This window comes from Paenibacillus sophorae (assembly GCF_018966525.1).
In the GTDB taxonomy this organism is placed as follows: domain Bacteria; phylum Bacillota; class Bacilli; order Paenibacillales; family Paenibacillaceae; genus Paenibacillus_AQ; species Paenibacillus_AQ sophorae.
The window spans coordinates 2,124,942-2,182,010 of record NZ_CP076607.1 but is presented as its reverse complement, the minus strand read 5'-3'; the positions used below and the strand labels follow the sequence as shown (position 1 = coordinate 2,182,010).

Below are 57,069 nucleotides of genomic sequence, written 5' to 3'. Positions count from 1 at the left end.
AGAGTTCCCTGCGTTCTCTGGAAGTTGAGCTTGACGATCCCGTTATGGCCCGGCTGGACGAAATCTTCCCCGGACCCGGAGGAGCGGCGCCCAAAGCATACGCCTGGTAAAGAAATGAACAGCAACAGCCGCACGCTTCCGGATTTCTACGAAGCGTGCGGCTTCTTCTTTATTCAAGGCTATTCCGTGATATCCGCGCTCACGCTGCCATTGGTCGTGGAGAGCTTAACCGTATGATTCCCGCTGCCAAGCACCGCGGTTCCATTGTTGTCGCTTTGCTTCTGCCAGTTGACGCTTCCCTTCAGCGATCCATTGGTCGTATCGGCGGTAATCGTCGCATCCGTCTTCCCCGGCAGCGTCAATGAGATGCTGCCATTGCTCGAAGCGCAATCCCAGTTTCCCGTAACGGGAGATTCAATGATTATTCTGCCGTTGCTGCTCTTGGCGTACACTTGGCCGGCAATATTCTCCAGCGTAATGGAGCCGTTGGAACTGGTGATATGAGCGCCTCCCTCCACCCTCTGCAGATCAAGCGAACCGTTGCTTGTATTGGCCTTGACTCCGCCTTTAATTCCCTGCATTTCGATTTTGCCGTTGGATGTGCTCGCCTCGATCCCGCCGTCCAGATCCGAAACGTTCAGCGAACCGTCACTAGTTCCGATCTTGACTGCGAGATCCGCAGGAAGACTTACATTAAGATAGGGACTGTTGCCGGAAAAACCGAAGTAAATGCCCGAAAACAAGCTCTTTTCCGCTGTCATTTCAAGCACTAACGTGTCGCCGTCCGTTCTTATCTTCCAATTTTCTCTCATTGCCTGTTCGCTTTCGCTTTGACTGCTGCCGGGAGCGAGCAGGCGGCCCTCATAGGTTAGAGCGCTTCCCTGAATACCATTCACCTTAACCTTGCCGCTCGGAATCGATATTCTGACCGCTTTGATGTTCTCTCCAATCTGCACCGTTCCGTTAACGGAGCTTAAATGCGCTTTACCCAGCAAGCTGTCCAGCGAGCCTCCCGGAAGCACGGATTGTCCTGCGCTCACGAGGCCCAGCAGCACAATGAGGACGATTGCCCATCCGCTGGTGCGGGCCCTGGCCTCCGTTCTAAACAGCAGCCGCAGCAGCATTTCCAGTCCAAGCAGAATAAGCAGTCCCGGCCACAAATACCCGAGCGCCTCATACGTAAGCTTACCGAATTGAATCAGCGTAAGCATGACGCCAAGCGCAATGCAGCCGAGCGCTGCCGTCAGGCTTCCAATCCTCCATCTACCCATCCCCATAATTCTCCGTTCTTATGCTTTTGTGTTCTTTCTAAGCATATGCAGCCCATAACCGATCAAACCCAGCGACAGCAAAATGGTACCGATATTGATTTGAGTCAGAAAGCGCCACAGTCCCGGGAATACCGTAATCACCAGCAGGAGAATCCCTGCTACGACGCAGGCACCTCCCATCCATGCCGGACTGACGTCATCCTGCGGGTAATCGGGCATCGGGGGCATGACAAACGGCGGCCAAGGCGAGCCAAGACCTTCCGGCCCATACATCAGCCGTTCGTGCTCTGCGGCAGCGATCTTGTTCCATGTGGCCTTTTGCAGAGCATCAAACAACTGATAGAACCACAGGGCGGCCAGCGCGAACGGGAATACCGTCGGCATGGAAGGAATAAAGACGATGCAGACAAACGCGCCGATCATAAATTGCATTCCCTGTTTTTTGAAGCCCAGATACAAATGTCCGAGTCCCGGAACCATGGCCAGCATAAAAGTGAGCCAGCGTTTCTTTTTTATCATGTAACATCCTCCTGATCATGTGTCTTGCCGACATTCCGCTTGCAACATACTAATCTATAGCTTCCGCTCTAGCGGGTCCCCTGGGTGCCGAACAGCGCCGTGACCGAGTTCGACATGTGGCCGTTGATTTCTGTCAGCCCGTAACCCAGCTGTTCAAATACGCCGTATTGAAGCAGCACAAAGGTCAGACAGGCCGCGAGCCCGTAGTGAACCCATGAGGTCCGGCGCGCAGAGCGCCGCCTTGAAGCAGCAGGTCCCGCACCATCAGATTGCCGCACAGCTTCCAGCCGTTCGATTTCCGCCATCACCTGCGGGACGAGATCGGGTATACCGGAGAGCGGCTGAAAGTCCGAAGCGCTGTCCGCTTCCTTCCAAATTTCCTCCATCGCCCTTGCTTCCTCCAGCCACCGCGCACAGTCGGGGCACGCCACAATATGCTGCGTCATTTCCCGCTCCGCTTCGGGAGTCACCAGACCTTCGATATAATGGGGAAGCCATTCCATCACTGTATTGCATTTCATTCCCATCTCTCCCCTTTTCTGCGCATGATCTGTCTGGCGCGGTACAGCTGTGATTCGACCGTTTTTACCGATATGCCTTTCGCTTCAGCTATTTCCTGATAGGACTGCCGGTTAAAGTAGTACAGCTGCACGACCGACCGGTACGGTTCGGCAAGACTGTTCACACTTTGTCCCAGTTCCTCGGAAGCCTCCTTGCGGAGCGCAGCATGTTCCGGCGTCTGTGAAGTCACATAGTCATTCTCCGTATAATCCGCCATGCTGCGATACTTCCACTCCCTGTCATTGGCTCTTTTCCAGTCCAGACAAGTACGGTAGGCAATCCGATACAGCCAGGTAGAAAATGAGGATTGTCCCCGGAAGGAGGGAAGCGCCTTGTAGGCTTTGATAAATACCTCCTGGGCCATATCTTTGGCCGACTCGGATTCTCCCGTTATTTTGATGCATACCCGGTATACCAAGCCCTGATAGCGCGTCACCAAATGAGCAAAAGCCTGACGCTCGCCGTTCAGTACGGCCGATATCCATTCCGCCTCTTCCAGTTGTCTCCCCTCCCCTTCTACATTACGTTTGACGTTCGCCTCTTCCGCTACCCTGCAAAAATATCTATTTCTATAATAAAACAAATTAGGACAAAACTTTGGTAACCGGCCAAAGGCTTCGGCACTTACCGGCTTCGTTTGAGAGTGAAACCGGCCCCTAATCAATTTTACAGCATCCTCGTACCTGGCGTCAGATCCTCCTCCGCAAAAATACATAAACAGCGAAAGGCTGGGATAGAGCGAGGAATCTCGGCAGAGCTTATTCCGTGCGTATACGCATAAAAAAGGACTGTTTCTGAGCTGAATTCACCCCGAAACAGTCCATATATACTGCCGTTCTCATGGTCTAAAAGCTGCGAGCGTCGCTTCCTATAAGTGAGCGTTCTCGCGCTTTGTATACGTCTTGCGCTTCTCAATCAGCTTGTTGAGCGCATCAAGATAAGCACGGGCGCTGGCCTCCAGAATGTCAGTGCTGAGTCCTCTCCCCGCCGCAGCGACAATACCCTGAGACAAAATGACATGCACCTCGCCCTGGGCGTCCTTGCCTTGAGTGACGGATTTGATGGAATAATCGTCCAGCTTGACTTCCTCGCGAGTTGCCTGGTCGATGGCGTTATATATCGCATCCACCGAGCCGTTCCCCTCAGCTACTGCAACAATTGGCTCCTCCGGCGGGCCGTTAAGAATCAACTTGGCGGTCGGCGTCGCTTCATTGCCGTATGTGACGTACAGGGTGCGCAGGCTGTAAATCTCCGGCGTAACGCCCAGCCGCTCTTCCATCAGCGCCAAAATATCCTCGTCGGATACTTCCTTCTTCCTGTCCGCTAAATCCTTGAATCTGGAGAACGCCGCATTCAGTACATCGTCCGGCAGATCATAGCCCAGATCGGTCAGCTTATCCCGGAAAGCATGGCGGCCGGAATGCTTGCCGAGCACCAGTTTGCTCTCCTTCAGGCCAATCGTTTCCGGCGTCATAATCTCGTATGTCGTCTTCTCCTTGAGCATGCCGTCCTGATGAATGCCCGACTCATGCGCAAAAGCGTTCGCGCCGACGATCGCCTTGTTCCCCGGCACGACCATACCGGTCAATTTGCTGACCAGGCGGCTTGTGCGCGAAATCTCGGACAGCACAAGCGACGTCTTCGCCCCAAAGAAATTGCTGCGCGTCTCGAGCGCCATTGCAACCTCTTCAATTGCCGTATTGCCCGCGCGTTCACCGATGCCGTTGATTGTGCCCTCGATTTGATCCGCCCCATTCTGGATCGCCGCCAGCGTATTCGCCGTGGCCATTCCCAGATCGTTATGGCAGTGCGCGCTAAGCTGAACGCGGTCGATGTCAGGAACATTTTCTTTTAAATATTTGAAGATTGCCCCGTACTCCGACGGATTCAAATATCCGACCGTATCCGGAATGTTGACGACGCTCGCACCTTCGCGAACGGCCATGCCGACGACCTCGGCCATAAAGTCGAGCTCGGTTCGTCCCGCATCCTCAAGCGAAAATTCCAGCTTGGAGAAATACTTCTTCGCATAGCGGATGGCTGCCTGCGCCGTCTCCAGAACCTGCCCCTTATCCATCCGGAGCTTATGCTGACGGTGAATCGGGGAAGTCGCGAGAAAGAGATGAATACAAGGGTCCTGCGCGCCCTGCAGCGCCTCCTTGACGGCATCGATATCGCTTTCACGGGATCTGGAAAGGCCAATGACGGTTACATTCTTTACCGCTCTGGCAACTGCATTGACTGCGGCCAAATCTCCCGGCGATGCCGCGGGAAACCCCGCTTCCATACGGTCAATCCCCAGCTTTTCCAGTTGATAGGCGATCTCCAGCTTCTCCTGAGTATTCAGATTCACGCCGGGGGACTGTTCTCCGTCACGCAGTGTTGTATCGAAAATATAAATTTTTCGCATGCCGGGCACCTCCTTAAAAGTAATCATCAAACGCTCCAAATGCGGCCCGCGTAAAGCGGAGCCGCACCTGAAGACTTGCGTTTATATGTGTATCCTTAGACTGATACTGATTATGCCAATCTTATTTCTTGATCCAAGCCATCATTTCGCGCAGTTGTCCGCCAACAACTTCGATCGGATGAGCAGCTTCGTTGCGGCGTGTAGCGGTCAGGAAAGCACGGCCCGATTGGTTCTCGAGAATGAAATCGCGAGCAAATTTACCCTGCTGGATATCGCTGAGCACAGCCTTCATCGCTTTCTTCGTTTCGTCGGTTACAACGCGCGGACCAGTTACATAGTCGCCGTATTCCGCCGTGTTACTGATGGAATCGCGCATCGTTGCCATACCTCCTTCATAGATGAGGTCAACGATCAGCTTCATTTCATGCAAGCACTCAAAGTAAGCCATTTCCGGAGCATAGCCAGCTTCAACCAGCGTTTCAAAGCCAGCTTTGATCAGAGCTGTGACGCCGCCGCACAGTACGGCCTGTTCACCGAACAGATCGGTTTCCGTCTCTTCGCGGAAGGAGGTTTCGATTACCCCTGCGCGGGTACAGCCAATACCTTTGGCATAAGCAAGGCCGATCGCCTTCGCGCTGCCTGTTGCATCCTGCTCGATCGCGATCAGGCCGGGAACACCAAAGCCTTCTTCATAAGTGCGGCGAACCATGTGTCCTGGGGACTTAGGCGCAACCAGCAGCACATCCGAATCCTTCGGAGCTACGATTTGGCCGAAATGAACGTTGAAGCCGTGGGAGAACATGAGCGCCGCGCCTTGTTTCAGGTTTGGTTCGATTTCGTTCTTGTAAACGGCCGCCTGGGTTTCGTCAGGCATCAGAATTTGCACTACGTCCGCACGGGATACCGCTTCGGAGACCGGCAGCACTTCGAAACCGTCATTCTTTGCGGTTTGGAACGATTTGCCTTCGCGCAGGCCGATGATGACTTGAAGTCCGCTGTCGCGCAGGTTCTGCGCCTGGGCATGTCCCTGGCTGCCATAACCGATAACCGCGATTGTTTTACCTTTTAATACGCTCAGATCTCCATCCTGCTCATAGTACGTTGTTACTGCCATTGATAAAATCCTCCTTTAATTTGGAACCCATCTAAAGAGCGGGTGCTTCAGGAGAAGGGCTGTACATGCAGCACTTTCCCTCAAGCTCCCGCTCTTTCGCGGGCATACCGTTCATTATTATATTGTACTGCAAAAAAGCAGCAATTCGCTAAAGCTGTAAAATATACCTATTGCACATTTCCGCGGATCATTGCCGTAACGCCGGTCCGGGACAGCTCTCTGATGCCGTAAGGCTTCAGCAGTTCGATCATAGCGTCGATCTTCTGCGTGTCCCCAACCACCTGCACAAGCATGCTCGTGCTGCCGATGTCGACTACGGAGGCGCGGAACGTTTCGACCACGCCCATAATCTCCGGCCGCTCGGAAGGATCGGCCTTGACCTTAATCAGCGCCAACTCTCTGGCAACCATCGGCTTTGCGCTAAGGTCAACAACCTTGATGACATCGATCAGCTTATAGAGCTGCTTCTCAATCTGCTCCAGCTGGTCATCATCTCCCAAGGTTACGATGACCATCCGGGAAAGTCCAGCCTCCTCGGATTGACCAACGGTAATGCTCTCAATATTAAACCCGCGCCGTCCGAACAGCCCCGATACCCGTTGGAGCACACCAGGCTGGTCGTTCACCAGCACGGAAATCGTATTTCTTTCCACCGTTATTCATCCCCCATCAGCATTTGATCGATGGTCGAGCCCTGGGTTACCATCGGGTAGACATTTTCGTCCTTGGAAACAAGGAATTCCACCAATACCGGCCCCGGCGTTTCCAAAGCTTCCTGCCATGCCGCCCTTGCTTCTTCCTTCGTTGTCGCCCGGATTCCTTTTACACCGTAAGCTTCCGCCAGCTTCACAAAGTTCGGGCTGCCGGCCAGATCCGTATAGCTGTAACGCTTCTCATAAATGAGATTCTGCCACTGCCGCACCATCCCGAGCACCTCGTTGTTGATAACGACGATCTTAACCGGGATGTTATTGATCGCACAGATGGCCAGCTCCTGGGAACACATCTGCATACCGCCGTCGCCGTTGATCGATACGACGAGCCGGTCCGGGTTCGCCATCTGCGCGCCGATCGCCGAAGGGAAACCGAAGCCCATCGTTCCAAGACCGCCCGACGTAATAAAGGAACGCGGATGATTGAACTTGTAATACTGCGCCGCCCACATTTGATGCTGGCCAACGTCCGTCGTCACGATTGCTTCGCCTTTCGTGGTTTCATTGATCAGCTCAATGACCCACTGGGGCTTCAGCACTTTGCCTTCATCATTGTAACGAAGCGGTTTATCCAGCTTCCACTGGGCAATCTGGGTTCTCCATGCGTCCGCTTTGGAAGCCCGTTCAACTTCGGGAATCAGCATCTCCAGGACCGTCTTGACGTCTCCTACGATTGGAATGTCAGGAGATATGTTCTTTCCGATTTCGGCAGGGTCGATGTCGATATGCACGATCTTGGCTTTTGGCGCGAAGCCGTCAAGCTTACCCGTTACGCGGTCGTCGAACCGGGCTCCAATGTTGATCAGCAAATCGCACTGCTGGATGGCGTTGTTCGCCGTGTACGTGCCGTGCATGCCCGGCATTCCCACCCACAATTCGTCGCCACTCGGGAAAGCGCCCAGTCCTAGCAGCGTTGTCGTGATCGGAATTTCCGTCCGCTTGACGAATTCGTACATCGCTTCATGCGCGCCGGAATAGATAACCCCGCCGCCAGCAATGATGATCGGCCGCTCCGCTTCCGAAATCGCGCGCACCAGTTTGTCGAGCTGCAGCTTGTTCGGAACCGTGCGCGGATTGTATCCCCGAAGATTTACGTTATTCACGGGAGTGAACAGCGTCTTCGCCGCGGATACATCCTTTGGAATATCGATAAGCACCGGCCCTTTGCGGCCCGTCGATGCGATATGGAAAGCTTCATGAATGATTCTAGGCAGGTCTTCCACATTGCGCACCAGATAGCTATGCTTGGTAATTGGCATCGTGATGCCGGTAATGTCCGCTTCCTGGAAAGCGTCCGTACCGATCAGGCTTGAGAATACGTTGCCCGTGATGACCACCAGCGGAACGGAATCCATATACGCTGTAGCGATTCCGGTGACCAGATTGGTCGCCCCTGGTCCGGAAGTCGCGATACAGACGCCCGGCTTGCCGCTTGCTCTTGCATATCCGTCCGCCGCATGAATCGCGCCCTGCTCATGCCGGGTCAGCACATGCTTGAAATCATTGAATCCGTATAATGCGTCATAGATATACAGGACGGCTCCCCCGGGATATCCGAACACGGTATCCACGCCCTCCAGGACCAGGCTGCGCAGCAGAATCTCCGACCCCGAAATCACTTCCGGCGTCTTCCATTTCTCCCGTAACTCCTCTGTCGACCGCATTTCCGGTATTTGCGTCATCATTCAGTCATCCTCCTTACAAAATGTCAACTTTCCTATGCAAACGACGATCGCCTTTTGTTCATCCATTTCATCCGGCTTCATACAAAACAAAAAGCCTTTCATCTCCTCTGCGCCGAATAAGCGCGTGAGGGACGAAAGGCTGTTCTTCCGTGGTACCACCCATATTTACATAGCATCTCGCGATGCAATGCCTTGGCAGGTATGCAAAAACCCATCGATGTAGGCAAAAGCCGATCTTTGCAACCTAAAGTCCGTAACGCGGACCACACGATTTCCCCTAATAATTCCACCGGATCAGGCTGGCGGACCTTTCAGGGAAACAGCTCCGAGGTGAGCTCGTATATAAGGGGTTTTGGCGGTGGTTTCAGCAGTTCCACCCGCTCTCTGGTCAAAAGAGCCCTTAAAACTTCGTCCTCTTCATTGCCGATATGCTCGTTAAAATGTTTAGACACATTATATGATTCCTTACACGGTTAGTCAATCCCTTATTTTAAACTCTCCGTCTTGTCCTTCTTTTATTCTGGGCGGAACATCCAGCCCCCCGTCTATCATATGATGTACGACAAAGTGTGGAAGGGGGATGCACCGTGATCCGTTACCGCCGCCCCAAGCAGGACGATGAGATTATTCACCGGTTAATTGAGACCGAGCTTGTGCCTTTGTCCCATTTGCCCGCAAAAGTGCTGGAACAGGTCAAAAAAGAACTCCCGCGCCGGCTCGGGCAGGGAGTTACGCTTGTAGCGAGCGCTGATTATGACAGCGACCCGCTGGGATTTGTCCATTTTATGCTGCACGGAGATTTACTCTATATCGATATGCTGGCCGTCGCCGCTTCGGCGAAACGAAAGCGCTGGGGAAATCTGCTGATGGACCGGGCGGAGCGGTTTGCATTATCACGCGGATGCCATCGATCCAAAGTAGCTGTAGACGTCGGAAATGCCGCCGGGCTCTCTTTTTACGAGAAGCTGGACTATATCGTGATCCGGTATGTGCCGCAGAGTATGTGCTATGAGATGGAAAAGCGCTTCTTGCCGCCAGGCATTTGAGTTATCTCTTAAAAAAAACCGTAAGGGTAAGGTCCGCCGCCATAACCGCCAGGGCCGTACCCATGGCTGTAACCATATCCCGGACCGTAAGGCGAGTAGGGTCCATAGCCATATCCTCCGTAGGCGTAAGGAGCGGTTCCTACTGCGAGCAGGTCGAACAGCACGAGCGGTATGATGGCTTTGATTTGCACTTTTTTGCCTCCGGTACGCTGTACGATCAGACGATTGCCCGAAATGCGAAGCAGCTTGCCCGCAACCTTTGTTCCGTCTTTTTTCACCGCTACGATATTTTTGCCCACCAGCTTCATAACCTGCTTCTTGGTCACTTGTTGTGTCATAATATCCCTCCCACTTTCCAGTGTTTTCATTGGAACTCAGATCGTATTGCCGCCTTCGAGTACAGTGTATTCGGAGCCGCTCCATCCTGCCTGTACCTATGCCCAGACTATCCAGAATTGCCTGGCGAAGCAGTTCTCCGCCAAACAAAAAACCGCACTCCCGGCCGAAACCGGAAATGCGGTTGGAACAGAAATGGCGCGTCAGCGGACCCTCCATTAACGTTTGCTTGGATCGTAAGGCTGTCCGAGCGCAGACGGCGCCGAGGAGCGGCCCACCGCGCTCACGAGAACGATGATTGTCAGCACATACGGAATCATATAAATAAATTCCTGCGGAATACTCTGGGACCAGCCGAATAACTGAACATAGTTGCGAATCGCCTGCGAAAAACCGAAGAACACGGCGGCGCCAAAGGCGCCAAGCGGATTCCATTTGCCGAAAATCATAGCCGCAATCGCAATAAAGCCCTGCCCGGAAATCGTGTTGTGGGCAAAGGTGCCTGTAGTCGTCAGCGTGATCGTCGCGCCGCCTATGCCTGCGAACATTCCGCTGAGCATCACACCGACATAACGCATACGGTTGACGTTAACGCCAAGCGTATCCGCCGCGCTCGGATGCTCACCGACCGCCCGAAGACGAAGACCAAACGGCGTTTTGAACAGAAGGTAATACACGACAATAACCAGTATGATCGCCAAGTACGTAGTTGGATAGTTGTTGAACAGACCGGGTCCGATAACCGGAATTTTGGAAAGCACCGGAATCGGATATTTGCTAAAGCCATCAATGAGAGGAGTTTCGCCCGCCCCTTCAAACAGCAGCTTAACCAGGTAAAGCGTGCTGCCTGCGGCCAGGAAGTTGATTACCGTACCGCTGATCGTCTGGTCCGCTTTGAACGTAATGGAAGCAACGGCATGGATAAGCGCTCCAAGCATGCCGACCGCCATAGCGCAGAGGACACCGATCCAAGGAGCCATGGTTTCATAGCCGGCGTCCTGCGCATAATAACCGCCGACGGCGGCGGCAAAGGCGCCGAACATCATCAGACCTTCAAGCCCGATGTTAACCACGCCCGAGCGTTCGGAGAAGATGCCCCCAAGGGCGGCAAAAATGAGCGCTGTGGAAAATACTAGCGTTGTATTGAGCATTTGGCCCAGTGTCAGCAAATCCATCTATAACACCTTCTCTTTCTTGCGCTTGAAGTAAAACGGCTTAAGCACCCAGCGGACAATCCCCTGTGCCGCGATAAAGAATATGATCGAGCCGATCACGATGCGGATCAGTTCCGGAGGGACATCTGCGTTGAAGCTCATGCCTGCAGAACCGTAGGTCAGCATGCCGTACAGGATCGCGGCCAGAATGACCCCGAATGGATGAGTAAGCCCCAGCAGCGCAACGGCAATCCCGTCAAACCCATAGCCCGGTGAAGCCGCGAGTACAGACTGGTAGTGGAATACTCCAAGCACCTCGCCCGCTCCGGCGAGTCCGGCAAACACTCCCGCGATGAACATTGACTTCATTACATTGCGTCTGACATTCATGCCAGCATATTCCGCAGCATGGGAATTCAGGCCTACAGCGCGCATTTCGAAGCCCTGCTTCGTTTTCCACAAGTAGATGTAAAAGAACACCGCCGCCGCAAGCGCGATAACAGTCCCCCAATGCAGACGGGCGTTGTCAAAGATGGAGTTCAAAAAAGTGAGCGACATCGACGCAGGAATATCCTCTGAGCGGTTCTGCCCCGGAATCAGGAGGAACGTTCTTACGATATAGTTCGCAAGGTACAGGGCAACCCAATTTAACATAATGGTCGTAATAACCTCGTTAATGCCCCGCTTGGCCTTCAGATAACCTGCTATTCCGGCCCACATTCCGCCGAACAGACCCGCTCCGATCACTGCCAGCGGCACCAATAAAAATGCGGGAAGTCCAGCCAGCTTGATTCCGATAACTGAGGCTGCGGTCATTCCGATCAGCACCTGTCCGTCCGCGCCGATGTTGAACATCCCTGAACGGAAAGCAAAGGCCACGGAAAGACCGGTCAGCATCAGCGGCGTCATTTCGCGGATCGCTTCTCCAAAATCATACGCGCTGCCGAATACGCGTTTGAACAAAGCGCCATAGGCTGCGATCGGATCATAACCGCCGATCAGCATTACTGCCGCGCCAACCAGAAATCCGAGCAGAATCGCGACAAGAGGCACAATATAGCTGTCTGTCGCAAATATTTTTTTAAGCTTATACACCCGCTTTACCTCCCCGCTTCAAGCTGCCCGCCATCATTAGCCCAAGCTCCTGATCATTCGTATCCTTAGGATAGACCTCGCCGACAATTTGCCCTTCGTAAATAACGGCGATTCGGTCGGACACATTCATAATTTCGTCCAGCTCGAATGAAACTAACAGCACAGCCTTGCCTTGATCTCTCTGGGCGATAAGCTGCTTTTGCACAAACTCGATAGCGCCCACATCAAGCCCCCGCGTCGGCTGTGCCGCAATCAGCAGGGTCGGCTCTTTGTCTATTTCCCGCGCAATAATTGCTTTTTGCTGGTTGCCGCCGGACAGAGAACGCGCTGTATTGTGAATCGATGGCGTACGCACGTCGAACGCCCTAACCAGCTCCTCGGCATGCTTGTCAATGACTTCGTTATTCATAAATCCATTCCGGTTATACGGGCTTTTGTAGTAGGTTTCAAGCACCATATTCTCGCTGACAGTAAAGTCAAGCACGAGTCCGTGCTTATGCCGGTCCTCCGGAATATGCGAAACGTTCATTTCCGAAATTTTGCGCGGAGACAGATTGGCTATTTCCTTCCCTTCCACGGCAATCGAACCGGAATCGATTTTGCGGAGGCCCGTGATGGCCTGGATCAGCTCGCTCTGTCCGTTTCCGTCAACGCCGGCTATGCCCAGAATTTCCCCAGCCTTGACTTCAAAGCTGAGATTATTCAATACAGGTATGCCTTCCTTATTCTTGCTGTTAACTCCGTCTAGCTTCAGCACCGTCTTCCCGATGTTCGGAGTCTGCTTGTCCACTTTAAACGTAACGCCTCGGCCGACCATTTTCTCTGCCAAATCGCTCGGATTGGTCTCAGAAGTTTGGACCGTGTCGATAACCTTGCCACGGCGGATGATCGTTACCCTGTCCGATATGGTCATTATTTCTTTTAGCTTATGGGTAATCAGAATTATGGATTTGCCCTCGGCGACCAGGCGTTTCATAATCGCCATGAGCTCATTGATTTCCTGAGGGGTAAGTACGGCGGTGGGTTCGTCAAATATAAGAATATCCGCACCGCGGTACAAGGTTTTCATAATTTCCACACGCTGCTGCATCCCTACCGAAATATCATGGATTTTGGCATGCGGATTAACTTGAAGACCGTACAGCTCCGACAGCTTGCGAACCTGCTCCGCTGCGGATTTATAGTCGATTTTAAGACCTTTCTTCGGTTCTGTTCCAAGAATAATATTCTCGGTCACTGTAAAAGGCTCTACAAGCTTGAAATGCTGGTGCACCATACCGATGCCAAGCTCAATGGCTTTATTCGGGCTATCGATTATAACCGGCTTCCCGCCGATTTCAATACTGCCCTCATCGGGCTGATACAGTCCAAATACGATATTCATTAGTGTAGACTTACCTGCTCCATTCTCACCTAGCAGCGCATGGATCTCGCCTTTCTCCAGCGTCAGGCTGATGGAGTCATTGGCGATAATACCGGGAAAGCGTTTTGTGATTTGCTTCAACTCTACGACAGGAGCCGCAGCACTCATGGAATCACCCTCATTACAGGAATATATTACAGCGTTGCCGCTAATGTCCTTGGCCCAAAGCGGGGGTCGTCCTCGGAACTCTAGCGGGATAAAAAGATAATGGATGGAGTTCTGAACCTCCGAATATCCCTAGACATGGCAGACATGGCTGTACCGCCCTTTTCTGGGGGCGGTAACCAAGCCGGATTAACCTAGTAGATAAATGTAATCGTCCTGAAATCGGCCAAGCCAGTCTTCCTAATTCTACTCTCTAACTAAGAACAAGGCCAGCTAAATAACCGGCCTTGGTATCTTCTTCCGATCTTATTCAATTGAGGGAAAAAGTTATTCGGCAGGAACTGTAATCTTTCCGTCGATGATTTGTTGTTTGTAATCGTCCACTTTAGCCAGGATATCGGCGCTCACGTTGGCTTTGGAAGTTTCCGGCAGACCTACACCGTTGTCTTTCAAGCCGAGCACGGTAGTTGTGCCGCCTTTGAAAGTACCGTCGATGACTTGCTTGGAAACGACTCTAACCGCTTCGTCAACACGTTTAACCATAGAAGTCAGTGTTACGTCGTCGCCAAATTCGATCGATTGGTCCTTATCTACGCCGATAACCCATACTTTGGCGCCGCCTGCTTTATTGCGGGATTTGGCTTCGTTGAACACACCGTTGCCTGTTGCTCCTGCAGCCGGGAAGATGATGTCGTTGCCTGCGTCATACAATGTAGCCGCCAACGATTTACCGATATCAGGCTTGTTATAAGCACCGGCATAAGTAACCGTTACTTTTGCGCCCGGATTAACCGCCGTAACACCCGCTTTGAAGCCCGCTTCAAAGCGTTTGATTACCGGGCTTTCCATACCGCCGATAAAGCCAACTTTATTCGTCTTAGTAGTCAGACCTGCAACAACACCGACCAGGAACGATCCTTCGTTCTCGGAGAAGGTAACGGACTCAACGTTAGGAGCATCCACTACATTGTCGATGATGGCCAGCTTGGCGTCAGGATTCTCGCCCGCAACTTTTTTAATGGAGTCACCCATGTCAAAGCCAATGCCCCAAGTCAGAGCATAACCGTCTTTAACAAATTGGTTCAGGTTCGGCTCATAGTCCGCATTGGAATTACTTTGCAGATATTGAACCTTCACACCACTTTCTTTCTCAAGGGCTTGAAGGGCTTCCCAAGCGGATTGGTTAAACGATTTGTCGTTTACGCCGCCAACGTCGGTAACCATACCGATTTTGATGTTGGAGTTATCCGTAGTAGCTTCACTGGAGCCCGTGTTGGTTTCAGTATTGGCGCTTGCATTAGTGCCTGCGTTTCCGGACGCGTTGTTATTGTCGCTTCCGCAGCCAGCCAGAATGACCGTGAAAGCAAGCAGCATAACAAGAGACAGCTGGTAAATTTTTTTCATTGATTGTGATCCCCCTTAAAGAAATTGGATGTCTTCTGTATTCTCATTTGGACCTTGGACATGCCATTGAATCAAATTATAACGGGTAAAAACGGTAAAATCCAGTAAATTAATGACCTGCGGTTAATAAAAATTTGCTTTTCCCTTAAATCAAGCGTTTACTTTAACCTCCTATGTCAATTTTTATATCATATTGATGTTATATTGTATGGAATATCCAATTTCTCCGTCATAAGCACCTAATAATAGTATTGCAAAATAAAGGGAACTCCATTATTATATATGCCTATCATGCCAAGGAAAGGAAGCCAATCATGATGAGTGAATCATCCCAGCCAGCAGCTCCAGCTTCGAAATACTGCCGAGAATCACGTGTATTCAAAACAGGACGGGTCTTCCCGAACGATATTAACAACCACCAGACCCTGTTCGGCGGCAAGCTGATGAGTAACATAGATGAAGTCGCCTCTATCTCCGCGATGCGACACTGCCGATGCAGTGTCGTTACCGCCTCCACTGACTCCGTCGACTTTCTGTCCCCGATCCGGCCCACCGATTCATTCTGCTTCGAATCCTTTGTGTCCTGGACCGGCCGCACCAGCATAGAGGTATTCGTTAAGGTCATAGCCGAAAATTTATATTCAGGTGAGCGCACCGTGGCGGCCACTTCCTTCCTCACCTTTGTGGCCATCGGGCCTGACGGTAAACCGGCCCCTGTACCGGGTGTTATCCCCGAGACGGATGAAGAGAAGCTGGTCAGCGATTTGGCGGAGGAACGGTCGGAGCAGCGTAAAGTCAGACGCGCCGCCAGCAAGAAGCTGGCCGGCCAGCTTATAACGACAAAGTACTGGGAGTAAACAGCTTCACTCTTCAAAAATTTTCACAAAAAAAGCACCGCTTCACGGGAAATTCCCGGAGGCGGTGCTTTTCATATAACAGGCAGTTGCTTACGCGTTGATCTTCTCTTTAGCTACGGTAGCCAGCGAGTTGAATGCGTTCAGATCATTTACAGCCAGGTCAGCCAGCATTTTGCGGTTGATGTCCACTCCGGCCAGCTTCAGGCCGTGTACCAGCTTGTTGTAGGACAGGCCGTTCAGACGGGCTGCAGCGTTGATACGAACGATCCACAGTCTGCGGAAGTTGCGTTTGGTTTGACGACGGTCGCGGTAAGCGTAAACCAGCGATTTCATTACTTGTTCTTTAGCGGTTTTGAAAATGCGGTGCTTGGAACCGAAGTAGCCTTTTGCCAGTTTCAGTACCTTTTTATGTTTACGACGAACGACGAAGCCGCCTTTAACTCTTGCCATATTAATAAACCTCCCAAAAATTGTGTAATAAAAACTATTTCAAGTTAGCCAGGCCTTGCTTCAGACGTCTTACGTCGCCGGGAGCCATTTCAGGGTTGGTTCCCAGAACCCGCTTAGCGCGCTTGGACTTGTGGGACAGCAGATGGTTTTTGTACGCTTTGTAGCGCGTTACTTTACCTGTTCCGGTAATTTTGAAGCGGCCTTTCAGGCTGCTGTGAGTTTTCATTTTAGGCATTGTGTTTCCTCCTCAATAGTTATGCTGCTTGTTAAGATGGTTTGGGTGCCAAAATCATAATCATGCTGCGGCCTTCCAGCTTAGGCTGGCGCTCCACAACGGAAATCTCGGCCACTTCCAATTTGACGCGCTCCAGAATTTTCTGACCGATATTCGCATGGGTAATTTCGCGTCCGCGGAAGCGGACGGAGCATTTTACCTTGTCGCCTTCATTCAGAAACTTGACCACATTACGGAACTTGGTCTGATAGTCATGTTCTTCAATGTTGGCACGGAACCAAACTTCCTTGATGTCCACGATCTTCTGATTCTTACGGGCTTCCTTCTCTTTCTTCTGCTGCTCGTAACGGAACTTGCCGTAATCCATGATGCGGCATACCGGCGGCTTCGCCTGCGGCGCTACATTGACTAAATCCAGATTAAGATCGATTGCCATTTGCAACGCTTCGCGGATCGGTTTAATCCCGATTTGTTCTCCCTCCGCACCAACCAAACGAACTTCTCTCGCCCGAATCTCATCATTGATCATATGGTCCTTACTGATAATTCTCCACCTCCGGATCTGATTGGCTAATAGATATAACAGCTTCTACCCAATTAAAAAACGGGCGCCGGAAATTACCGACAACCCGTTTGATCAACGTTCATGAACGAACAGCATTCATAAAGCATTGAGATCAAAACCAGCCGGCTGTTAGCCGATCAGGTGAGAAGCCGGTGCTTCTGCTTGCAATCTCTAATTAATTTAGCGCACTTGAATAGTTTACACTATCCGGTTTAGTAATGTCAACCATTTTCTCAAACGTTATGCAAATACAGTTACGTTGCTCTAACCCTGCTTGCTTTGAACTTCCTCCAGACGCACGACGCGGGTATGCTTCGTATGGCTCCATTGTTTGTTGTTTTGCGTAAAGAATGCGTAGAACGTAATCGGATACCATGAAATCAGGTAAATCGGGAACAGCAGCATATAGGCATACACCTTTTTGAACGTTACCTTTTCAAGAATCATCGATACGAAAAAGGTAAACACATTGGCGGCTATGGCGACATAGCTTAGCCATAAAGGCAGGTAGCCGTACAGGTTGGCGATATGCGGACCACCCAGCAGCGAACTGTCGATCCACATCACCGCGGTCATGAGGAACGTGAGCAGGACAATATAGACGTTGACGCCGTATAGGGCCAGGTCAAACTTGGTCAAGCTTCGTTCTTTAATACTCTGCCACAGCAGAGGGAAGAAATAACGGCGGGCGACGGTAAAATGTCCTTGCATCCAGCGAAGCCTCTGTCTGGACGAGGCCTTGAACGTAAGCGGCTTCTCGTCAAACACTTTGGCGTCGTAGTTGAACTCCGGATATACGCCCTTCGACGCGCTGCGCATGGTGAACTCCAGGTCCTCTACAAGACTGGTTGCTCCCCAGCCCATTTCCTTTAGCAGATTCGTTTCGAAGCACATGCCCGTTCCGCCAAGGAAGTTGGCCATACCCAAATTGTGACGCGACAGCTGCCACAAACGGTTAATATACCAGTAAGAGATGCCATAGGCTGCGGTAATCCAGGAATCCTCCGGATTCTTCGTGTCGATGTAGCCCTGAATGACTTTTGCGCCGGAACAGAGATCATTGTTCATCTCCATCAGGAAGTCGGTATGGGCCAGATTATCGGCATCGAACATCACAACGGCGTCGTACTGGCGCGGCATGTCCCAAAGTTTCCCCAGCATCCACTCGATTGCGTAGCCTTTGCCTCTCAAATTATTGTTGGTGCGGACGCAGGCAGTCATGCCATGCTCCCGGACAATGCGGGCCGTTCCGTCCGTACAGTTATCGCAGATGACGAATACGTCGTATAGTTCCTTCGGATAATTCAGCTGCTTCAGGTTTTCCATAAGCGCCCCGACCACTTGTTCTTCGTTATGCGCGGCTACGAGCACGGCAAATGATTTTTCCGGCGGGAAAAGCTTTTTCTTCTTCTTCTTGTGCAGTCCGAACAACGAGAAGCCAAACTGATAAACCGCAATTAGCGCCAAGACCACTTGGAGCGTCACAAAAATTGCATCTGTCATGATCCTTCGATGCCCCCTTTTTCTGTCAGGTTCTTTTTCTCTGACCTTTGAACGTAATAAATGACCCTTTTGTTGCAATTCTAAACGACAGACATGGAACATACCTTTGTCCTCAGCGGGTCCCGCTCTTTGTTATATATGCCGTCCATATGGAGTTTCTGCTTGCGTTCCGGATTTTACAAAACGCATTATTTTCTCTGTTACCATATAAACGTGGGAAGTCCGCTTGAACCATTGTACGGCTTAAAGGCATCCAAGTCAAAACTGTCATTTTTCGTGCAATATCGACCTTTTTCTTGAAATCGGTTCGTGCAAAAAAGTATGATGAAGATAGTTGTACAGGCTAAAGCGGGTTATCCTAATTAACGCCGTTAATCCGGCGGCCGTTATTAGCGGGGGGACCACTATGAGAACTAAAATGTTAAAACTGCTTACTGCAGAGCAGCGTCTGTTTCACTGGATCAACGGACGGCTGCACAACCGTTATCTGAATTTCTGGCTTTTCTATCTGACTCATCTGGGCGGAGCGACCGCCAGCATCGGGATCAGTCTTCTGGTATGGGTGCTTGCCCCTCATACGCTGAGGCTGCCCGCCCAGCAGGCTCTGATCGCCCTGGCTGTCAGCCACCTACCCGTGGCCGTCGCCAAAAGAATGTATCCCAGGGTCCGCCCTTATCTGGCCCTGCCCGGAACGAATACGTTCCGCAATCCGCTCAAGGACCATTCGTTTCCTTCTGGGCATACGACGGCAATCTTCGCTTCCACAGTGCCTTATGTAGCGGCTTTCCCCGTCCTGGGTTTCGTGCTGCTGCCGCTTGCCTTATCGGTTGGATTCTCGCGGATCTATCTTGGACTCCATTATCCTTCCGATGTGGCGGCAGGCGCACTGATCGGCAGCGCGGTTGCGGCCGGTACGGTTGCATTATGGAGTTAAAGCCCATAACTCAGGACCTATGACCAAACGGGGGCAGGTGAACATCGCCGGAAATCATTAACCGCCTTACCACGCTTGCCCTGTACCGGCTTTTTTATACCCGTATGAAAAATATTGTTCAGCAGCCTGCAAAGCAACTCGAAGCATCTTTGAAATGTTGGAGCAACAAAAAGAGGGTCCTGCCGGCCTAAGCCAAAGGACCCTCTTTTTGTTATAGGAATACTATCTGCTCGGCGGATGCCTTGATTATTCGACCTGCGGCATTGCCGGTAATAGTCTGTACTTATCCAGACGAGAGGCTTGATTGCGTTTCAGCGCTTCCGCTCCGACAATCGCCTCGCAGCGGTGGATCTGAACGCCCTGGCCGACAAATTTCGTTTCGTATTCGGTCATGACGTGCTCTTCATTGATCCCTCCCGCATGAAGATCGAGTGAAATATTCGACATCTGCAGACCGAAGTCGGCAAAGGCGTTCAAGGAAAATTCAAACAGACTGCGCGAATCCGTCTTCAAATGAATTTCTCCCAAACCGTCTAACAGCCCACTATACTTATCCAAGAAACGGGGATGCGTCAATCTGCGGCGGGCGTGCTTTGTTTTGGGCCAGGGGTCGCTGAAGTTCAGATAGATGCGCTGCAGCTCTCCCTCAGCGAACACTTCTTCCGCATATTCGATATTGGCCAGCGCGAGCTTCAGATTCGGCGGCGTTTTCAGACCTTCCGGTTCCCATATATTCCGCGCCTTTTCCGCCGCCCGGCGGATCAGCTCGTCATACATATCCACTCCGATAAAATTAATTTCGGGGTATTTATGGCTCATCCGGCTGATAAACTGCCCCTTCCCCATTCCGAACTCGACATAAATCGGGCGGTCGTTGCCAAAGAGCGCGGACCATTGTCCTTTATGTTTGCGAGGATCGAGCACGACCAAATCGGCCTGCTGCACGAGACTTTCACGTATTCCTTTTCTTCCGCGTAAACGCATGTTTACTCCTTTCACTTATCGACAAGTTACGATCATGATTACTGCAATATTGTGACTAACTTGCTCCGAAAAGTAAAGATGCAAAACAGAAAAGAGAAAGGAATTTCCCCGTTCCGCTAGGCTCAGCGAAACTCAAGGAAATTCCTTCCGTGTTGTATTTGGAATTGGGGTCCCTAATTTCAACAATTCATAGTCTATCTTGCTTCTGAACTAAAATCAAATGTCTTCTCGAAAGCATTGCGAATTTTGCGCTGCGCTTCCGTCTTGATCTTCCGATTGCCTTTAAATTCCACTCCTGTGAGCGCAAGAGCCTCGTCAGGAGTCAGTTGGACATCGATTGGACCTCTGCCTTCAGGATATACGGCTTGAGAATTCATGTTCGATCACCTCACGGTTAATTGTATGGACCACGGCGACAGGGGATTATGAATTCCTTCTTTCATACTGATGACGATAATCATTTTTACACTCAAAATATAACATGATGTGTAAGTAATTTCAAGTGAATTTCCTCCTGCTGAAGACCCATTTTTAAAATAAGTATGAGTTATCATTAGCATGCGGCGAAGCGATTACAACCCTGTGAATCCGCCGATGTTTTGGTCAGATTGCCTGAGCGCCATGTCCTGTTACGCTCGCTCCCTTTTTTTGATACAATGGATTCGGGTAAATCATTACTTGCAATTAAAGGAGACATCCATGACTATACTAGAAGCCCCTTCCACAGCCTCGCTGTGGGGAGATAAACGATTTCATACCTGGAACTACGAAATGCGCGAACAGTTTGGCGATAAAGTGTTCAAAGTCATGCTGGACGCCGGCTTCACCTGTCCCAACCGCGACGGCTCAATTGCCAAAGGAGGCTGCACCTTCTGCAGCGCACGCGGCTCGGGCGATTACGCCGGAAGCCGACGCGACGATCTGGTCACCCAGTTCGGAAGCGTCCGCGACCGCCAGCATCTGAAATGGCCGAACGCCAAGTACATCGGTTATTTCCAGGCATATACTAATACGTATGCGCCGGTTGAAGAGCTGCGGGAGTACTACGAGGTCATTCTGGAACAGCCAGGCGTTGTCGGATTGTCCATCGCCACCCGTCCCGACTGCCTTCCGGATGATGTTGTCGATTATCTGGCGGAATTGAACGAACGTACTTATCTATGGATTGAAATGGGCTTGCAGACGATTCACGAGTCCACCTCACACCTCATTAACCGGGCGCATGATACGGAGTGCTATCGCGAGGCTGTCGAAAAGCTGCGCAGCCGGGGCATCCGGGTCTGCACGCACATTATTCACGGTCTTCCGCAGGAAACGCACGAAATGATGCTGGAGACGGTGTCAGCCGTATCGCAGATGGATGTGCAGGGGATCAAAATCCATCTTCTGCACCTGATGCGGAAGACGCCGATGGTTAAGCAGTATGAAGCCGGACTGCTTCGTTTTCTGGAGCAGGATGAATATGTAAAGCTCATCGCCGATTCATTGGAAATGCTGCCTCCGGAAATGATCGTACACCGTCTGACCGGGGACGCCCCCCGCGATCTGCTGATCGGTCCGATGTGGAGCCTTAAGAAATGGGAAGTGCTCAATGCGATCGACGACGAGCTGAAGCGCAGAGATACCTGGCAGGGCAAGTATTGGAGAAAACGCTGATGGGCTTTCTATCCGTGCTGAGCTTCGCCCATAAAATGGTAGAAGAGCGCCTTTCCCCGGGCGAGCGCGCCGTGGATGCCACGGTGGGAACCGGCGCGGACACCTTGTTCCTTGCAAAGAAGGCGGGGCCAAAAGGCGAGGTCTACGGCTTCGACATTCAGCCCGAGGCTTTGACGCTTGCCGGGGAGCGCCTGCGCCGCGCCAGGGAGGACGAAGGAGGGGACGCCCTTGCTCCTTCGACTCTTCTATTGAAGAGCCATGCCGAGATGGCTGACGTACTGCCCCCTTCGTGGCGCGGCAGCGTCGGGGCGATCATGTTCAACTTCGGCTATCTCCCATCGGACGACGCGGACAAGAGCGTGATTACTTTGCCGGACAGTTCGGTTGCCGCGCTCGGGGTCTCCCTTGAACTTCTCCGGCCCGGAGGGATTGTAACAGCGGTCCTGTACCCCGGACATCCCGGTGGCGGGCTGGAAGCGGAAGCGGTTGAAGCCTGGGCGTCCGCCGTTCCGCAGCAAACGGCCAGTGCCATCGTGTACCGCCAGCTTCAACGCAGAACGGCTCCCTATGTTATCGCGCTTGAGAAAAAGAAAGGTTAAGATAACTAAATCTGATTTGGAGAGGACGATGGATCTATGACACTGCCTTATCCTTTAAAATTTCAACCGGAATTCAAAGAACGCGTCTGGGGCGGAAGAGCCCTTGAGAAGTTTGGCCTCGGCCTCCCTGAAGGCCATATCGGCGAAGGCTGGATGATCGCCGACCACCCAAACGGAACCTCGTCCGTCGTAAACGGCGAGCTCGCGGGACAGGGCCTGGACCAGATCCGCGAAGCCTACGGACGTGAATGGTTCGGCAGCAAAGGCTATTCCGAGCACGGTGGAAGATTCCCTCTATTGATAAAGCTCCTGGATTGCAACGACAACCTGTCCGTTCAGGTTCATCCCACCGACGACTATGAGCGGCTGCCCAAAGGCGAATTAGGTAAGACTGAAATGTGGTACGTTCTTGACGCCAAGCCGGACGCCAAAATCATCTACGGCCTCAAGGAAGGCGTGAACCGCGAAAGTCTGCGCCAAGCGCTGGAAAACGGAACGGTTATGGATCTTCTTCAGGAAGTGCCGGTCTTGGCAGGGGATACATTCTATATTCCAGCCGGTACGGTGCATGCTCTGTGCGCGGGCGTGGTCGTAGCGGAGATCCAGCAGAACTCGGACACGACATACCGGATTTATGATTACGACCGGCCCGGCCTTGACGGCAAGCCGCGCGAGCTGCATATCGAGGATTCGCTGAACGTGACTGCTTACGAAGGCGCAGGCGCAACTTCCATGAAGACGGATAGCGCCGTACCTGGAGAATGGCTGCAGCTGGCGGAATCGCCATATTTTATCGTGGAAAAAGGCATTGTAAGCGGCAATTGGAGCCTTGTAACCAACCCGGAGAGCTTTACTGTACTGGTTATTTGCGAAGGAAGCGGGCACCTGATTTGGGAAGGCGGCTCCCAGCCGTATTCGGCGGGTGAGTGCTATCTGCTCCCGGCTAATCTGGGCACTTATACCATAGAAGGGCAGGCTACCTTGCTCCGCTCGTATTTGCCTTAAGCCTTATTGGGCCTATATACGACGCTTCCGGTTTGGAAAATGAAGCATCTTCGCTCTGCCCTGCCGCTTGTTATTAGGAGGAAAAACTGGTGACGGAACATTCCTTTACGATGACCGATCCTCTCGGAGTCCCCATTCATGTGTACGAATGGCTGCCGGAGGCCGAAGGCCCCGTCCGGGGTATCCTTCAAATCTCGCATGGCATGTGCGAGACGGCCGCCAGATATGCCCGCTTGGCAGGCCGGTTGAACGCCGCGGGCTACGCGGTGTATGCGGGAGACCACAGGGGACACGGCAGAACCGCGGGAAGAATCGATTTGCTTGGTGATGCCGGATCCGATGGCTTCTATTGGATGCGCCGCAACCTTCTTCAGATTGCCGCCATCGCATCGGGCAGACATCCGGGAGTTCCCGTATTTCTGCTCGGGCACAGCATGGGTTCTTTTCTGACGCAGAAGCTGATGTGCACGCCCGGGAGCGAAGGATATGCGGGCTATATTTTAAGTGGAAGCAACGGCCCCCGCGGGATGCTGCGGCTGGGAGAGACGCTTGCAAAGGCCCAACTGAAGCTGATGGGGGAGCGGCATCGCAGCGTGCTGCTGAACGGCATCGTCTTTGGCCCCTACAACCGTTCATTCTCCCCTTCCCGCACGGCCTTCGATTGGCTGAGCAGCGACCCCGAGGAGGTCGACCGGTTTATAGATGATCCGTACTGCGGGGCGATTTGCACGACCCGTTTCTTCCGGGATTTCTTCCGGCTGCTGCAGGATATCCATACCGGAGCCGTGCTGGATTCTCTATGTAAGGACAAGCCGGTATATTTGTTCTCCGGCGAGAAGGACCCGGTCGGTATGAACGGCCAAGGGATCCTTCGGCTCGCAGAGCTGTACCGAAAGTTCGGCGTAAGCGATCTGGAGGTGCGGCTGTATCCGGAAGGCCGGCATGAAATGCTGAATGAAAAGAACCACGATCTGGTTACAGACGATCTGCTCGATTGGCTGGTCCGCCATCTTCCCCCCGGACAAGATCTGCTTCGGACGTAGCGGGGAATATCCGTATGAAAACACAAAGACAGGCCTCGTCTGCGTTGACGAAAGACCTGTCTTTTTCTACGATTGCCCTAAAATTTGCTGCTATTTCCGTCCCACAAACAGACCGTGATTGCTGATGCCAAGAATGGACGGCTCGGAGCATGTTTTTAGATGATATTGATGAGTCGAACTGTTCCTCGCTAAACCCGTTAACAGTGTCCCTCATAATTACGCCTATACCGTCCGTTGCCGCATGTTCCAGCTTATCCGCCCCATGATCACCCAGCAACTGCTCGATTTCTTCGGGTGTATGAAAATACGCATATGTCCAAAAACAGTCCTCATCCGCCGAGCTGATTCTGCCCTCTTCCAGAAATTTCGCCATCCACCGACTGGTTAGGAAACGGGAGTCACCCTTCACCAGATATGGGAACATAAAAAACTTGTTAATATAAGCAACCGCCAAAATCCCGCCAGGCTTGAGCACTCTCAAGCATTCGCTTATACATTTGCGCTGGTCCGCCCGTTCCCTGAGATGATACATCGGCCCCAAACAAAAAACGGCGTCAAAGCTGCCCGGCTCAAACCCGGAGAGATCCGTCGCATCCGCTGCTTCAGCGGTCATATCCGTATAGCCGCCGCTCTCGATCTTGCTTTGTATAATCTCAACATGCTTCGGAGTAAGATCAGTCGAGATGATCGAACTCCCTTTATCCGCATAATAAAAAGAATAAATCCCCGTTCCAGCGCCAAGGTCTAGTATTTTATGCTCTGCCGATATGTATTTGTCCAAGACATGCGTATAAACTCAAGCTTTCTGGCATTATCCGTCGTCAGTCTGGATGCTTCATCATAGCCGTCATAGTAGCGTATTACCGATTCCACAAAACTTCCTCCCCTGGAAAAAAACTTCAACGCACGTATACCCTGGCTGCTTTAATGGCAATAGCCAACCCTTTGGCAGATTGGCTTATTTTGTTTTTTTACGTCTCACTCTGCTGCGCTTTCTCCTGCGGATACGGATAATGCATACCTTACTGGATGTATGATAGACCAGTTTTCCGGGTCCGGCTTGATCAAATTCCGTACGGGCGTCTTCGTCTGCAACCGCGCGGATCGGCTCAACCTCATCTATAAATCTTCTGGTACCCTCCTGATGAAATTCAAGGACGGAAAACAAAACAAACTGGTTGGGAAACAACTGTCTCATTTCTAGCCACTTCATCCCACAATTCCCCCTTGCTCCTGCGGCTTAATCCGCTCAGTATCAAGCGCCGCGCTCAATGTCTCGTTCGAGTTGAACACAGTTTACCACCTTTTGGAACAACTTTACAGCTTCAAAATATGTCACATCCAGAAACAGGCAACACAAGGTATACTCCCCCTTATAACAGGGAGGGATGAACGTGGACGATAAAAGAGACGACCTGCGGCAGATTCTGGATTATTACAACGCGGGACCGGAAATCAAACGGCTTCAGTCGGGGATCGGCGCCATTGAATGGGAGCGGAGCAAACAGATCATCTCCCGTTACTTGTCCGACCGGCCTATGGTGATCTACGATATCGGCGGCGGAGCCGGGGCCTATTCGAGATGGCTTGCCGAATTGGGGCATGAGGTTCATCTGTTCGACCTATCCCCCGCTGCCGTGGAGTACGCCATTGCTCTTCAATCATCGGGCGGCATAGCCCCGGTACACCGGATCGAGACCGCGGACGGGCGGAGAATCGCACGGAGCGGCGGAAGCGCCGACCTTATTCTGCTGATGGGACCGCTGTATCACCTGACTGAGAGAGACGAACGTTTGGATGCTCTAGAAGAAGCGTTCAGACTGCTCAAACCGGGCGGAACGCTGCTGGCCGCCGCCATTTCAAGGTTCGGGTCCACTCTCTGGGGTCTGTCCGTTTACGGACAAAAGAACGATATTCTTGAGGAACAGCATTTTATGTCGATGATCGAACGCGAACTTGCGGACGGCCAGCATATCCGGCCCGAGGAATATCCAAATTTCATTGCAAGAGCATTTTTTCATCTGCCGAATGAATTGAAGGAAGAAATCGAAGAATCCGGATTCTATCACCTAAGCACCGCCGCTGTAGAGGGGCCGGTCTGGATCGTGCCCGCTTTGGCGGAAAAATGGGGCAACCCGGAAAGCCGTGCGGCGCTGCTGAGGATCAGTTCCATCGTTGAAGAGCAGAAAAGCCTGCTGGGAATGAGTCCGCACCTGCTGGCTGCCGCCAAAAAGCGCATTTAGACTTTAGGCCTCCCACGGAATCACGGCAAGCTCCGGCCATCTGCTCTTCCACTTCTCCGCCTTGGCGTAATACGCGCTTTCCGTAACCAGCGTCTTGTTCGGTCTGACGATCAGCCGGAACAAGTCTTCCAGGCCGAAAGGCGCGTAGATCCGCCAGCTTCCGTCCGGCTCCTTCCGAACGCCAAGTGATGAAGCTGTTGTCGGCCAAGTGCCGATCGCCGCCTCCAAAGTAGCGTAAGGCGAAAGAGGGACGCCGAACCGGCCGGGATACCACAGGTGAACGCGGGCCTGATTCTTGATGTCGACAGGAAAGGGAAGCTCCGCGAAAAGACGCTTTCCCTGCTCCACCACCTCGTTCTCCGCCTCGTAACCGAGGTCGCCGTCATCGAAGTATACGATATCGATATCCGAGATCCCGTACATCGGCGGCCTGCCCGTAAGCTCGTTCCAGACCGTCTGCACCAGGCAGCCCGCACCGATATAATACGGATACGGACTGAGGCTTCCCGCTCGTTCGAACAAATATCCCAACCAACCGCTCCGTTCAAAAATGCCGGTCAGCCGGTTCCGCAACTCCTGCGTTTCGTTCATCGCTATTCCTCCCCGCGTGACTTTGTGGGCATGGACAACGTTATCCGCACCGGGCAGCGGGTATTGCAGTATTTTCTGCGGCCCTATCGTTCCGATCCGCCGCAGACCGTTGTCCCGGAAGCCCGCCGATAAATAGAGCCGCTCCGCCGGAATATTCCGTTCGTTCACGACAATTCCTTCCCAGCCATGCAGTACAAAAAAACCCACGGCTTTGTCGCCGTCCACAACAACCACCGCATGCCGGTTAACGTCTTGCAAGGCCGGTTCCAGCGTATCGGCGGGCATTCCCGTGAACTCCTCCGCTCCTTCGGAAGGAAGAACGCAAGCAGGCTTTCCTTGTACTTATCCTCATATTCAACCAGTCGAACCGTACTGCTCATCGGCATGAAGCCTCCTTATGGTTCCCTCCACTGAAGAAGTTCGAATGCTCTAAAGCTGACGCCCTCTGCCTACTGGAGAACCCGCTGAACCGGCAGGTCATAAACTCTGGGCTTCTGACTCTCATCCTGCTGGTACAGCACAAGCAAGAGGGTACTTCCGGCGTCCTGCGGCAGCATTCCGGCGCCCGGTGATTCCGTGTCTCCGCCGCCGCTTGCTCCTGCCTTCAGACCGCTGATGGAAGCCAGCGCCTTAGTCAGCGGAAACGGCAAAATCTCCAGCGCCGCGTATTTTTGCAAATCCCGTTCACTGATTTCCGCCGCTGGCGCTTCCGCAGTCAATTTTCCTGCCGTTTCGCCGGACACAGCCGCCAAAGCGCAAGGGTCGCCAAGAAGCCCAGGCCGCTCGGCAATCTCCCGGATATAGCGTCCCCATTCATTTTTGCCAAGCACCGGCTCCCACCACACTTTGCGCGGCTTGTACTTGTGGCCGAGGAAATAATCGAGCTTCATGAGGCCCGTTATAATCACCATCTGCGGCGTGCCGCGCTCAAGCAGAAATTCGTTCAGCCGGGTGAACAGATCCTCCAATTGATGCCCGATCTTTTGCCAGCCCCGGACTTCCCAGTAATCGCCGAACTCCTGGAAGAAGTCGAAAGGGGACTCAAAAATATGGCGCATCAAATACTTGACCGTATGGTCCAGCCGGTGACTGTTCCAATATTTTTCCAGCACATCTTCAAGCCGCTTCAGCCGTACGATGTCCGAGAACGGCATCACATGGCTGCTCAAAATTTCATATGGCGCATGCTCCATGTAGACATAGTCGTACTTGGCTGCCTGGGCGCGCAGTCCGGTGCCGCGCAGCATTTTGAGAAAGCCGAGCTGAAGCTCCTCCGGCTCCATGGCGAACACGTCGTTGAAGGTCTTGCGGAAAGTCGCGTAATCCTCCATCGGCAGGCCCGCAATCAGATCGAGATGCTGGTCGATATTGCCGCTCTCCTTGATTTTCATCACCGTGCGGGACAGCTTGGCAAAGTTCTGGCGCCGCTTGACCAGCTCATTCGTCTCGTCATTGGTGGACTGCACCCCGATCTCAAACCGGAAAATGCCGGGAGGCGCATTCTGCGCGAGAAAATCCAGCACCTCGGGACGCATGATGTCGGCGGTAATCTCAAACTGGAAGACGCAGCCGCCATGATTGTCAATCAGAAACCGGAACATTTCCAGCGCGTACTCGCGGTTGATGTTGAAGGTGCGGTCCAGAAACTTGATCGTTTTTGCTCCATTCTCAATCAAATACAGCAAATCCGCTTTGACCCGCTCAATATCGTAATACCGGACGCCCACCTCAATGCTGGACAGACAGAACTGGCAGTTGAACGGGCAGCCCCGGCTTGTTTCAAAATAGGTGATTCTTTTGCCTAAATCCGGCAGATCCTCCGGAAAACGGTGCGGCGTGGGCAGCGTGTTCAGGTCGCTCTTCGGACGCGGAGGGTTCACGATTATTTCTTCTCCCTTGCGATAAGACGCCCCGTATACAAAATGGAACTTACGACCGTCCCGCAGCTCCTGCAGCAGGTGATGGAACGTCTCTTCCCCGTCGCCGCAGACGATGAAATCAATACCCGGTTCGCGGTTCATCCAGTACAGCGGCTCATAGGACACTTCCGGTCCCCCAAGAACTATCGTTACGCCCGGCATGATTTTCTTCAGGATGCCGATCAGCTTGACCGTCTCCTCGATGTTCCAGATGTAGCACGAGAACCCGATTACGTCCGGCGCTTTCTGAAACAGGTCGGATACGATGTTCATCACCGGGTCCTTGATCGTATACTCCGCCAGCTGAATGTCGAATTCATGCTGACTGTAAGCCTTGAGCAGACGGATGGCCAACGAGGTGTGAATATACTTGGCGTTCAATGTGGCCAGGACGATCTTCATGCTGCATATGCCCCTTTACGATTCATTGGAATACAATTCGCTTTGAAAAAAATCCAGAAATTCCTTCCCATACTTCCGGTATTTCACTTCCCCGACGCCCTTAACCTTCATCATTTCTTCTTCCGTTTGAGGGCATACCACGCTCATCTCCCGAAGAGTGGCGTCGTTGAAAATAATATAAGACGGCACATGCTCCCGGCCCGCCAGCTCGCGGCGGATCAGGCGCAGCTGCTCGAACACCGTCTCGTTGACGGCCGACGGCGAGAGATCGCGGCTCCGGCTGCGGTCCCTGCCGCCAACGGACGGCCTGGTCGGCCGGGCGACGCGCTGCCGCACCTCCCGCTGCCCGCGCAGTACCTCGGCTGCCGGCTGCTGAAGCCGCACGACCGGGTACTGGCCTTCGGACAAGGCCAGATAGCCTTCGGAAATCAGCACATTGACGATTTCCGTAATTTCTTTCTCGGTGCGGCCGGACATGGCGCCATGGGTCGGCAGCTTGTCGAAGCCGTACTGCAGCACCTTCTGGCTGCGCGAGCCCTTCAGCACGGACGACACCAGCGCCACGCCGAAACGCTCGCGCATCCGGTGGATGCAGGAGAAGATCTTCTGCGCGTCGATGGTCATGTCAACGAGCTCGCGCTCATCCGTGCAGGAGCTGCAAATGCCGCACGGCTTGTCCCCGTGGACCTCGCCGAAATAGTCCAGCATGGCGCTTCGCAGGCACCGGGTCGTATAGCAGTAATCGATCATCTGCTGAAGCTTGCGGTATTCATTCTGTTTACGCTCCGAGTCCTGCGGGTTCTGCTCAATCAGGAACTTCTGGGTCATGATATCCTGCGCGCTGAACAGCAGGATGCACTGGCTCGGCTCGCCGTCCCGCCCTGCGCGGCCCGCTTCCTGGACATAAGCCTCCATGTTCTTAGGCATATTGTAATGGATAACATACCGCACATTCGACTTGTCGATCCCCATGCCGAAGGCGTTGGTCGCGACCATCACGCGGATATCGTCGTACAGAAACGCCTCCTGGCTCTCGGCCCGCTCGTCGTCGCTCATGCCGGCATGGTAGCGGCCCGCCGCGAATCCGGCATTCCGCAGACGCTGGTACAGGTCGTCGACCTCCTTGCGGGTAGCCGCGTACACAATCCCCGGCTGGTGGGCATGCGAAGCGGCATACTCCAGCACGAACTCCTTCTTGTTCTCGCCCCGCAGCACCGACATCGCCAGATTGTCGCGGCCAAGGCCCGTCACAAAGACGTCCGGACCCCGCAGACGCAGCAGCCGGAGCATATCCTCCATAACCTCCGGCGTCGCTGTCGCCGTGAAGGCCGCCAGAATCGGCCGCTCCGGAAGCTCCTCCACAAACGGCGATACCGCCAGATAGCTGGTGCGGAAATCATGCCCCCACTGCGAGACGCAGTGCGCCTCGTCCACCGCGACGCAGGAAATGGACAGCTCCGCCATTTCCAGGCGGAACCAGTCCAGCTCCAGCCGCTCGGGCGCGACATAGAGCAGCTTCAGCTCGCCCCGGCGGGCGGCGCGGATGCGCTCGTTCACCTCTTTGCCGGTTAAGGTGCTGTTGATATAAGCGGCTGGGATACCCGCCGTCGTCAGCGCGTCGACCTGATCCTTCATCAGGGAGATCAGCGGCGAAACGACGAGCGTCAAGCCTGGAAGCAGCAGCGCCGGCACCTGGTAGCAGATCGATTTACCGCCGCCGGTCGGCATAATGCCGAGCGTATCGCGGCCTTCAAGGAGACTCGCGACGATTTTTTTCTGGCCCTCCCGGAAATCGGGATAACCGTAATATTTCTGCAGCATTTCCTGCGCATATTCCATCGTAAGCTCTTGCGGATTCATAGTTCAAAACTCCTTAAACACTGTCTTTCTTTAGTTTACCGGACTTTGCCTTGATGGGGCAACCGCTCCTTGATGAAATGGAGCCCGCCTGTTTATTTTCGAGCGCTCCAAAGTTAAGATGAGAGCAAGAGGTGAAGAAGATGTCCAATTCCCTGCTGACCAAAAAAGCGTTGGCTCATTGTCTTAAAAAACGGATGGAGCATATCCCGCTGAATAAAATCTCCGTAAAACAACTGGTAGACGATTGCGGGCTGAACCGTCAGACGTTTTACTACCATTTTCACGATATTTTCGAGCTGCTGGGCTGGATATACCAGAAAGAGGCTGTCGAAGGGATTGCCGAGTACAGAGACTACAGCACATGGACGGAAGGATTTTATAAAATATTTCTCTACATCGAGAACAACCGCGCGTTCTGTCTCAATACGCTGGAATCGCTTGGGCGGAACCATCTGGACGCCTACCTTTACTCCGTTACGAATGATCTTATAATGGGCGTAATTAATGAACTGGCCGCCGGTATGCGGGTGAACGAGGATGACAAGCAATTTATCGCCAATTTCTATACGCTGGCATTTACCGGCCTGCTTATCCAATGGATGAGAGACGGCATGAAGGAAAGCCCGAAGCTCATTATTGAACGGCTGAGCGGACTCCTTGAAGGACATTTTATTAAAGCTCTTCATAAATACGAGAAACAGCCGTCTTAGCCTCCGGGCCGGGACGGTTGTTTCAATTGGTGAACCTCCGGGAATTTTGTCGCAAAACTCTACATTTCCGCTCAAGTGACCAATTTTTATACACTCGGGCGGGATTGACGATACCGCGCGCAGCGGGCATGTATTACATTGAACATGTGCTCGGCGAGCAAGTTTCAACGCTTTTGCGGGCGGTGCATGGAAGCATTCAATATTCATGTGGAGGCGACTGTCAGTGAAACAGGAATACGAAAACAAGCAGGTTTATTTTGTCGGCGGAGGTATCGCGTCCTTGGCGGGCGCCGCTTTTCTCGTTAGAGACTGCGACTTCCCGGGAAGCGGCATTCATATTATCGAAGAAATGAACATTCTGGGCGGCAGCAACGACGGCGCAGGCAGCGAGGAGCACGGCTATGTCATTCGAGGCGGACGGATGCTGAATGATGAGACATACGAGAATACATGGGATCTCCTGATGTCGATTCCCTCGCTGGACCATCCCGGCCAATCGGTGCGGGAAGAGATCATTGCATTCGACAATGCGAATCCGACGCATTCCAACGCCAGACTGGTGAACGCTAGCGGCGAAGTGGTCGACGTGCTGTCGATGGGCTTCGATATGGCCGACCGGCTCAGCATGGGCAAGCTGATCATTACGCCTGAGGAACAAATGGGCAAAGCGCGCATCAGCGACTGGTTCGGCCCGCATTTTTTCACGACGAATTTCTGGTATATGTGGGCGACGACGTTCGCGTTCCAGCCCTGGCACAGCGCGGTCGAACTGAAGCGGTACATGATCCGGTTCATGCATGAATTTCCGAGAATCCAGACTCTGGAGGGCGTAACCCGCACCCCGTACAACCAGTACGATTCGATTATTTTGCCGATGAAAAAATATTTAGAGGACCATGGCGTCGACTTCACGCTGAAATGTACCGTGACCGATCTGGAGTTCAAGGAAGATAGCGGCATTACCGTAACGGGCCTACATGTCGTACAGGGCGGAGCTGAAGAGCTAATCGAGGTCAAGGAAGAAGATTTGGTCATTATCACGAACGGATCGATGACGGAAAGCTCCAGCCTTGGCTCCATGACCTCCGCTCCTCGCCTGAACGAGAAAGGAAGCTCCTGGAAGCTGTGGGAACGCATCGCCGCGAAAAGACCCGGGCTCGGCAATCCTTCTTCCTTCGACGACCATATCGAGGGCTCCAAATGGGAATCGTTCACGGTGACGTTCAGCGATACCGTCTTCTTCGATCTGATGGAACAATTCTCGCGCAACCGCGCGGGCACCGGCGCCCTGGTCACGTTCAAGGATTCGAGCTGGCTGATGTCGATCGTGCTCGCGTACCAGCCGCATTTCCGGAATCAGCCGGAGCATGTCCGGGTATTCTGGGGCTATGGCCTGTATCCCGACAAGGAAGGCGACTTCGTAAAGAAGAAAATGTCCGACTGTACCGGGGAAGAAATCATGACCGAGCTGCTCGGTCATCTGCATTTCGAGGAGCACAAGGAGGCCATTATGGCGACGGCGAACTGTATTCCGTGCATGATGCCGTTCATCACCGCCCAGTTCATGCCTAGAGCCATCGGCGATCGGCCGAAGGTCGTGCCGGACGGCTCCACCAACCTGGCGTTCATCGGCCAATTCTGCGAAATTCCAGACGACGTCGTGTTCACCGAGGAATACTCGGTCCGGACGGCAAGAATCGCTGTCTATACGCTGCTTGGACTGAACAAGCCGATCACTCCGATCAATCATTACCAGTACGACGTTAGAACACTGCTTGCGAGCCTGGTCACTTCGTTTCGGTAAGGCTTTGGTTGCGGGAACTTGTCCATTCTTCCACGACCAAAAGGGGAGGCGCACGCTGCGTCTCCCCTTCCACTTAATGTGCGTGTGCGGCCCTTTGGCGTTACACGCTGCAAGAACCGTCCGCGCAGCCGTTACCGCCGGATGCGTCAGCAGAGCCGCCGATCACCCGGAGCGCAGGCTCCTCCTTCTCCTCACTCCAGACCTGATCCAGCACCTCGGAGAATACCGGTCCCGGCTGGGCTCCCGAAATGGCGTACTTGCCGTTAAACACGAAGAACGGAACGCCGGTAATGCCGAGCCGCTGCGCGGCCGCGATATCCGCATTTACTTCATCGGCGTAAGCGTCCGAATTCAGCACGGCTACCACCTCTTCCTTATCCAGTCCGGCTTCCGTCGCAAGCGTCGCCAGCACTTCACGGTCGCCCAAATTCAGCCCGTCCGTGAAATAGCCATGCATCAGGCGTTCGGTAAGCTCCGCTTCAAGCCCCTTCGTCTTCGCATAATGCGCCAGTCGGTGGCTGTCATAAGTATTGGCGTGAATTACCGTGTCGAATTTGAAATCAAGGCCCACACCCAGCGCCTGATCCGCAACCTGCGCGTTCATCGTCTTGGCCTGCTCTACGGTTATGCTGTATTTTGCGGCGAGCAATTCATGTATGCTTTTGCTGGTCGGAGCTGCCTCCGGGTCAAGCTGAAAGCTGTGATATTCGACTTCCACCTTGTCACGTTCGGGAAACTGGCTCAGCGCATGTTCAAGCCGTCTTTTACCTATATAACAGAAAGGACAGACGTAGTCGGACCAAACCTCTATTTTCATTGGAAGACCTCCATTGACTGCTGATTTTTTAATACTCACATACAATTATATAGTACAATTGCGGAATTACCATCTTTATTGAGGTCTACGTCAAGGTACTCACCTCGAGATTAACTCGAAATTTAAACTTTTGGGAAGTCTGGAGTTGACATTTATTGCTGCAAGCATGAGCCGTGACCCCCTTGGCGCTCCAACATCAAGGCTCCAACATCAAGGGAACCGAAGTCTAGTTGGTGGTGATTTTAGTTAGCGTCTTGCATGCCTGCTAAAGTGCAGGTTTTTTCGATCAAAAGCGTTTGTTAGCAGAAAAAACCTCCGATTGTGCAGGAATTTAAAGCTGTGCCGACTGCATTTAAGCTTGGATGGGAAAATAACTGTATATTGGCAGGTATTCTATCCAGCGAAAGTTCCAAGGCCGACAAAGATGTACAATTTCAGGTTTTCTGCATAATTTGGTTCATCGCGCCTCGCTGAAGTTCGTACCGAACAACATGTTTACCCGTCGCTCCGGTTGCCGCAGTAAACCATCCTTTCCAGCAGAGTGCTTGCAGCATTCGAACGGCTGTGCGATGGTTGATGCTTAAATGAGTTTCCACATCGATCGGTCGAAGGGGGCGGGCAAGCATGCAGGCCAGGCGAATGATTTCCCGTTCCGCCACACTGTTCAAGTTAACCGGAGAAGACTCCGACTGAAAGCGGCTAAGCACCATGCGCAAAAGTGTGATGGTCCGTTCAGGATGATGAGCAACGTCGTCATAAGCAAAAGAGATGACCTGGAAACCCATAGCAGCTAAAAAAGTTTCCCGGTTCAGTTCGTTGCAATATTTTTTTCTGTCCATATCGGTGACATGCGGACCGAAACCTTTGATTTCGATGATCAGCTTCGCAAACGGTGTAATCCAGGCAAAATCGCAGAAATAGGATAGCCCCCGCCAATCAAGAACTTCGTATTCCGGATGCAAATTATTGAAATTTCCTTGAAGGGGCCACCAAATGTTGCAGCAAAATAACTTCTCGGCGTCCCTATGCCCCCGCTCCAGGCGGCCTTTTCGTTCTCCCGTTCTGCTCCGCAAATGGTGCCAAGGTAAACGCCGCATGTGCTTCCTCAACATTCATACTGATCATCCCCCTCTAAAATGACAAAAAACGCCCCGGCCCATTCGGTGTGAATGGATCGGGACGTTCTTCGTCTCATACAATGTAGTTTAACGTAAACTCGATCATTTCGCCATTATAGCCTGTTTGCCAGCAGACAATCGCTACGAATTTTTGACAGAAATTTTAAAAGGAGCACGAATTGTCATGAAAAATAATACCCCGCCGCGTCCCATCTGAGTTATGATAGAAATGATGTGACCAAGAATCTACTTTATGGATGGTGGAACATGTTCAAGAACAAAAAAACGGCGCTGCTCCTCGCCGCACTAATCATTATTATCGCCGCTGCCGCGGGAGCATGGCTGTTTATGGGCAATAAGGGAGACGATCAAGCCAACTCGGCGCAGGACGGCGCTCAGACGCCGGCTAACGGTGAAACGAAGTCGCTGTCGCAGCAGTTTTATATTTACGATACGGTAGTGAATATCAAGATTTATGGAGACACGGTTTCACAAAAAAATATGGACGATATCCAGCAGCTGCTGGAACGGATGGATATGGAATTCAGCCGGACGAAGGAAGGCGGCGAAATCTACAACGTCAACCTCGCAGCCGGCAAGAATGCGGTTGCTGTATCGGACGAGACGCTGGATGCCGTGAAGCAGTCCATCAAGTATGCCGAGGAGATGGATGGCCTGTTCGATCCGACTATCGGCCCGCTTGTGGACCTGTGGAATATCGGCAATGGCGGAGAGAAGGTTCCTCCGCAGGCCGAGATTGACAAGGCGAAGAGCCTGACCAATTACAAGGATGTCATCATCGACGAGCAGGCCAAGACGGTCAAGCTCGCAAAAGAGGGAATGGTGCTCGATCTCGGGGGCATCGGCAAAGGCTATGCCGCTGACCGGATCGCCGATTATCTAAAAGAACAGGGTCTGGACAGCGCGATGATCAACCTTGGCGGAAGCAGCATTATCGGCCTGGGAACCAAGCCCGGCGGCGCACAGTGGAACATCGGGCTGCAGGACCCCGACAAGAGCCGTGGCACTCAGCTCGGAACGATCAAGATCAGCGATGAAGTCATCGACGCGTCCGGAGTATATGAACGATTCTTCATGCAGGACGGCGTAAGGTATCATCATATTCTCGATCCGCGGACGGGCTATCCCGGGCAGCTTGGCCTCAAGAGCCTGACGATCATGAGTCCGAACGCGACCGATGCGGATGCTCTGTCCACCGGCGTGTTCCTGATGGGCTATGAAGACGGGCTGAAGTACCTGGAGTCGCTGCCGGAAAAGGTCGAGGGATTCTTTATTACCGACGATAATAAAATTTATGCCACCCCGGGTATCCGGGAAAGGCTTGTGCTGACGGACCCGACGTACAGCTTCGGGAATTGACGAAAGCGGCGGCTGTTCTTTTACCGGGGCAGGAAGCGCCACAGCTCGCGATTTGCATAGAAAGGGAGACCGGATTTCTATTTCCGGTCTCCCTTTCTGCATCCAGCGTAACTTTGGCTAATCGTCCCTTGTGGACCCTTGTATCGGCAGCAGCTCGCCGCCTATCTGCCCCTTCATTCGAGGCTGTACGGGCGGTCACCTGCCGACCTTTGGGCAGCTCTCAATATCTGTCCACGACGGCGCCGAGTACGGCGGTGCGGACATAATCAATATCTGTCCGTGACAGCGCCCAGCACAGCACCCCGGACATAGGGCTGCCCGTTCAGGCTTTGCAGCCCTTTGGCGGTCCCAGTGACGACAACGCCCAGGAGGCGGACATCGCCTGCGTCCGGTTCGGCTTTATCTTTTTTCAGGTAATTGTAGATACGCTCGTATTCGCTGTAGTATTTGCCTTTCTCGTGAAGGCCGCCCTTTAACGTCTGAATAAAATCTCCCGGCTCCGCCTTATCCCAGTCCGGCCTGATTCCGAAACCGTACACCCCGAAAGACGGCGACATGGGCAGCGGATAGCTTATGTTTCCGTTTCCGTCCTTAAAAGGCTTGAAATGAAAATTCGTCCGGTCATCATACGTATCGACCCAGTACCATACCGGTCTGACTCCCGCGGGCAGCATCGCCTTTACCTCGGCAAAGGAATAATCCTTATCGAAGGACAGCGCCATTTCCACAAGCTTACCGGATTCCATCCGGCTCAATGCGGATAGGTCGTTCAGCACCTTGCCGTTATAATTCACGCCCGGCACATAGAACGCCAGCTCCCTCTGCCCATTGTAAGGGTTGTACTGCCGGTAGTACTCGTACCCCTGCGCCTTCATTTGCGGATCGGTCACGGTCAGGCCTCCGGTTCCTCCGTAGGTCCCACTAAAATTCGGGAAGTTTGTTACCTGATAATTGCTCCAATATTCATTCCACGGTATGGGCACGCCCTCCACAATTTTATATGTGTCCAGCTCCAGAACACCCGACAGGAATCCACTTTGATTTTTGTACCCCGATTCGTACTCGTTCGGCTTGCTGATCGACATATATCCCCATTCGTCCATCCATGCCTTGTTCGCCTCTCGGCCCGTCAAATGGAAGACACCAAGCAAGATGGCAAAGATCACAATCATGCTTGAGACCAGAGATACAGCGATAATGACGAGATTTCGCAACAAAATTCTCCGTTTGGCTTTTTTAATCGTTTTCGTAAGTTCTTGATCCTCCTGTCCTTCCCAGGGAGCGGTCATCTATGCCTCACCTCCGTAATAGTGTTGGAATTGCTGCCTTGCGCGGTACAACGAAGCTTTCACCTTTCCCTCGCTGATGTCCAGAAGGGACGCTATCTCCCGATAAGACAGTTCCATTTCGTATTTCATCAATATCAGCTGTCTGTGCACAGGATTCAGCTTCCCGAGAACGCGTTCGATCAGGTCTTTTTGCTCCCGCCTCAGCAGAGTCTCTTCCGGCAGTTCGCTCTCCGAAACGGCATAATCCCCGGGTTCTTCGTCATATTGAAGTCGCTTCTGCCTTCGGCACAGATCATAATAGCGGTTGATCGCAGCCTTATACAGCCAAGCGCTGAACTTGCGTTCGTCGATCGCTTCAAGATACAGCAAGGCTTTGTAAACCGTGTCCTGCACAATGTCCTCCGCATCGGCGGCGCCAGCGCCCAATCGGATTAAATAACGGCGGATTTCCGCCATTTTAGGTTGAAGCAGCTGCTCCAGGTGCCCGGGCCCCATCCTGCACCCCCTTTCGCTGATATAACGATCGAACTCCCGGAATGTTGTCGCTGTGCGCATTTTTTTTGCTAAATATAAGAAAAACTCCTAGGGGAGTCTCTCGAAGATGTTGCCTAATCCCTCTTTAGCGGTTGTTTTTCTTGCGATTAAAGAATCGTTCAGCTCCGCTGAAAATTTATAGATTCTTTAATCTAAAAAAAACACCTGCCGGATCACGCATCCCCCGCCAAGAGAGAATTTACGTGAAGCCGGCAAGTGCCAGAGCCGCCAGAATTTAACGCAGGTGCGGCAGTCATTAAGAAGAAACGGCCTGCGCCGTTTTTTTGAAAATAATCATTTGTTATAGGTCGTCAACTAAACGATTGGCAGCCCGGCGAATTCTTCGTAATTCCGGAAAATATGGGTCGGCGTATGACCGGCAATGAGTTCCCTTCCTCTTGGGTTGTACCACCACATTTTCCATCCGGCATCCAGCGCACCAACCACATCGTTATGCCAAGTGTCGCCCACATACACACTGTTTTCCGCTTTCGTACCCGTAATCCGGTTAACATAAGCGAAGATTTCCGGATTAGGCTTGGCAATGCCGACAGCATCCGAAATAAAGATCCGATCCGCAGGGATAAGCTTGTCCACGCCGAGACCGCGGATTTTGCTCATCTGATGATCTACCGGACCGTTGGTAATGATGCCGACCACATGGCCTTCCTCCATGAGCCGCGTCAGCTGCGGGAGAACGCCGTCAATCATCTCGATGTTGTACTGGCGGCTAATATAGCCTTGCTGCACAAGCGTCGCCTGCTCCCGGCTGAGGTGTATCCCAAATTCGCTGAAAGCGATCTCCATCCGCCGCACCCGCGTCTCGTCCAGGGAGAACTCTCCCTGCAGATATCTCGGCCATAGCTGGTCGCTGTGATATCTTACCCGGTCGAATAAATGCAGCACGTCCAGCACGCTCTCGTCCGGCTTAATCACTTCCCTCACCGCGTTTCGGAATGGGACAAGATGATCGTAAAGCGTATCGTCCAAATCAAAAAAAATTGCCCTTTTACCACTGCTCTCCATTTCAACGCCCCTTAGCTTCCGCAATTGATTAGGACCGGATGTAACCGTTATCCCCGGATATTATAGTCAGAAAAAAAGATTATAGCTGTAAAATTCGTCATCCCTTACGTAGCCTTGTTTCTCATAGAGCCGCTGGGCGGTAAAGTTATCGGTCCAGGTCGTCAGCGTCAGTCCCTTTGTGCCGGTCTCCTTCGCAAATTCTCTGGCCGTTTCCATCAGCAGCGCACCCGCTCCGCTTTCCCGCGCCTTTTCCGTGACGTACAGATCATTCAGAATCCACAGCCGCTGCATCGTAACCGAAGAGAAAGAAGGATACAGCTGCGTAAAGCCGACCGCGCGTTCGCCGCCTTCCCCATCCTCTTCAATCGCAAGAAAAATAACCGATTCCTCCCGGCGCAGCCGCTCTTCCAAAAAGGCTCCTGCGCCTGCCCTGTCCGATTCCTGCCTGTAAAAAATCCGATACTCGTCGAACAAAGGCACGATCCTCTCCAGATCCTCAAGACCCGCCCGCACCGCAAAATTCCGTTTCACTTTCATCGCTCCCCCTTATCAAAGCCATAATACCGTCATTGTAAGATTGACCCTAAAGGTTTGCCATGGAGAAATTATCGCATTATTTAGACTTATCCCGGTCTTCCGCCGGCGAAACATCCAAAAGGTCGATCCAGTATCGGCAGTACCGGTTGTCCAGCTCGGCCATACTTCCCCCGTTGTTCTCAATGACCCGCCGCGATCCCATATTATCTTCGTTGCAGGTAAGGAGCGCCCGGCGGATGCCCAGCTCGCTCGCTTTGTCCAGCAGTCCTGCCAGCAGAGCTGTGCCGTAGCCCATTCCCCGCGCGGTGGGCCGGATACAATATCCGATATGGCCGCCGGTGACGCGCAAAGAGTCGGTCAGCCAGTGGCGCAGCTTGCCATAGCCTACCGGTCTTCCTTCCGCATACAGAAAATACAGGGTTTGGGGCACATGACCCGGCGGCAGACCGGTCCCAGCGGAATAATCCCGCAGAACCGGAAGCAGCTTCAGGAATTTGGAGTATCCGGCAATATAGAGACTGTTGACAAACCCGTTCTCCCCGGACCCGATTTCGCGGACCATTTCATAGATCTCCCTACCTTCAGGAACCGTCAGCTCGCGCAGTTCCATCGCCATGCCGCCTCATCCTTTCGATTCGTAAAAAATATGGCGGGCCTCGATCTTCCCTTCCTCAATATCCAGCAGTCCGAACGAATACAGCTTCTCCCGCCGCTTGTCCGTCGGCGAACCCGGATTGAACAGCAATATGCCGTTCTCGCTTCGCATGAGCGGCTGATGGGAATGGCCGAACAGAATGCAGTCCAGGCTCTCGCCGGCAAACGCCCTCAAGGCATTGCCGTCCGTCCCCCTCCCGGTATAGGGCTGATGTCCGTGAACCATGCCGATGCGCGCGCCCGCAACCGTCACGATTTTGCGCTCGCCGAATCGCTTCACAATGTCTTGCCCGTCGTTGTTTCCGGCAATTCCGTCAACCGGCGCCAGAGCGGACAGCTCGTCATAGACTTCCATATCCACCCAGTCACCCAGGTGCAGAATCAGTTCGACTCCCGCCAGTCCCTCTATCAGTGCTTTCGGCAGTTTCTTCCCCGCCCGGGTCATATGAGTATCCGAAACGACTCCTACTTTCATCTTGCTCCGCCTCCTCATTATTAAGATTCATATTGTAAATTATTGTACGACGAAGACACGGGATCGTCCACCGTAGCGGAGCCAGCTCTCAAGGCAAAATACCGGGCTGCCGCTACGGCTTCCTCCGCTCCACATGCAGCCCTGCGGTTCTTCGCTTCCTCCCGGCATAAGCGGCGGCGCCGCCCAGCAGGACGCACAGAGCCGCCGCCGCAAAAATAATCCTCATGCCAGTTATTCCCGCGAGAAACGAGGCCGCCGCGATGGACAGCGTGCGAACCGAGTTCACAACGAAACGGACCGAGGTGAACACTCTGCCCAGTACAGCGGGCGCCAGTTCCTTTTGCAGAGTGGAACGGATGCCGTTCGGGGCAGCGGCGGCGCCAAGCCCGATGAGCAGATAAGCCCCCAGGATGGCAGCCATCCGGTCCGCTGCCGATACGGCAAGCAGTCCGGCACCTATGGCTGCCATCCCGAAAGGGATAAGCCGGCTGGGATCGGGAGCTCTCTTCCGCGACATAATCCAGACCGATCCGGCGATGATTCCCGCGCCCTGAAAGGCCATAACCCATCCGTATCGGTCCGCCGGAAGCCCCATGGTCCTGCTAACAAAGGCAACAACCAGTGAGCCTGTACTGCCGACCCCCGCCAGCAGCAGCGCCCAGATCAGCAGCATACGCTTAACAACCGGCTCTCCGGCGACGATTCGTAAGCCTTCCTTCATCTCTTCCAGAAATCCCGCCTTAGCCGATGCCTTGCGCTGAGGCTTGTAAGGCATCGGCAGTACGAGCAGGGCGGCAAGGGCGAACACAGCGGCATCGACTCCGATGCTTGTCCCGATTCCGCCAAGCGACACGCACAGTCCGGCGATAGCGGGACCGACAATCAGATTTATGGAATCCGCCGCGGAGAGCAGCGAATTAAAGCGCGGAATGTCCTGCGGCCCTGCAAGCTCAGGACCGATGGCATTTGCGGTCGCAGCATAGATTTCATCGCATATCCCGAGCAGCACGGCCGCCAAATAAATCGTTTCAATGGACAAATGGATAAGCAGGATGCCGACGGTCATCGCCCGCATCAGATTCGTCAGCAGCAGTATTCTTTTGCGGCTCCAGCGGTCGATGAAGGTCCCGATGACCGGCGTCAGCAGCAGCGAAGGAAGAAACTGAATGATGAAGTATCCTCCGACAGCGGCGGGAGAACCGGTCATCCGGTACAGCTCGACGATAATGCCGATGTCAAAAATATAGGAGCCGAGCGAAGCCAGACTATACGCGGCAATCAGCGGGCCGATAGCTGCATATAGGCTTTTGCGGGACGGTATAACCGTGATTCGGTTGATTCTCTCGCCTCCGAATCCTCCGGGCGTCCCGCCGAAGCCGCGCTACGCATGATGCCCCCCAGGCAACGTCAGCTTTACCGTGCCGTTATACCGGTCATAATCCATCGCGATATGCAGCGACCGGCAAATGTCGTCAAGGGGAACCAGCAGCCTTCCATTCTTGAACTCCGGCTGGACACCCGCCAGAAACACGCTGCGCCCGTTAACCGTCAATTCCCGTTTGGGCACGAACTGCCTGATCCGGTCGATCGTTTGCGCGGGAGTCCGTAAATTGCTGCCCCCATTAATGCGGCCGGCATTCCGTTCGCCTCTATCGGTCAGCCCTTCCTTCACAGTGAAGGTCAGAGGGATGCCGAGCGAAGCCGTAACATGAAGCACCTTGTCATTATAGGCCCCATATGGAAAAGCGAGCGCCGAATCGGTATTGCCGAGCTCCTCTTTCAGCCTCCGCTCTGCCAGTCCCAAATCTCCCTTCACTCTGCGGTAATATTCTTCGTTATATTCGTTCCGGTTCTCGTCGTTTATGTAGAGCTGCGCGGTAAGCGCCGGCTCCTTCCCGCCTTCGGCGTCGACAACGTCATAGAAATGAAGATTATAGGTATGATTGTAGAAGCCCATGCCGATTTTTTTCATCTCCCGCATCTGCTGCCAGGTCAGCTTGGGCAAGCCTCCCTTGCCGGGATTATCGACATCGGAGACGATGACGAAGTCCACCGCCGTATAGCTGTATTTTCGCAAAATCGGAAATGCCAGCTTGTAGAAGCTCTCATAGCCGTCGTCAAAGGTAAGCAGCACGGCATTGTCCGGAATCTTGCCATCCTCAAGCATAAACCGCCGGTATTGTTCCATTGTAATTACATGATAACCGTCCTGTTTCAGCAGCTTCATCTGGTCACCGAACCGGTTCACCGACAAAATAGAGGGCAGCAGCGGTTTCCGGGATAGATGATGGTACATCAGGACCGCCACTTTATTTTTATAGTAGACTCCCTTTGGCAGAGGCGCCGGCCGATCCCAGCGGATATTTACGCCCAGAAGACTTTCGGCGAATGTTTGCGGAACCAGCAGCTCATGATGCGAGTATTCGAGGGGACCGGATGATTTCAGCACCCGCCCGCCAACCTCAAAGTCGACTTCATGAGACTCTTGTCTGAACCCGAAAAAACCGGCTAAACTGGCCAGGATTGCGGCAGCCAATACAGGGACGATTATTTTTCTCAACGTAGAACTCTCCTAACGAGCGTACAGTCTCGCTTCCATTTGTATCCTTATCTTATTCCGCCTTCGCCCTTCATTAGGTAACAACTTTTTAATCTTTGCAGGGATATGCGCATGAAAAAGAAGCCGGCCGAGCATCTCGGACAGCTGTCTTCCAATCGGGTCGAAAAAGATTCCAAGCACCGTTTAACGGTTATTTGTATTTCCGCCAGTCCTGGCTGCTGTTCTCCAGCAGATGGGCAAAATCGTTGTCCAGGCGCTTCTGCTCCGCCTTGCGCGCTTCCTCCGCCTTCTTACGCTCCGCTTCTTTGCGGTCATTCTCCTCGTTCTTCAGCTCATCGGCCTGCGCCTTCAGTTTGTTCAACACTTCACTGCTCAGAAGGTCCTTCAAGGTTGCCGGAGCATCCTCTTTGCTCACCCGTGGAGCGTTCGGCAATTTCTTCTTTTTTGCCATTGCAATCCCCTCCTTTTTATGCTTATTTTTGTTTGGATTTGTTTTAGTCCATGGTCTTTTCGTTTATAATGAAAGCAAGAGGTGAGACAAATGAAGCAGACTTCCTTGTGTCCCCGGCTGCAAAAAAGCATGGATATTATCGGAAAGCGTTGGACCGGTCTGATCATTTACCAGCTGCTTCAAGGACCCCAGCGATTCGGCGCCATCGAAGCCTCCCTGCCTCTTAGCGGAAGACTTCTGTCCGAGAGGCTGAAAGATCTGGAGCAGGAGGGCATCGTGCGCCGGGAAGTATTTCCTGAAACGCCGGTAAGGATTCAGTATTCCCTGACCGAAAAAGGAAGAGCGCTGGAATCGGTCATTCGGGATCTGGAGCACTGGTCCCGGGACTGGATTGAGGCCGAAACCAACTCATCCACATAAATCATTAGATCGCCGCATGAAGGGGGATCGGCCGAGCCGGTTTCCTTTTTTGCGTGTTGTGCTCTACACCTTGCGGCCGACGATAACCAAATCACGCAGTGTACCATCCATGTCGGCTACTCCGGGCAGGAGCCCCCAGCGCTCGAAGCCGAATTTCTCCAGAAGCCCCAGGCTTGGCCCATTGTGCCCAAATACCAAACCGACCAGATTGCTTATGCCAAGCCTCCCGCATTCCTCGAGCGCTTTATCTATAAGCAGGCTTCCGGCTCCGCTGCCTCTGTATTCTTCGCCTACATAAATGCTGATTTCCGCCGTTCCGTTATAGGCCGGCCTTTCATGGAACGACTGAAAGCTCAGCCATGCGGCGATTTTGCCGTCCTTTCTTAGTACCCATAGCGGGCGGTGGCCGCTGCCATGCTCATGAAACCAGGCGAGCCGGTCTTCCACGCTAACGGGTTCAAGGTCTGCCGTAACCATCCGTCCCGGCACGGTGGAATTATAAATAGCCACTATGCCCGGCAGATCCTCCAGTGTTGCATCTTCAATACTGCTCTTCTGCCATTCCATCCATTCATTCCTCCATCTAGCAGCGAACCGAAATTATGACGCTAGTTTCAAAGTAATCCATAGCCGCCCTGAAAGTCAATTCATAGCGAAGCTAAATCTCCGCTCCGGTGACTATTATGATTTGCCGTTCATCGATGAGTTTCCTTTCCCGCGCCGCAAGGACTCGGGCCGCTGCTGGCCTTATTCATCCGATTTCTCAGAATCGGTAATCGCGCTGAAAGTGCCTATGCTATCACCCATTTTCGGTCCCACCGAAATTTACCCGGCCCTGCTGAAGGATGAGGACGGTCTGACGCTGGTCGACACCGGCATGCTCGGACAGTTCGAAGCCCTGAAGCAGACAGTTGAAGATTCCGGAGCGCAAGTGTCCGATATTAAGCGCGTCATTATTACCCATCAGGATATCGATCATATCGGGAATCTGCAGGAACTCGTGGACCGGATACCCGGACTGGAGCTTCTGGCACATGCGGATGATATTCCCTATCTGAACGGCAGTCTTCCGCTGGTGAAATTCTCCCCGGAGCGAATCGCGCAAATGCCCGGCGGGTTCCAGGATCTGGCCCACAATTTCCTTAAATGTCTGCCCGGCCTGGGCGCATTTACGGTCCTGAAGGACGGAGATATGCTGCCTTGGGGCGGCGGCGTGGAAGTCATCCATACGCCGGGACATACCCCCGGCCATATCTGCCTCTATCTGCCAAACGACAAGCTGCTGCTGGCCGCCGACGAACTGTGCGTCGTGGAGGGCAAGCTCGCCGGACCCGCTGAATGGGCGACCCCGGATATGCCGCTTGCGCTGCACAGCCTCCGCAAGCTGGAGGGACGGCCAATAGCCAAGGTGCTCTGCTACCATGGCGGCCTATTTGAAGGCAGTCCGCAGCCGCTTATTGAGGAGTTGGCCTGACGCTTTTTTCCGGTAGAACAAGAAGCGCTCCATCCTGCGGTTTGTAGCCGCAGGACGGAGCTTCTTTGTGCCGGGGCCATCTTACTTCCAGGCTGGCCGGCTATTTACCCATCTTGCTTCATCTCTAACCGGCAAACGGCCGAAACAGGAGCACCGGCTTCCACGGAAACTCGCACTACCGTGCGTCCTCTCTTTGTATGCTCTATAATGGTTTCATTGCCATTTTGTTATCGTGAATTGAAGGGAGAGCAATGTACAAATGAATGAAACTCTGAAACGACTTGAAGGGGAAATGGCTGCGGAAGAGCTGGACGCCCTGCTGATCACCGATCCCAAGCATGTATATTACTTGATCGGCTTCGCCAGCAACCCGCATGAGCGGTTTCTCGGTCTGCTGCTGAGCCGCGGCGAGGAGCCGGTGCTCATCGTTCCCGCGCTCGACGCTGAATCTGCACATGCATCCTCAACCGTCTCTACGATCGTCACGCACAGCGATACGGACGATCCATACAGCCTCCTGAAGAATCATCTTGGACCAAAGCTTGAGAAACTGGGCATCGAGAAAGAGCATGTCTCGGTGGCGCGCTTCGAGCTCCTGTCGAAGGCCGCGCCTGCGGACAGCTTCGCCGACATCGGCCCTCTTTTGCGCCGGATGCGCGCCATCAAGTCGCCGGGGGAAATCGAGCGCATGGAGCATGCCGCCAAGCTGGTGGAGGAAGTGCTGCGCCAGGGGCTTTCCCATGTGAAGGAGGGGGTCAGCGAAATCGAGCTCGTTGCGGAGCTGGAGTATTTGATGAAAAAGCTCGGCGCCGCCGGGCCCTCTTTCGATACGATGGTGCTGTCCGGGCCTAATACCGCCCTCCCGCATGGCGTTCCCGGCAGACGCCTTATCTCGCCCGGCGACCTGCTGATGTTCGATCTCGGCGTGTTCGCGGACGGTTATGCTTCCGACATCACCCGCACCTTCGCCGTGGAGCGGGCGGACAGCGAACTGGTCCGCATCTACGATACCGTCCTGGCCGCCAACGAAGCCGGCATTGCCGCCGCCAAAGCCGGCTCCTCTTACGGCTCGGTCGACCTGGCTGCGCGAGCCGTTATCGAGGAAGCGGGGTATGGGTCCTATTTCGTTCACCGCGTAGGCCACGGCCTTGGGATGGACACTCACGAATACCCTTCACTGCACGGTCTTAACGGGGACATCATGGAAAGCGGCAATGTCTTTACGGTTGAGCCCGGTATTTACGTGCCGGGACTCGGCGGCGTGCGGATCGAGGACGAGGTCCTTGTCACGGCCGGCGGCGCCCGGACGCTCACCCGGTTCCCTAAAGGCTGGACCGTGCTGGAGCTCTGATTTCCGGCTGTGCGGAATGAGGGGCGGAAGCCTTCTTCAGGCGGACCGGGTATCAACTCTCCGCCTGTCCGTACGCATAATGCCTCCTCAAGGCAGGGTGCTCCTGCCATACTCTTTGTTCCGGCGCCCTGAGGAACAAAAGAGCTGCTAACCCAAAAGAGAGCCGCGTTTTGCAATCATGCGCGGTTCTCTTTTTTTATAATATGAAATGTACAACCCCTGCCATATCAAACCCGTTGAAACCCCGTTGAATCTATATCTACTGAAAAAAAAGAAAATATCGCGAAATATTCTGCAAATATAATTGAAGTGCAGAAAATTATACCTTACATAGGCCATTCCTCCCTATTCAACCGCAGGTTAATTTTATAAAATAGTATTTATGCATATACTACCATGTCTTTATACCGGGTTGAACGGCAGGATAATAGACCTACTGTCTGAAACAGCCGCTGGCATACCCAGTCTGATTGCAGTAACGGATGTCGGCTCTCTCAAAAGCCGTTTCCGTTTATCGTAAAAGCATGAAGGGATCATGGACGCATAGCTTGTACATTTTTCGTTATAAAAAGGAGAGAACCGCATGTTTCGGATCAGGCATTCCATCGGCCGGAGATTTATGTTGTTATTGCTCGCTGCCCTCTTGTTCACTTCGCTTACGCTTAGTATCAGCTTTTACTTTATCTCCATCAATACCCTCAACAGCTACGTTGTCCCGCAGATCGACAAGCTTCTCAGCTCCGCGTCGCAGGACGTTTTCAAACAGCTGAACTCGACTAACGCAATGCAGGCCCGCACCAACGAACAGGCAGCGACGAATGTGGAATATTATTTCCGCGATAAACGGACCCAGCATAATGTGGAGACGATTTTTCTAGTAGAATACAAAGATGGAAAAGCTGCCGTCCTGAGTGCGGATCATGAGTCGGCGCTCAAACGGAAGGAAGAAATTCAGGTGACACCGGCTCTGGAGCAGGCCTCCAAGGGAAAGAGCGGCATCAGCGAAATATACTCCGACAGCCATGGCGTACATAAAACGGCTTACGTTGGCATTCCGGGAAGTACCCTTGTAATCGGCGTCAGCGCGGACATGACATTCATCAAGGATAAGGTGACGAGCACGCTGTGGACCAGCGCCGGTATCACGCTGCTGGCCCTGATTATCAGTATGACCGCAGCTCTGTTCATGAGCCGCCGGATTACCCGTCCGATCACCAAGCTTGCGGCATATAGCGATCAGTTGGCTGAGGGTGATTTTACCCAGGAACTGGATATAAAAGGTCATGATGAAATTTCCCGGTTGGGGGAGAGCTTCCAAGCGATGACGCTGCGCCTGAAAGACTTGATCGGCGAGGTATTGAGTACTTCCGATACCGTTATGGCCGATTCCAACGAACTAAAGGAACGCGTGGACGGCATCCGCGACATGGCGGAAAGTTCCAGAAAATCCGCGTTTGAGATTGGTAAAGGCAGCACGGCAATCGCAAGCAGTGCGGCGGATAACGCCCGAGCCATGGAAGAAATCAGCTTGGGCATTCAGCATATTGCTTCCGCAGCAGGCGAAGTGACCGAGCAGATCCATGAAGCTTCTGCCGAAGCGGTTAGCGGCAATAACACGGCACAAAGCGCCGTCGAACAGATGCGCCAGGTCGGACGGGCTTCCAAGGAATCGCTGGAGCAGTTCCGCAAAATGGACGAGCAATCGCAGAAAATCGGCGACATCGTACAAGGCATTTCGGAGATCACCAAACAAATCCAGATGCTGTCCCTTAACGCTTCCATTGAAGCGGCGCGGGCGGGCGAGCATGGCCGCGGTTTCGCCGTAGTAGCCGGAGAAGTGCGCAAACTGTCGGAGCAGTCCAGAGAAGCCACCGAGCAAATCCGCGAGTTCCTTCTGCGCCTGCAGGAGGAAATGCAGCGGTCTGTGGCCAGTATGAACGAGGTTAATACCGAGGTTGCGTCCGGCGTAGGCAAAGTGGAGGAAGCCGGCAACGCCTTCGACCACCTTACCATACTCATCCAGAGCATCAATCAAAGCGTTCAGTCCGTTTCCGCAGCCACCCAGCAAATTTCGGCGGGAACCGAAGAAGTAACCGCATCCGTAGAGGAAACTGCGCAGATCACTTCGAAATCGCAAGCAGGCGCCGAGATACTGGCCGACAATTACCGCAGCCAGCAGGAACAACTGGATGGACACGCAAAAACTGTAGAGCATTTATACGGGCAGACGCTCAAAATGCAGGAAGCGGTCCGCAAGTTTAAAATTTAACGCACGTTGATTTAACGCACGTTGATTTAACGCACGGCGTCTTTGCTGTCGCCGTCTTATAACAGGAAAAGGTCCCTTCAGATTCATAGAGTCTGAAAGGACCTTTTTTAATGAATGCACACCATTCCTAATCTTCCGATCCATACACTTCACAATAATAATGAAGGTCTTGCTCCCCAGCCGTACACGGGTCATGTGCCGACCGTAACCACTCGGGCCCCGGTCTCCTCGCGATTGCCGCCCGCTCCCGGCTCCGCTGGATAACGGAACGCATGACCGCCGGAAGACAGGGATGCCATAAACCGTCCGATCCGCCGCAGCGCCTCGGCCAGCTGCCCGGACGAAGCGGCATAAGAGCAGCGGACATGTCCCTCTCCTCCGGGCCCGAAGACGGAACCGGGTACGACCGCTACGCCGGCTTCGCTGAGCAGCCGTAGCGCGAACTGCTCCGAGGTCAGCCCGGTTCCGGCAACCGACGGGAAGGTATAAAAGGCGCCGTCCGGCATATGACAGGCCAGGCCAATCGCATTCAGTCCCTCCACGAACAGGGTTCGCCGCGCGTCAAAGGCGGCCTTCATCCGGTCTTTTGCCTCCAGTCCGCTCCGCAGCGATTCGAAGGCGGCAATCTGCCCCGGAACGGGAGCGCACATGGCGGTGTACTGGTGGATTTTGAGCATCGCGGAAGACAGTTCGCCGCTCGCGCAAGAATAGCCTACCCTCCAGCCGGTCATGGCGAACGCTTTGGAGAATCCGCTGATAACAATCGTCCGCTCTTTCATACCCGGCAGCGACGCGATGCTGTAATGCCGTCCACTGTAAGTCAATTCAGCATAGACCTCGTCGGATATGACAATCAGATTATGCTTAGCGGCAAGCTTGGCAATCGGCTCCCAATCTCTGCGGGTCATCACCGCTCCGGTCGGATTATTCGGATAATTGACGATCAGCGCCTTGGTGCGCGGGGTAATGCTCCGCCGCAGGGCTTCGGCTGTCAGTTTGAAGCCCTCTTCCCCCTTCACCTCCACGGGAATAACCGATCCTCCGCTCAGCGTGACCATCGGAGCATAGGCGACATAGCCCGGTGACGGTATGATCACCTCGTCTCCCGGTGAAATGATCGTCCGTAGCGCTATGTCCAGCGCTTCGCTGCTGCCTGTAGTGACGATGATCTCTGCGCTGGGATCATAGTGAAGCCCGAGGCCGGCGCTTAAATAACCGGCAATTTCCCTCCGGAGCTCCGGCAGTCCTGCGTTGGAGGAGTAACCTGTTTCTCCCCGGTTTAGCGCGGAGATGCAGGCCTTCCGGACAGACTCCGGCACCCGAAAATCCGGCTCGCCGACTCCGAGCTGAATCAAGTCCTTGTCATCCGCGCATTGTTCAAAAAAAGCGCGGATGCCCGATGGGGGCAGCTCACGGACATCCTGACGAATCCATTCACTGGACATGAACGGGCACGCCCCTTTCCTTCAGCGAAGCAGCGATGATGGCATCCAGCAGACCGCTAAATGTCATGCCCGCGGCCTTGGCGCTCTTGGGCAGCAGGCTGGCCGAGGTCATGCCCGGCAGAGTATTCACCTCAAGCACGAAAGGGACGCCGTCCGAGACGATGATATCGATCCGGGCGTATACGCTGCATTTCAGCGTCCGGCAGCAGTCCAAGGAGATCTGCCGCACCTTGCGCTCCAGGTCAGCGGGCAGAACGGCGATCTCCTCAAGTGCTCCGTTCTCGGTATACTTGGCGTCGAAGTCGAAATATTCCGAAGTCTGGGGAATGATGCCGAGCGCCGGAAGCGTGCGGCCGTCCAGGATGGGACATGTAATTTCCGTTCCCTGGACATAACGTTCCACCATGACCGACCGGTCCCAGCGGAAAGCCTCTGTTACGGCGGCCCGCAGTCCACCCGGTTCATTCACCTTGACCATGCCGATGCTGGAACCGCCAGAGGAAGGCTTGACGATAACCGGATAACCAAGCTTCTCCACCGCCTCAGGCGCAAACTCGCTAATATGGTTCCAGCAGAGCCAATCGGCTGTTGGGATGCCGGCTGCGCGCAGAAGTCTTTTTGACACATCCTTATCCATGCAGATGGCGCTGGACAGCACGCCGCTGCCTGTATACGGAATGTTCAGCGATTCCAGCACGGCCTGCACGGTGCCATCCTCGCCGAAGGCCCCGTGCAGTGCCAGCAGCGCGAGATCGAGGCCGCGCACCTTCTCCGCCAGCTCTTCCTTCTTGTTAATGACAACCGGAACGGCCTCGTATTTGGCAGGGTCCAGCTTTTTTAACATCTCCTCGCCCGTCTTCAGCGAAATCTCTCTTTCCGACGATATGCCGCCCATAATTACGCCAACTCTCATATTTCCCGCTCCCTTTCGTTCACATGGATGTGCTCTTTTTTTACTTTGCTTATTTTTTGGGCGCCGTCGTCGCATGATCCGATCTATTCAGCAGCTCTCTCGCCGCTTCGCCGATGATGGCGATTCCCTTGCGGATATCCTCATCAGCCACTCTGGAGAACCCGAGACGCAGCGTGTTCCCGCCAGTTTCATCCGTATAGAAATTGTCCCCCGGCGTAAAGATTACGCCTCTTTGCGAGCAGGCCGCCAGCAATTCCCTTGTATTGAATCCCTGCTCAAACGCCATGAACAGATGCAGCCCGCCGTCTCCCGACAGGGTGGAATAGGGAACAAGCTCCCGGCAGCACGCAAGAGTCCACTCGTATTTCCGCTTATATTCGGCCCGCGCCCTACGCAAATATTTTTCCAGATTGCCGTTATGCAAATATTGGTACAGCAGCGATTGGTCCAGCGTCGAAGTATGGATGTTTCTGGCCCGCTTGACGCTTTCCAGCATGCCGATCAGCTTCCGGTCCGCCAGCACCCAGCCTACTCTAAGACCGGGAAACAGCACCTTGGAAAAGCTTCCTATATAAATGACGCCATTCCCCGCGCCCGCCATGGCCGCCAGCGGCGATACATGCGAGCCGGAGTAACGCAGTTCCTCGTTGAATCCGTCCTCGATGACGGGAATCTGATAGCGGTTCATTAAGGTCATCAGCTCCAGCCTTTTTTGCAGTGAGGTCACGATGCCCGTCGGGTTATGGTAGGACGGAACGAAATAGGCGAGGTCGTACGCCCCTTCCGCAAGAGCCTGTTCCAGTCCGCCGATGCTGATGCCGTCCGGCTCCATCGCTATGCCCTTGATTCTGAAGCCGTGCAGCTTCAAATTTTTGATGGCCGTATTGTGAGTCGGGTTCTCGCACAGCACCGTTCCGCTATTCTTTCGGATGGCCGACAGCACGATGTCAAAGCCTTCGGTGAAGCCGCTCGTAATCAGCATATCTTTATCCTGAGTATCCACGCCCTTACGGGCCATATAATCCATTAAATAGTCGATCAGCGGCTTGTAGCCCTTGGCATAGCCGTAATTCAGCAGCACATTTCCCTCCACAGCCATCCGGTCCGAAAAAGCGCGCTTGACGCTGTCCAGATCGAACAGCTTCTCGTCCGGCGCGATGCTCGTAAACGAGATGGTTCCTTTGGCCGCCCGGATGCCGCGCTTCATAAGGTCCAGTTCCTCCGCCAGCCGGGCATATTCGCTCACGTGCTCCGCCCAGTCCAGCTTTCGGCCCTCATCCGCTTCCGGATTACCGGCTGCCCGTACAGGCGACACCGCGGCGGCAAAGCTGCCCTTGCCCTGCACCGTGTAGGCGAATCCGTCTTCCTCAAGCTCCGCATAGGCGGAGATGACCGTATTGCGGCTGACGCCGAGCAGCCCGGCAAGCTCTCTTGTCGCGGGAAGCCGCCGGTCCGCCTGAAGCGCCCCTTGGACAATCAGCCGCTTCATGTAATCCTTGACCTGGAGATAGACCGGACGTCCCTCCGCAAGTTTGAAATCATTGAACATACGTGTATCTCCTCCACCGTTATCATGGCATATTCGCGCAGACAAAAAAAGAACCGCAAATGCAGGGATTTCTGCCGGGCGCGGTTCTCAGGCTGACTTGGCCTGTTTTGTGAAACGAACAGATTTGATTTACAATAATAGCTGAATTTAATAGCCTTTATACGGAGGTATGGAACATGCTCTTTATCGATAATTCCGGAATTACGGACCCGTCCATCAATCTGGCCATTGAGGAATACGCGCTAAAATTTCTGCCCATGGACGACAGCTATTTGCTTTTTTATATCAACAGCCCGTCCATTATTATTGGCAAGCATCAAAATACAATAGAAGAAATCAATCAGGAGTACGTCAAGGAGAATCAAATCAAGGTTGTGCGGCGGCTGTCCGGGGGAGGCGCGGTCTACCACGATCTTGGGAACCTAAACTTCAGCTTCATCACCAAGGACGACGGCGAATCGTTTCATAACTTCCTCAAATTCACTCAGCCGGTCATCGATTACTTGCAGAGCATGGGCGTTAACGCAGAGCTGAGCGGACGCAACGATCTTCAGGTCGGGGAGCAAAAAATTTCCGGAAACGCCCAGTTCTCAACTCGGGGGCGTATGTTCAGCCACGGCACGCTGATGTACAATCTGAATCTTGATGATGTGCAGGCTTCGCTGAATGCCAATCCGGAAAAATTTAAGTCCAAGAGCACAAAATCGGTCCGCAGCCGGGTCGCCAATATTAAAGAACTGCTTGGCACGGACATGACGATTGAGGAATTCCGCGCTGGTCTTCTGCGGTCTATCTTCGGCATGGAGCCGGACAAAGTGCCGCAGTACAAGCTTAATGAGGAAGATTGGGTCCAAATCAATAAGATCTCAGCGGAGCGGTATCAGAACTGGGATTGGAACTACGGCCAGTCGCCGAAGAGCAATGTGAAGCATGCGGTTAAGTTCCCCGGCGGAATCGTCGATATCCGGATGGAAATCAAGGACGCGCGGATCGAGGAAATCAAGATTTACGGCGACTTCTTCGGTGTAGGCGATGTGGCTGATGTGGAAAACACTTTGCGCGGCAAACGGTATGAGCAGGAAGAGGTCCGGCAGGCGCTCTCCCACCTCGACCTGAAGCATTATTTCGGCCGTATCGAGCCGGAGGATGTCATTGGTTTGATTTTTCTGGAGGAGTAGGCCTCGGGATTAGTGAGAATTCAATGAGAATAGCAAACGAAGAGCGCCCCGGTATGAATAATGCCGGGACGCTTTTTTATATTTTGATAGACTGACCCCCAAGAAATTAAGAGGAGAATAGCTCACAGTAACGGCCTTTAAAAGAAATGAGCCGCTTCCTATAGAGAATTTTAATGAATTCTAGTCAGTCTAACACTCTTTTTTCTAAGTTTATCAAGACCTAAAAGTCAGATAAAATAAAGGGTTCTACATATTGTACATGACTAATATGTGGAACCCTTTATGTATAACTTTCGTTCTCGGTTAATTGAATACAGGCTTTTTGCGATGTTTCGTTCTTTGCTCAAAAGAATATGCTATGCGAATTAGAGTAGGTTCGCTAAATGCTTTTCCAGCAAAAGTAATCCCAAATGGTCTGCCGTTCTCTCTATACCCCGCGGGGATAGCAATGGATGGGTAGCCCGCTTTGGCGCATATATCCGCTCCAATATAAGCAGGAAACATTATCGCATCTAATTGATAACGTGTTATCGCATAATCGATTCCTTCGTTCTGAGCAAGATGCAAATCCATTATGGATTCCAGGATGTAATCTTTATTTTTTAGGGGATCGGTCAGCCTTTCCCGGAATTCCAAAAGATCTTGACCGTATTTTAGAGCTTTTTCAGCATGCTCCTTATTCCATTCGATTAACTCAGACAAAGAATGGATCGGCATGTGTGCCGGAAGATTCTGCAGATAATTCTCTATTCCATGTTTGAATTCCAGATTCATCTTATTCCACTGCCATGGTCCATGGAACGAGGGAATATCTATCTGTTCCACCACTTCCGCTCCTGCTTTAATCAAGTCGGAGACTGCCTGATTAAATAGCGCCTCATCATACTCGCCAGATTCTCGAACATGATCAGGCACTTCACAAAAGACTCCGATTCTCGCTCCGTATAATCCCTCTCTATCTAGGAATGCAGTATAGTTCTGCTTGCTTTGACAGCTTTCATTCCGCCAAGTTGCCGGATCTTGCTCATCTCTCCCAACTAATGCGCTAAGTAGAATTGCCGCATCCGAAACCGTTCTTGCCATCGGCCCGGCCGTATCTTGCGAGTAAGAAAAAGGGATGATCCCCGAACGGCTGATTAAACCGACGGTCGGCTTGATGCCCACGATAGACATTTGTACGGCCGGACTTAGAATGGAAGCAGAGGTTTCTGTACCTATCGCCGCCGTTGCGAGATTCGTCGCAACCGCAGCCGCCGATCCAGTACTAGACCCGCCTGCGAAAAATTCACCATAAGGGTGCGTGACCTGACCGCCCCTTGAACTGTATCCTGCCCACATGGTGGAGGAAACGCCGTTGGCCCATTCTGTCATATTGGTCTTGCCCAAGATGACAGCTCCTGCTTCTCTTAACTGCCGGATCAGAAAAGCATCCT

At 53.1% G+C, this 57,069-nt stretch carries 57 protein-coding genes (2 of these 57 running past the window's edge); 17 read left to right on the top strand and 40 right to left on the bottom strand.

Going from position 1 to position 57,069, the window contains the following annotated elements; translation table 11 throughout:
- Positions 1-110, top strand: the 3' end of a protein-coding gene (locus KP014_RS10400; RefSeq protein ID WP_090834002.1) for an aldo/keto reductase. The gene continues 871 nt to the left of window position 1, outside the view; the window shows 110 of its 981 coding nt (coding positions 872-981); its start codon lies beyond the left edge, outside the window; it ends in the stop codon at positions 108-110.
- Between the two features lie 69 nt (positions 111-179).
- On the opposite strand, the gene KP014_RS10395 is transcribed toward KP014_RS10400, so the two are convergent.
- From KP014_RS10395 to ilvB, 8 genes are all read right to left on the bottom strand, one after another.
- Complete coding sequence (locus KP014_RS10395; RefSeq protein ID WP_036587826.1) at positions 180-1,271, bottom strand: DUF4097 family beta strand repeat-containing protein; 1,092 nt, start codon at positions 1,269-1,271, stop codon at positions 180-182.
- 18 nt (positions 1,272-1,289) lie between these two features.
- Positions 1,290-1,790, bottom strand: coding sequence for a hypothetical protein (locus tag KP014_RS10390; RefSeq protein ID WP_051499264.1), 501 nt, complete (start codon positions 1,788-1,790; stop codon positions 1,290-1,292).
- A 68-nt stretch (positions 1,791-1,858) separates the two neighbouring features.
- Positions 1,859-2,311: an anti-sigma factor family protein gene (locus KP014_RS10385; RefSeq protein WP_036587823.1), complete on the bottom strand. Its 453-nt coding sequence runs from the start codon at positions 2,309-2,311 to the stop codon at positions 1,859-1,861.
- On the bottom strand, positions 2,308-2,934 hold the full coding sequence (locus KP014_RS10380) for an RNA polymerase sigma factor (protein ID WP_175491820.1): 627 nt from the start codon (positions 2,932-2,934) through the stop codon (positions 2,308-2,310). Before KP014_RS10380 ends, KP014_RS10385 begins: the two co-directional genes overlap by 4 nt.
- 285 nt (positions 2,935-3,219) lie before the next feature.
- Positions 3,220-4,761 (bottom strand): 2-isopropylmalate synthase, encoded by a 1,542-nt coding sequence (locus KP014_RS10375; RefSeq protein WP_036587821.1) that lies wholly within the window; start codon positions 4,759-4,761, stop codon positions 3,220-3,222.
- A gap of 121 nt (positions 4,762-4,882) precedes the next feature.
- On the bottom strand, positions 4,883-5,875 hold the full coding sequence (ilvC, locus tag KP014_RS10370) for a ketol-acid reductoisomerase (protein ID WP_036587818.1): 993 nt from the start codon (positions 5,873-5,875) through the stop codon (positions 4,883-4,885).
- A gap of 167 nt (positions 5,876-6,042) precedes the next feature.
- A complete protein-coding gene (gene ilvN / locus KP014_RS10365; RefSeq protein ID WP_036587815.1) occupies positions 6,043-6,528 on the bottom strand; it encodes an acetolactate synthase small subunit in 486 nt (161 codons plus the stop codon).
- Between the two features lie 2 nt (positions 6,529-6,530).
- On the bottom strand, positions 6,531-8,273 hold the full coding sequence (gene ilvB / locus KP014_RS10360; protein ID WP_036587812.1) for a biosynthetic-type acetolactate synthase large subunit: 1,743 nt from the start codon (positions 8,271-8,273) through the stop codon (positions 6,531-6,533).
- A 587-nt stretch (positions 8,274-8,860) separates the two neighbouring features.
- Between ilvB and KP014_RS10355 the strand changes: the two genes are divergently transcribed.
- Positions 8,861-9,319: a GNAT family N-acetyltransferase gene (locus tag KP014_RS10355; RefSeq protein ID WP_036587809.1), complete on the top strand. Its 459-nt coding sequence runs from the start codon at positions 8,861-8,863 to the stop codon at positions 9,317-9,319.
- Positions 9,320-9,327: 8 nt separating this feature from the next.
- Here KP014_RS10355 and KP014_RS10350 read toward each other — a convergent pair whose 3' ends face one another.
- From KP014_RS10350 to KP014_RS10330, 5 genes are all read right to left on the bottom strand, one after another.
- A complete protein-coding gene (locus KP014_RS10350) occupies positions 9,328-9,657 on the bottom strand; it encodes a hypothetical protein (protein WP_036587806.1) in 330 nt (109 codons plus the stop codon).
- Positions 9,658-9,873: 216 nt separating this feature from the next.
- A complete protein-coding gene (locus tag KP014_RS10345; protein WP_036587803.1) occupies positions 9,874-10,830 on the bottom strand; it encodes an ABC transporter permease in 957 nt (318 codons plus the stop codon).
- The gene (locus KP014_RS10340) at positions 10,831-11,904 is read right to left on the bottom strand and encodes an ABC transporter permease (protein ID WP_036587800.1); all 1,074 of its coding nucleotides are present in this window, start codon (positions 11,902-11,904) and stop codon (positions 10,831-10,833) included.
- Positions 11,897-13,435 carry an ABC transporter ATP-binding protein gene (locus tag KP014_RS10335; protein WP_036587798.1) on the bottom strand — a complete coding sequence of 513 codons (1,539 nt, stop codon included), beginning with the start codon at positions 13,433-13,435 and terminating at the stop codon, positions 11,897-11,899. The genes KP014_RS10340 and KP014_RS10335 overlap by 8 nt, the downstream gene beginning before the upstream one ends.
- A 324-nt stretch (positions 13,436-13,759) precedes the next feature.
- Entirely contained in the window at positions 13,760-14,836 is a 1,077-nt protein-coding gene (locus KP014_RS10330; protein WP_036587795.1) for a BMP family lipoprotein, read from the bottom strand.
- 314 nt (positions 14,837-15,150) lie between these two features.
- Between KP014_RS10330 and KP014_RS10325 the strand changes: the two genes are divergently transcribed.
- Positions 15,151-15,693: an acyl-CoA thioesterase gene (locus tag KP014_RS10325; protein ID WP_425517267.1), complete on the top strand. Its 543-nt coding sequence runs from the start codon at positions 15,151-15,153 to the stop codon at positions 15,691-15,693.
- A gap of 90 nt (positions 15,694-15,783) precedes the next feature.
- On the opposite strand, the gene rplT is transcribed toward KP014_RS10325, so the two are convergent.
- The 4 genes from rplT to KP014_RS10305 all read right to left on the bottom strand — a co-directional run bounded on the left by rplT (position 15,784) and on the right by KP014_RS10305 (position 18,446).
- The gene (gene rplT, locus KP014_RS10320) at positions 15,784-16,143 is read right to left on the bottom strand and encodes a 50S ribosomal protein L20 (RefSeq protein ID WP_025333812.1); all 360 of its coding nucleotides are present in this window, start codon (positions 16,141-16,143) and stop codon (positions 15,784-15,786) included.
- A 34-nt stretch (positions 16,144-16,177) separates the two neighbouring features.
- The gene (gene rpmI / locus KP014_RS10315; RefSeq protein ID WP_025692214.1) at positions 16,178-16,378 is read right to left on the bottom strand and encodes a 50S ribosomal protein L35; all 201 of its coding nucleotides are present in this window, start codon (positions 16,376-16,378) and stop codon (positions 16,178-16,180) included.
- A 31-nt stretch (positions 16,379-16,409) separates the two neighbouring features.
- Positions 16,410-16,907: a translation initiation factor IF-3 gene (gene infC, locus KP014_RS10310; protein WP_036587783.1), complete on the bottom strand. Its 498-nt coding sequence runs from the start codon at positions 16,905-16,907 to the stop codon at positions 16,410-16,412.
- Positions 16,908-17,207: 300 nt separating this feature from the next.
- On the bottom strand, positions 17,208-18,446 hold the full coding sequence (locus KP014_RS10305) for a glycosyltransferase family 2 protein (protein ID WP_036587780.1): 1,239 nt from the start codon (positions 18,444-18,446) through the stop codon (positions 17,208-17,210).
- A 406-nt stretch (positions 18,447-18,852) separates the two neighbouring features.
- On the opposite strand from KP014_RS10305, the gene KP014_RS10300 reads away from it, so the two are divergent.
- Positions 18,853-19,380, top strand: a complete 528-nt coding sequence (locus KP014_RS10300) for a phosphatase PAP2 family protein (RefSeq protein WP_036587778.1) — start codon at positions 18,853-18,855, stop codon at positions 19,378-19,380.
- Positions 19,381-19,626: 246 nt separating this feature from the next.
- On the opposite strand, the gene trmB is transcribed toward KP014_RS10300, so the two are convergent.
- Both trmB and KP014_RS10290 read right to left on the bottom strand, forming a co-directional pair.
- Complete coding sequence (gene trmB / locus KP014_RS10295) at positions 19,627-20,364, bottom strand: tRNA (guanosine(46)-N7)-methyltransferase TrmB (RefSeq protein ID WP_036587776.1); 738 nt, start codon at positions 20,362-20,364, stop codon at positions 19,627-19,629.
- Between the two features lie 194 nt (positions 20,365-20,558).
- Positions 20,559-20,741, bottom strand: a complete 183-nt coding sequence (locus KP014_RS10290) for a hypothetical protein (RefSeq protein ID WP_036587773.1) — start codon at positions 20,739-20,741, stop codon at positions 20,559-20,561.
- A gap of 322 nt (positions 20,742-21,063) precedes the next feature.
- Between KP014_RS10290 and mnmL the strand changes: the two genes are divergently transcribed.
- The 4 genes from mnmL (at position 21,064) to KP014_RS10270 (ending at position 24,667) form a co-directional block, all read left to right on the top strand.
- Complete coding sequence (gene mnmL / locus KP014_RS10285; protein ID WP_036587771.1) at positions 21,064-22,020, top strand: tRNA modification radical SAM protein MnmL/YtqA; 957 nt, start codon at positions 21,064-21,066, stop codon at positions 22,018-22,020.
- Positions 22,020-22,619: a tRNA 5-(aminomethyl)-2-thiouridylate-methyltransferase MnmM gene (gene mnmM / locus KP014_RS10280; RefSeq protein ID WP_036587769.1), complete on the top strand. Its 600-nt coding sequence runs from the start codon at positions 22,020-22,022 to the stop codon at positions 22,617-22,619. Before mnmL ends, mnmM begins: the two co-directional genes overlap by 1 nt.
- 36 nt (positions 22,620-22,655) lie before the next feature.
- Positions 22,656-23,624 (top strand): type I phosphomannose isomerase catalytic subunit, encoded by a 969-nt coding sequence (locus tag KP014_RS10275; protein ID WP_036587766.1) that lies wholly within the window; start codon positions 22,656-22,658, stop codon positions 23,622-23,624.
- A gap of 89 nt (positions 23,625-23,713) precedes the next feature.
- Entirely contained in the window at positions 23,714-24,667 is a 954-nt protein-coding gene (locus KP014_RS10270; RefSeq protein ID WP_175491821.1) for an alpha/beta fold hydrolase, read from the top strand.
- Here KP014_RS10270 and KP014_RS10265 read toward each other — a convergent pair.
- Positions 24,600-25,448 (bottom strand): class I SAM-dependent methyltransferase, encoded by an 849-nt coding sequence (locus tag KP014_RS10265; RefSeq protein ID WP_036602550.1) that lies wholly within the window; start codon positions 25,446-25,448, stop codon positions 24,600-24,602. The genes KP014_RS10270 and KP014_RS10265 overlap by 68 nt on opposite strands.
- Positions 25,449-25,625: 177 nt before the next feature.
- Entirely contained in the window at positions 25,626-25,880 is a 255-nt protein-coding gene (locus tag KP014_RS10260; protein WP_036602547.1) for a hypothetical protein, read from the bottom strand.
- 181 nt (positions 25,881-26,061) lie between these two features.
- Between KP014_RS10260 and KP014_RS10255 the strand changes: the two genes are divergently transcribed.
- Positions 26,062-26,910 carry a class I SAM-dependent methyltransferase gene (locus KP014_RS10255; RefSeq protein ID WP_246590693.1) on the top strand — a complete coding sequence of 283 codons (849 nt, stop codon included), beginning with the start codon at positions 26,062-26,064 and terminating at the stop codon, positions 26,908-26,910.
- 3 nt (positions 26,911-26,913) lie between these two features.
- Here KP014_RS10255 and KP014_RS10250 read toward each other — a convergent pair whose 3' ends face one another.
- The 3 genes from KP014_RS10250 to recQ form a co-directional block, all read right to left on the bottom strand.
- On the bottom strand, positions 26,914-27,786 hold the full coding sequence (locus KP014_RS10250) for a nucleotidyltransferase family protein (RefSeq protein ID WP_246590692.1): 873 nt from the start codon (positions 27,784-27,786) through the stop codon (positions 26,914-26,916).
- Positions 27,787-27,950: 164 nt separating this feature from the next.
- Entirely contained in the window at positions 27,951-29,822 is a 1,872-nt protein-coding gene (locus tag KP014_RS10245; protein ID WP_036602539.1) for a B12-binding domain-containing radical SAM protein, read from the bottom strand.
- A 15-nt stretch (positions 29,823-29,837) separates the two neighbouring features.
- Positions 29,838-31,682 carry a DNA helicase RecQ gene (gene recQ / locus KP014_RS10240; RefSeq protein WP_216700488.1) on the bottom strand — a complete coding sequence of 615 codons (1,845 nt, stop codon included), beginning with the start codon at positions 31,680-31,682 and terminating at the stop codon, positions 29,838-29,840.
- Positions 31,683-31,822: 140 nt separating this feature from the next.
- Between recQ and dhaS the strand changes: the two genes are divergently transcribed.
- Both dhaS and KP014_RS10230 read left to right on the top strand, forming a co-directional pair.
- Positions 31,823-32,392: a dihydroxyacetone kinase transcriptional activator DhaS gene (gene dhaS / locus KP014_RS10235; protein ID WP_036590330.1), complete on the top strand. Its 570-nt coding sequence runs from the start codon at positions 31,823-31,825 to the stop codon at positions 32,390-32,392.
- 223 nt (positions 32,393-32,615) lie between these two features.
- Positions 32,616-34,196, top strand: a complete 1,581-nt coding sequence (locus KP014_RS10230) for an oleate hydratase (RefSeq protein WP_216700487.1) — start codon at positions 32,616-32,618, stop codon at positions 34,194-34,196.
- Positions 34,197-34,296: 100 nt separating this feature from the next.
- Here KP014_RS10230 and KP014_RS10225 read toward each other — a convergent pair whose 3' ends face one another.
- Positions 34,297-35,013, bottom strand: a complete 717-nt coding sequence (locus KP014_RS10225) for a DsbA family oxidoreductase (protein WP_036592268.1) — start codon at positions 35,011-35,013, stop codon at positions 34,297-34,299.
- Positions 35,014-35,447: 434 nt separating this feature from the next.
- Positions 35,448-36,086: a DUF559 domain-containing protein gene (locus KP014_RS10220; protein WP_343223084.1), complete on the bottom strand. Its 639-nt coding sequence runs from the start codon at positions 36,084-36,086 to the stop codon at positions 35,448-35,450.
- Positions 36,087-36,398: 312 nt separating this feature from the next.
- Between KP014_RS10220 and KP014_RS10215 the strand changes: the two genes are divergently transcribed.
- Positions 36,399-37,511, top strand: a complete 1,113-nt coding sequence (locus tag KP014_RS10215) for an FAD:protein FMN transferase (protein WP_036604241.1) — start codon at positions 36,399-36,401, stop codon at positions 37,509-37,511.
- A gap of 266 nt (positions 37,512-37,777) precedes the next feature.
- Here KP014_RS10215 and KP014_RS10210 read toward each other — a convergent pair whose 3' ends face one another.
- The 9 genes from KP014_RS10210 to KP014_RS10170 form a co-directional block, all read right to left on the bottom strand.
- On the bottom strand, positions 37,778-38,800 hold the full coding sequence (locus KP014_RS10210; RefSeq protein ID WP_051500273.1) for an anti-sigma factor: 1,023 nt from the start codon (positions 38,798-38,800) through the stop codon (positions 37,778-37,780).
- Entirely contained in the window at positions 38,801-39,295 is a 495-nt protein-coding gene (locus tag KP014_RS10205) for an RNA polymerase sigma factor (protein WP_036597859.1), read from the bottom strand.
- Positions 39,296-39,649: 354 nt separating this feature from the next.
- Positions 39,650-40,360, bottom strand: a complete 711-nt coding sequence (locus tag KP014_RS10200) for an HAD family hydrolase (RefSeq protein WP_036604007.1) — start codon at positions 40,358-40,360, stop codon at positions 39,650-39,652.
- Positions 40,361-40,426: 66 nt separating this feature from the next.
- Positions 40,427-40,897, bottom strand: coding sequence for a GNAT family N-acetyltransferase (locus tag KP014_RS10195; RefSeq protein WP_036604009.1), 471 nt, complete (start codon positions 40,895-40,897; stop codon positions 40,427-40,429).
- Positions 40,898-40,973: 76 nt separating this feature from the next.
- Complete coding sequence (locus KP014_RS10190) at positions 40,974-41,513, bottom strand: GNAT family N-acetyltransferase (protein ID WP_090834010.1); 540 nt, start codon at positions 41,511-41,513, stop codon at positions 40,974-40,976.
- Between the two features lie 6 nt (positions 41,514-41,519).
- Positions 41,520-42,026 (bottom strand): metallophosphoesterase family protein, encoded by a 507-nt coding sequence (locus KP014_RS10185; RefSeq protein WP_036595880.1) that lies wholly within the window; start codon positions 42,024-42,026, stop codon positions 41,520-41,522.
- A 112-nt stretch (positions 42,027-42,138) separates the two neighbouring features.
- Positions 42,139-43,305 carry an MFS transporter gene (locus KP014_RS10180; RefSeq protein WP_343223119.1) on the bottom strand — a complete coding sequence of 389 codons (1,167 nt, stop codon included), beginning with the start codon at positions 43,303-43,305 and terminating at the stop codon, positions 42,139-42,141.
- A 102-nt stretch (positions 43,306-43,407) separates the two neighbouring features.
- A complete protein-coding gene (locus tag KP014_RS10175; RefSeq protein WP_051500422.1) occupies positions 43,408-44,586 on the bottom strand; it encodes a polysaccharide deacetylase family protein in 1,179 nt (392 codons plus the stop codon).
- Positions 44,587-44,776: 190 nt separating this feature from the next.
- The gene (locus KP014_RS10170; RefSeq protein WP_036600255.1) at positions 44,777-45,037 is read right to left on the bottom strand and encodes a YqkE family protein; all 261 of its coding nucleotides are present in this window, start codon (positions 45,035-45,037) and stop codon (positions 44,777-44,779) included.
- Between the two features lie 90 nt (positions 45,038-45,127).
- On the opposite strand from KP014_RS10170, the gene KP014_RS10165 reads away from it, so the two are divergent.
- Positions 45,128-45,457, top strand: a complete 330-nt coding sequence (locus KP014_RS10165; RefSeq protein ID WP_036600258.1) for a winged helix-turn-helix transcriptional regulator — start codon at positions 45,128-45,130, stop codon at positions 45,455-45,457.
- A gap of 63 nt (positions 45,458-45,520) precedes the next feature.
- Here KP014_RS10165 and KP014_RS10160 read toward each other — a convergent pair whose 3' ends face one another.
- On the bottom strand, positions 45,521-46,024 hold the full coding sequence (locus tag KP014_RS10160; protein WP_036600260.1) for a GNAT family N-acetyltransferase: 504 nt from the start codon (positions 46,022-46,024) through the stop codon (positions 45,521-45,523).
- 121 nt (positions 46,025-46,145) lie between these two features.
- Between KP014_RS10160 and KP014_RS10155 the strand changes: the two genes are divergently transcribed.
- The 3 genes from KP014_RS10155 (at position 46,146) to KP014_RS10145 (ending at position 50,551) form a co-directional block, all read left to right on the top strand.
- Positions 46,146-46,931 (top strand): MBL fold metallo-hydrolase, encoded by a 786-nt coding sequence (locus KP014_RS10155; protein ID WP_343223083.1) that lies wholly within the window; start codon positions 46,146-46,148, stop codon positions 46,929-46,931.
- Positions 46,932-47,190: 259 nt separating this feature from the next.
- Positions 47,191-48,282, top strand: coding sequence for a M24 family metallopeptidase (locus KP014_RS10150; protein ID WP_090834012.1), 1,092 nt, complete (start codon positions 47,191-47,193; stop codon positions 48,280-48,282).
- A 583-nt stretch (positions 48,283-48,865) separates the two neighbouring features.
- Positions 48,866-50,551 carry a methyl-accepting chemotaxis protein gene (locus KP014_RS10145; protein ID WP_036593319.1) on the top strand — a complete coding sequence of 562 codons (1,686 nt, stop codon included), beginning with the start codon at positions 48,866-48,868 and terminating at the stop codon, positions 50,549-50,551.
- A gap of 191 nt (positions 50,552-50,742) precedes the next feature.
- On the opposite strand, the gene KP014_RS10140 is transcribed toward KP014_RS10145, so the two are convergent.
- Genes KP014_RS10140 through KP014_RS10130 form a run of 3 tightly spaced genes read right to left on the bottom strand, consistent with a single transcriptional unit; the run spans position 50,743 to position 54,458 of the window.
- Positions 50,743-51,996: an aminotransferase class I/II-fold pyridoxal phosphate-dependent enzyme gene (locus tag KP014_RS10140; protein WP_051499801.1), complete on the bottom strand. Its 1,254-nt coding sequence runs from the start codon at positions 51,994-51,996 to the stop codon at positions 50,743-50,745.
- Complete coding sequence (locus KP014_RS10135; RefSeq protein ID WP_036593320.1) at positions 51,986-52,909, bottom strand: D-alanine--D-alanine ligase; 924 nt, start codon at positions 52,907-52,909, stop codon at positions 51,986-51,988. Before KP014_RS10135 ends, KP014_RS10140 begins: the two co-directional genes overlap by 11 nt.
- Before the next feature lie 49 nt (positions 52,910-52,958).
- The gene (locus KP014_RS10130) at positions 52,959-54,458 is read right to left on the bottom strand and encodes an aminotransferase-like domain-containing protein (RefSeq protein WP_036593322.1); all 1,500 of its coding nucleotides are present in this window, start codon (positions 54,456-54,458) and stop codon (positions 52,959-52,961) included.
- Between the two features lie 176 nt (positions 54,459-54,634).
- On the opposite strand from KP014_RS10130, the gene lplA reads away from it, so the two are divergent.
- Positions 54,635-55,636 (top strand): lipoate--protein ligase, encoded by a 1,002-nt coding sequence (gene lplA, locus KP014_RS10125; RefSeq protein ID WP_036593323.1) that lies wholly within the window; start codon positions 54,635-54,637, stop codon positions 55,634-55,636.
- Between the two features lie 303 nt (positions 55,637-55,939).
- Here the strand turns inward: lplA and KP014_RS10120 are convergent, their stop codons facing one another.
- A protein-coding gene (locus KP014_RS10120; protein WP_036593325.1) for an amidase family protein crosses the window boundary here: on the bottom strand, positions 55,940-57,069 show its 3' portion. It continues 343 nt past the right edge of the window; the window shows 1,130 of its 1,473 coding nt (coding positions 344-1,473); the start codon falls outside the window, past its right edge; it ends in the stop codon at positions 55,940-55,942.

Excerpts from the sequence above, each read along its gene's own strand:
- recQ (WP_216700488.1), bottom strand. The coding sequence starts at position 31,682 with ATGAATCCGCAAGAGCTTACGATGGAATATGCGCAGGAAATGCTGCAG.
- KP014_RS10390 (WP_051499264.1), bottom strand. The coding sequence starts at position 1,790 with ATGATAAAAAAGAAACGCTGGCTCACTTTTATGCTGGCCATGGTTCCG.
- rplT (WP_025333812.1), bottom strand. The coding sequence starts at position 16,143 with ATGGCAAGAGTTAAAGGCGGCTTCGTCGTTCGTCGTAAACATAAAAAG.
- KP014_RS10215 (WP_036604241.1), top strand. The coding sequence starts at position 36,399 with ATGTTCAAGAACAAAAAAACGGCGCTGCTCCTCGCCGCACTAATCATT.
- mnmL (WP_036587771.1), top strand. The coding sequence starts at position 21,064 with ATGACTATACTAGAAGCCCCTTCCACAGCCTCGCTGTGGGGAGATAAA.
- infC (WP_036587783.1), bottom strand. The coding sequence starts at position 16,907 with ATGATCAATGATGAGATTCGGGCGAGAGAAGTTCGTTTGGTTGGTGCG.
- dhaS (WP_036590330.1), top strand. The coding sequence starts at position 31,823 with ATGTCCAATTCCCTGCTGACCAAAAAAGCGTTGGCTCATTGTCTTAAA.
- KP014_RS10290 (WP_036587773.1), bottom strand. The coding sequence starts at position 20,741 with ATGAATTCTCAAGCCGTATATCCTGAAGGCAGAGGTCCAATCGATGTC.
- KP014_RS10325 (WP_425517267.1), top strand. The coding sequence starts at position 15,151 with ATGATGAGTGAATCATCCCAGCCAGCAGCTCCAGCTTCGAAATACTGC.
- lplA (WP_036593323.1), top strand. The coding sequence starts at position 54,635 with ATGCTCTTTATCGATAATTCCGGAATTACGGACCCGTCCATCAATCTG.
- KP014_RS10150 (WP_090834012.1), top strand. The coding sequence starts at position 47,191 with ATGAATGAAACTCTGAAACGACTTGAAGGGGAAATGGCTGCGGAAGAG.
- KP014_RS10145 (WP_036593319.1), top strand. The coding sequence starts at position 48,866 with ATGTTTCGGATCAGGCATTCCATCGGCCGGAGATTTATGTTGTTATTG.
- KP014_RS10160 (WP_036600260.1), bottom strand. The coding sequence starts at position 46,024 with ATGGAATGGCAGAAGAGCAGTATTGAAGATGCAACACTGGAGGATCTG.
- KP014_RS10165 (WP_036600258.1), top strand. The coding sequence starts at position 45,128 with ATGAAGCAGACTTCCTTGTGTCCCCGGCTGCAAAAAAGCATGGATATT.
- KP014_RS10210 (WP_051500273.1), bottom strand. The coding sequence starts at position 38,800 with ATGACCGCTCCCTGGGAAGGACAGGAGGATCAAGAACTTACGAAAACG.
- rpmI (WP_025692214.1), bottom strand. The coding sequence starts at position 16,378 with ATGCCTAAAATGAAAACTCACAGCAGCCTGAAAGGCCGCTTCAAAATT.
- KP014_RS10205 (WP_036597859.1), bottom strand. The coding sequence starts at position 39,295 with ATGGGGCCCGGGCACCTGGAGCAGCTGCTTCAACCTAAAATGGCGGAA.
- KP014_RS10350 (WP_036587806.1), bottom strand. The coding sequence starts at position 9,657 with ATGACACAACAAGTGACCAAGAAGCAGGTTATGAAGCTGGTGGGCAAA.
- KP014_RS10170 (WP_036600255.1), bottom strand. The coding sequence starts at position 45,037 with ATGGCAAAAAAGAAGAAATTGCCGAACGCTCCACGGGTGAGCAAAGAG.
- KP014_RS10300 (WP_036587778.1), top strand. The coding sequence starts at position 18,853 with ATGAGAACTAAAATGTTAAAACTGCTTACTGCAGAGCAGCGTCTGTTT.
- KP014_RS10130 (WP_036593322.1), bottom strand. The coding sequence starts at position 54,458 with ATGTTCAATGATTTCAAACTTGCGGAGGGACGTCCGGTCTATCTCCAG.
- KP014_RS10305 (WP_036587780.1), bottom strand. The coding sequence starts at position 18,446 with ATGACAGATGCAATTTTTGTGACGCTCCAAGTGGTCTTGGCGCTAATT.
- mnmM (WP_036587769.1), top strand. The coding sequence starts at position 22,020 with ATGGGCTTTCTATCCGTGCTGAGCTTCGCCCATAAAATGGTAGAAGAG.
- KP014_RS10375 (WP_036587821.1), bottom strand. The coding sequence starts at position 4,761 with ATGCGAAAAATTTATATTTTCGATACAACACTGCGTGACGGAGAACAG.
- KP014_RS10200 (WP_036604007.1), bottom strand. The coding sequence starts at position 40,360 with ATGGAGAGCAGTGGTAAAAGGGCAATTTTTTTTGATTTGGACGATACG.
- KP014_RS10330 (WP_036587795.1), bottom strand. The coding sequence starts at position 14,836 with ATGAAAAAAATTTACCAGCTGTCTCTTGTTATGCTGCTTGCTTTCACG.
- KP014_RS10250 (WP_246590692.1), bottom strand. The coding sequence starts at position 27,786 with ATGCCCGCCGATACGCTGGAACCGGCCTTGCAAGACGTTAACCGGCAT.
- KP014_RS10195 (WP_036604009.1), bottom strand. The coding sequence starts at position 40,897 with ATGAAAGTGAAACGGAATTTTGCGGTGCGGGCGGGTCTTGAGGATCTG.
- KP014_RS10385 (WP_036587823.1), bottom strand. The coding sequence starts at position 2,311 with ATGAAATGCAATACAGTGATGGAATGGCTTCCCCATTATATCGAAGGT.
- KP014_RS10245 (WP_036602539.1), bottom strand. The coding sequence starts at position 29,822 with ATGAAGATCGTCCTGGCCACATTGAACGCCAAGTATATTCACACCTCG.
- KP014_RS10225 (WP_036592268.1), bottom strand. The coding sequence starts at position 35,013 with ATGAAAATAGAGGTTTGGTCCGACTACGTCTGTCCTTTCTGTTATATA.
- KP014_RS10140 (WP_051499801.1), bottom strand. The coding sequence starts at position 51,996 with ATGTCCAGTGAATGGATTCGTCAGGATGTCCGTGAGCTGCCCCCATCG.
- KP014_RS10135 (WP_036593320.1), bottom strand. The coding sequence starts at position 52,909 with ATGAGAGTTGGCGTAATTATGGGCGGCATATCGTCGGAAAGAGAGATT.
- trmB (WP_036587776.1), bottom strand. The coding sequence starts at position 20,364 with ATGCGTTTACGCGGAAGAAAAGGAATACGTGAAAGTCTCGTGCAGCAG.
- ilvB (WP_036587812.1), bottom strand. The coding sequence starts at position 8,273 with ATGATGACGCAAATACCGGAAATGCGGTCGACAGAGGAGTTACGGGAG.
- KP014_RS10275 (WP_036587766.1), top strand. The coding sequence starts at position 22,656 with ATGACACTGCCTTATCCTTTAAAATTTCAACCGGAATTCAAAGAACGC.
- KP014_RS10185 (WP_036595880.1), bottom strand. The coding sequence starts at position 42,026 with ATGAAAGTAGGAGTCGTTTCGGATACTCATATGACCCGGGCGGGGAAG.
- ilvC (WP_036587818.1), bottom strand. The coding sequence starts at position 5,875 with ATGGCAGTAACAACGTACTATGAGCAGGATGGAGATCTGAGCGTATTA.
- KP014_RS10190 (WP_090834010.1), bottom strand. The coding sequence starts at position 41,513 with ATGGCGATGGAACTGCGCGAGCTGACGGTTCCTGAAGGTAGGGAGATC.
- KP014_RS10260 (WP_036602547.1), bottom strand. The coding sequence starts at position 25,880 with ATGAAGTGGCTAGAAATGAGACAGTTGTTTCCCAACCAGTTTGTTTTG.
- KP014_RS10345 (WP_036587803.1), bottom strand. The coding sequence starts at position 10,830 with ATGGATTTGCTGACACTGGGCCAAATGCTCAATACAACGCTAGTATTT.
- KP014_RS10395 (WP_036587826.1), bottom strand. The coding sequence starts at position 1,271 with ATGGGTAGATGGAGGATTGGAAGCCTGACGGCAGCGCTCGGCTGCATT.
- KP014_RS10335 (WP_036587798.1), bottom strand. The coding sequence starts at position 13,435 with ATGAGTGCTGCGGCTCCTGTCGTAGAGTTGAAGCAAATCACAAAACGC.